The organism is Kribbella flavida DSM 17836, assembly GCF_000024345.1.
In the GTDB taxonomy this organism is placed as follows: domain Bacteria; phylum Actinomycetota; class Actinomycetes; order Propionibacteriales; family Kribbellaceae; genus Kribbella; species Kribbella flavida.
This window is the reverse complement of record NC_013729.1, coordinates 7,007,287-7,060,645: the sequence shown is the minus strand read 5'-3', so window position 1 is coordinate 7,060,645 and position 53,359 is coordinate 7,007,287. Positions and strand designations below refer to the sequence as shown.

The 53,359-nt window shown below is 70.8% G+C and carries 59 protein-coding genes, 2 pseudogenes and 1 riboswitch (1 of these 62 cut by a window edge); of the genes and pseudogenes, 32 read left to right on the top strand and 29 right to left on the bottom strand.

Annotation, left to right across the window (positions count from 1 at the left end; translation table 11 throughout):
• Positions 1-27: 27 nt before the first annotated feature.
• Positions 28-882 (bottom strand): alpha/beta hydrolase, encoded by an 855-nt coding sequence (locus KFLA_RS32765; protein WP_012924142.1) that lies wholly within the window; start codon positions 880-882, stop codon positions 28-30.
• Positions 879-1,463, bottom strand: coding sequence for a GNAT family N-acetyltransferase (locus tag KFLA_RS32760; RefSeq protein WP_012924141.1), 585 nt, complete (start codon positions 1,461-1,463; stop codon positions 879-881). Before KFLA_RS32760 ends, KFLA_RS32765 begins: the two co-directional genes overlap by 4 nt.
• Positions 1,464-1,564: 101 nt before the next feature.
• On the opposite strand from KFLA_RS32760, the gene KFLA_RS32755 reads away from it, so the two are divergent.
• Positions 1,565-2,482, top strand: coding sequence for a GntR family transcriptional regulator (locus tag KFLA_RS32755; protein ID WP_012924140.1), 918 nt, complete (start codon positions 1,565-1,567; stop codon positions 2,480-2,482).
• Positions 2,475-3,146: an aminoglycoside phosphotransferase family protein gene (locus KFLA_RS32750; protein WP_237706648.1), complete on the top strand. Its 672-nt coding sequence runs from the start codon at positions 2,475-2,477 to the stop codon at positions 3,144-3,146. The genes KFLA_RS32755 and KFLA_RS32750 overlap by 8 nt, the downstream gene beginning before the upstream one ends.
• A 185-nt stretch (positions 3,147-3,331) precedes the next feature.
• Here the strand turns inward: KFLA_RS32750 and KFLA_RS39795 are convergent.
• Positions 3,332-3,541, bottom strand: a pseudogene (locus KFLA_RS39795) (class I SAM-dependent methyltransferase); the annotation flags it as partial.
• Positions 3,542-3,698: 157 nt separating this feature from the next.
• On the opposite strand from KFLA_RS39795, the gene KFLA_RS32745 reads away from it, so the two are divergent.
• Positions 3,699-4,343 (top strand): class I SAM-dependent methyltransferase, encoded by a 645-nt coding sequence (locus KFLA_RS32745; RefSeq protein WP_012924138.1) that lies wholly within the window; start codon positions 3,699-3,701, stop codon positions 4,341-4,343.
• Here the strand turns inward: KFLA_RS32745 and KFLA_RS32740 are convergent.
• The 4 genes from KFLA_RS32740 to KFLA_RS32720 form a co-directional block, all read right to left on the bottom strand.
• On the bottom strand, positions 4,324-6,534 hold the full coding sequence (locus KFLA_RS32740; protein ID WP_041289591.1) for a hypothetical protein: 2,211 nt from the start codon (positions 6,532-6,534) through the stop codon (positions 4,324-4,326). The two genes, KFLA_RS32745 and KFLA_RS32740, sit on opposite strands and share 20 nt — an antisense overlap.
• Before the next feature lie 421 nt (positions 6,535-6,955).
• Positions 6,956-8,110, bottom strand: a complete 1,155-nt coding sequence (locus KFLA_RS32730) for an MFS transporter (RefSeq protein WP_012924136.1) — start codon at positions 8,108-8,110, stop codon at positions 6,956-6,958.
• Between the two features lie 90 nt (positions 8,111-8,200).
• Positions 8,201-9,319 carry a Gfo/Idh/MocA family protein gene (locus KFLA_RS32725; protein ID WP_012924135.1) on the bottom strand — a complete coding sequence of 373 codons (1,119 nt, stop codon included), beginning with the start codon at positions 9,317-9,319 and terminating at the stop codon, positions 8,201-8,203.
• On the bottom strand, positions 9,319-10,059 hold the full coding sequence (locus KFLA_RS32720; protein ID WP_012924134.1) for an SDR family NAD(P)-dependent oxidoreductase: 741 nt from the start codon (positions 10,057-10,059) through the stop codon (positions 9,319-9,321). The genes KFLA_RS32725 and KFLA_RS32720 overlap by 1 nt, the downstream gene beginning before the upstream one ends.
• 115 nt (positions 10,060-10,174) lie before the next feature.
• Here KFLA_RS32720 and KFLA_RS32715 point away from each other — a divergent pair, with 115 nt between their 5' ends.
• From KFLA_RS32715 to KFLA_RS39165, 3 genes and pseudogenes are all read left to right on the top strand, one after another.
• Positions 10,175-10,804, top strand: coding sequence for a TetR/AcrR family transcriptional regulator (locus tag KFLA_RS32715; RefSeq protein ID WP_012924133.1), 630 nt, complete (start codon positions 10,175-10,177; stop codon positions 10,802-10,804).
• Positions 10,805-10,983: 179 nt separating this feature from the next.
• Positions 10,984-11,181 carry a hypothetical protein gene (locus tag KFLA_RS39170; RefSeq protein ID WP_237706647.1) on the top strand — a complete coding sequence of 66 codons (198 nt, stop codon included), beginning with the start codon at positions 10,984-10,986 and terminating at the stop codon, positions 11,179-11,181.
• 135 nt (positions 11,182-11,316) lie between these two features.
• Positions 11,317-11,694, top strand: a pseudogene (locus tag KFLA_RS39165) (DinB family protein); the annotation flags it as partial.
• 72 nt (positions 11,695-11,766) lie between these two features.
• Here KFLA_RS39165 and KFLA_RS32705 read toward each other — a convergent pair.
• The 4 genes from KFLA_RS32705 to KFLA_RS32690 all read right to left on the bottom strand — a co-directional run bounded on the left by KFLA_RS32705 (position 11,767) and on the right by KFLA_RS32690 (position 13,797).
• Positions 11,767-12,096, bottom strand: coding sequence for a nucleoside triphosphate pyrophosphohydrolase family protein (locus KFLA_RS32705; protein WP_012924132.1), 330 nt, complete (start codon positions 12,094-12,096; stop codon positions 11,767-11,769).
• 36 nt (positions 12,097-12,132) lie between these two features.
• Positions 12,133-12,420: a DUF1905 domain-containing protein gene (locus KFLA_RS32700; protein WP_012924131.1), complete on the bottom strand. Its 288-nt coding sequence runs from the start codon at positions 12,418-12,420 to the stop codon at positions 12,133-12,135.
• Positions 12,421-12,470: 50 nt separating this feature from the next.
• A complete protein-coding gene (locus tag KFLA_RS32695; protein ID WP_012924130.1) occupies positions 12,471-13,319 on the bottom strand; it encodes an alpha/beta fold hydrolase in 849 nt (282 codons plus the stop codon).
• Between the two features lie 61 nt (positions 13,320-13,380).
• Positions 13,381-13,797, bottom strand: coding sequence for a DUF4232 domain-containing protein (locus KFLA_RS32690; RefSeq protein WP_012924129.1), 417 nt, complete (start codon positions 13,795-13,797; stop codon positions 13,381-13,383).
• A gap of 90 nt (positions 13,798-13,887) precedes the next feature.
• Here KFLA_RS32690 and KFLA_RS32685 point away from each other — a divergent pair, with 90 nt between their 5' ends.
• Together KFLA_RS32685 and KFLA_RS32680 are read left to right on the top strand one after the other, a co-directional pair.
• Positions 13,888-14,262, top strand: coding sequence for a nuclear transport factor 2 family protein (locus tag KFLA_RS32685; protein ID WP_012924128.1), 375 nt, complete (start codon positions 13,888-13,890; stop codon positions 14,260-14,262).
• A 75-nt stretch (positions 14,263-14,337) separates the two neighbouring features.
• Entirely contained in the window at positions 14,338-15,018 is a 681-nt protein-coding gene (locus KFLA_RS32680; protein ID WP_012924127.1) for an HAD family hydrolase, read from the top strand.
• A gap of 49 nt (positions 15,019-15,067) precedes the next feature.
• On the opposite strand, the gene KFLA_RS32675 is transcribed toward KFLA_RS32680, so the two are convergent.
• Positions 15,068-15,442 (bottom strand): VOC family protein, encoded by a 375-nt coding sequence (locus KFLA_RS32675; protein WP_012924126.1) that lies wholly within the window; start codon positions 15,440-15,442, stop codon positions 15,068-15,070.
• 216 nt (positions 15,443-15,658) lie between these two features.
• Between KFLA_RS32675 and KFLA_RS32670 the strand changes: the two genes are divergently transcribed.
• Together KFLA_RS32670 and KFLA_RS32665 are read left to right on the top strand one after the other, a co-directional pair.
• Positions 15,659-16,072 (top strand): VOC family protein, encoded by a 414-nt coding sequence (locus KFLA_RS32670; RefSeq protein ID WP_012924125.1) that lies wholly within the window; start codon positions 15,659-15,661, stop codon positions 16,070-16,072.
• A gap of 132 nt (positions 16,073-16,204) precedes the next feature.
• A complete protein-coding gene (locus tag KFLA_RS32665; RefSeq protein ID WP_012924124.1) occupies positions 16,205-16,708 on the top strand; it encodes a DinB family protein in 504 nt (167 codons plus the stop codon).
• A gap of 23 nt (positions 16,709-16,731) precedes the next feature.
• On the opposite strand, the gene KFLA_RS32660 is transcribed toward KFLA_RS32665, so the two are convergent.
• Complete coding sequence (locus KFLA_RS32660) at positions 16,732-17,700, bottom strand: 2-hydroxyacid dehydrogenase (protein ID WP_012924123.1); 969 nt, start codon at positions 17,698-17,700, stop codon at positions 16,732-16,734.
• A 181-nt stretch (positions 17,701-17,881) separates the two neighbouring features.
• On the opposite strand from KFLA_RS32660, the gene KFLA_RS32655 reads away from it, so the two are divergent.
• Complete coding sequence (locus KFLA_RS32655; protein WP_012924122.1) at positions 17,882-18,889, top strand: hypothetical protein; 1,008 nt, start codon at positions 17,882-17,884, stop codon at positions 18,887-18,889.
• 49 nt (positions 18,890-18,938) lie between these two features.
• Positions 18,939-19,370 (top strand): VOC family protein, encoded by a 432-nt coding sequence (locus KFLA_RS32650; RefSeq protein WP_012924121.1) that lies wholly within the window; start codon positions 18,939-18,941, stop codon positions 19,368-19,370.
• A 114-nt stretch (positions 19,371-19,484) separates the two neighbouring features.
• Here the strand turns inward: KFLA_RS32650 and KFLA_RS32645 are convergent, their stop codons facing one another.
• Positions 19,485-20,072, bottom strand: a complete 588-nt coding sequence (locus KFLA_RS32645) for a GNAT family N-acetyltransferase (protein WP_012924120.1) — start codon at positions 20,070-20,072, stop codon at positions 19,485-19,487.
• A gap of 51 nt (positions 20,073-20,123) precedes the next feature.
• Between KFLA_RS32645 and uppS the strand changes: the two genes are divergently transcribed.
• Positions 20,124-20,891 carry a polyprenyl diphosphate synthase gene (uppS, locus tag KFLA_RS32640; protein WP_041289589.1) on the top strand — a complete coding sequence of 256 codons (768 nt, stop codon included), beginning with the start codon at positions 20,124-20,126 and terminating at the stop codon, positions 20,889-20,891.
• A gap of 8 nt (positions 20,892-20,899) precedes the next feature.
• Here uppS and KFLA_RS32635 read toward each other — a convergent pair whose 3' ends face one another.
• The 3 genes from KFLA_RS32635 to KFLA_RS32625 form a co-directional block, all read right to left on the bottom strand.
• Positions 20,900-21,376 carry a hypothetical protein gene (locus KFLA_RS32635; RefSeq protein WP_012924118.1) on the bottom strand — a complete coding sequence of 159 codons (477 nt, stop codon included), beginning with the start codon at positions 21,374-21,376 and terminating at the stop codon, positions 20,900-20,902.
• A gap of 87 nt (positions 21,377-21,463) precedes the next feature.
• On the bottom strand, positions 21,464-21,820 hold the full coding sequence (locus KFLA_RS32630) for a hypothetical protein (protein WP_012924117.1): 357 nt from the start codon (positions 21,818-21,820) through the stop codon (positions 21,464-21,466).
• A gap of 9 nt (positions 21,821-21,829) precedes the next feature.
• Positions 21,830-22,318 carry an Lrp/AsnC family transcriptional regulator gene (locus KFLA_RS32625; RefSeq protein ID WP_012924116.1) on the bottom strand — a complete coding sequence of 163 codons (489 nt, stop codon included), beginning with the start codon at positions 22,316-22,318 and terminating at the stop codon, positions 21,830-21,832.
• Positions 22,319-22,438: 120 nt separating this feature from the next.
• Between KFLA_RS32625 and KFLA_RS32620 the strand changes: the two genes are divergently transcribed.
• The 3 genes from KFLA_RS32620 to KFLA_RS32610 are packed head-to-tail and all read left to right on the top strand — an operon-like array spanning position 22,439 to position 25,987.
• A complete protein-coding gene (locus KFLA_RS32620) occupies positions 22,439-23,557 on the top strand; it encodes a thiamine pyrophosphate-dependent enzyme (RefSeq protein ID WP_012924115.1) in 1,119 nt (372 codons plus the stop codon).
• 1 nt (position 23,558) lies between these two features.
• Positions 23,559-24,545 (top strand): alpha-ketoacid dehydrogenase subunit beta, encoded by a 987-nt coding sequence (locus tag KFLA_RS32615; RefSeq protein ID WP_012924114.1) that lies wholly within the window; start codon positions 23,559-23,561, stop codon positions 24,543-24,545.
• Positions 24,542-25,987, top strand: coding sequence for a dihydrolipoamide acetyltransferase family protein (locus KFLA_RS32610; protein ID WP_012924113.1), 1,446 nt, complete (start codon positions 24,542-24,544; stop codon positions 25,985-25,987). The genes KFLA_RS32615 and KFLA_RS32610 overlap by 4 nt, the downstream gene beginning before the upstream one ends.
• A gap of 188 nt (positions 25,988-26,175) precedes the next feature.
• Here the strand turns inward: KFLA_RS32610 and KFLA_RS32605 are convergent, their stop codons facing one another.
• Entirely contained in the window at positions 26,176-26,928 is a 753-nt protein-coding gene (locus tag KFLA_RS32605; protein ID WP_012924112.1) for a TetR/AcrR family transcriptional regulator C-terminal domain-containing protein, read from the bottom strand.
• A gap of 368 nt (positions 26,929-27,296) precedes the next feature.
• Here KFLA_RS32605 and KFLA_RS38540 point away from each other — a divergent pair, with 368 nt between their 5' ends.
• Positions 27,297-28,574, top strand: coding sequence for a hypothetical protein (locus KFLA_RS38540; protein ID WP_202797051.1), 1,278 nt, complete (start codon positions 27,297-27,299; stop codon positions 28,572-28,574).
• A 1-nt stretch (position 28,575) separates the two neighbouring features.
• The gene (locus KFLA_RS38535; protein WP_202797050.1) at positions 28,576-29,319 is read left to right on the top strand and encodes a class F sortase; all 744 of its coding nucleotides are present in this window, start codon (positions 28,576-28,578) and stop codon (positions 29,317-29,319) included.
• Positions 29,320-29,404: 85 nt separating this feature from the next.
• On the opposite strand, the gene KFLA_RS32590 is transcribed toward KFLA_RS38535, so the two are convergent.
• A complete protein-coding gene (locus KFLA_RS32590; protein ID WP_012924109.1) occupies positions 29,405-30,205 on the bottom strand; it encodes a S1 family peptidase in 801 nt (266 codons plus the stop codon).
• 373 nt (positions 30,206-30,578) lie between these two features.
• Between KFLA_RS32590 and KFLA_RS32585 the strand changes: the two genes are divergently transcribed.
• The gene (locus tag KFLA_RS32585; protein WP_012924108.1) at positions 30,579-31,034 is read left to right on the top strand and encodes a MarR family winged helix-turn-helix transcriptional regulator; all 456 of its coding nucleotides are present in this window, start codon (positions 30,579-30,581) and stop codon (positions 31,032-31,034) included.
• Between the two features lie 6 nt (positions 31,035-31,040).
• On the opposite strand, the gene KFLA_RS32580 is transcribed toward KFLA_RS32585, so the two are convergent.
• Complete coding sequence (locus KFLA_RS32580) at positions 31,041-31,943, bottom strand: LysR family transcriptional regulator (protein WP_012924107.1); 903 nt, start codon at positions 31,941-31,943, stop codon at positions 31,041-31,043.
• Between the two features lie 71 nt (positions 31,944-32,014).
• Here KFLA_RS32580 and KFLA_RS32575 point away from each other — a divergent pair, with 71 nt between their 5' ends.
• The 6 genes from KFLA_RS32575 to KFLA_RS32550 are packed head-to-tail and all read left to right on the top strand — an operon-like array spanning position 32,015 to position 38,560.
• Positions 32,015-33,052, top strand: coding sequence for an SDR family oxidoreductase (locus KFLA_RS32575; protein WP_012924106.1), 1,038 nt, complete (start codon positions 32,015-32,017; stop codon positions 33,050-33,052).
• A 13-nt stretch (positions 33,053-33,065) separates the two neighbouring features.
• Positions 33,066-33,668, top strand: a complete 603-nt coding sequence (locus tag KFLA_RS32570; RefSeq protein ID WP_012924105.1) for a helix-turn-helix domain-containing protein — start codon at positions 33,066-33,068, stop codon at positions 33,666-33,668.
• Between the two features lie 59 nt (positions 33,669-33,727).
• Entirely contained in the window at positions 33,728-34,903 is a 1,176-nt protein-coding gene (locus tag KFLA_RS32565) for an NAD(P)/FAD-dependent oxidoreductase (protein WP_237706645.1), read from the top strand.
• On the top strand, positions 34,900-36,663 hold the full coding sequence (locus tag KFLA_RS32560; RefSeq protein ID WP_012924103.1) for a 2Fe-2S iron-sulfur cluster-binding protein: 1,764 nt from the start codon (positions 34,900-34,902) through the stop codon (positions 36,661-36,663). The genes KFLA_RS32565 and KFLA_RS32560 overlap by 4 nt, the downstream gene beginning before the upstream one ends.
• Positions 36,660-37,562 carry a dihydrodipicolinate synthase family protein gene (locus tag KFLA_RS32555; protein WP_012924102.1) on the top strand — a complete coding sequence of 301 codons (903 nt, stop codon included), beginning with the start codon at positions 36,660-36,662 and terminating at the stop codon, positions 37,560-37,562. Before KFLA_RS32560 ends, KFLA_RS32555 begins: the two co-directional genes overlap by 4 nt.
• A complete protein-coding gene (locus KFLA_RS32550; RefSeq protein WP_012924101.1) occupies positions 37,559-38,560 on the top strand; it encodes a proline racemase family protein in 1,002 nt (333 codons plus the stop codon). Before KFLA_RS32555 ends, KFLA_RS32550 begins: the two co-directional genes overlap by 4 nt.
• On the opposite strand, the gene KFLA_RS32545 is transcribed toward KFLA_RS32550, so the two are convergent.
• Genes KFLA_RS32545 through KFLA_RS32525 form a run of 5 tightly spaced genes read right to left on the bottom strand, consistent with a single transcriptional unit; the run spans position 38,512 to position 42,671 of the window.
• Complete coding sequence (locus KFLA_RS32545; RefSeq protein WP_012924100.1) at positions 38,512-39,399, bottom strand: 5-oxoprolinase subunit C family protein; 888 nt, start codon at positions 39,397-39,399, stop codon at positions 38,512-38,514. The two genes, KFLA_RS32550 and KFLA_RS32545, sit on opposite strands and share 49 nt — an antisense overlap.
• Entirely contained in the window at positions 39,396-40,025 is a 630-nt protein-coding gene (locus tag KFLA_RS32540; RefSeq protein WP_012924099.1) for a 5-oxoprolinase subunit B family protein, read from the bottom strand. The genes KFLA_RS32545 and KFLA_RS32540 overlap by 4 nt, the downstream gene beginning before the upstream one ends.
• Positions 40,025-40,786, bottom strand: a complete 762-nt coding sequence (locus KFLA_RS32535; protein ID WP_012924098.1) for a LamB/YcsF family protein — start codon at positions 40,784-40,786, stop codon at positions 40,025-40,027. The genes KFLA_RS32540 and KFLA_RS32535 overlap by 1 nt, the downstream gene beginning before the upstream one ends.
• 27 nt (positions 40,787-40,813) lie before the next feature.
• Positions 40,814-42,109, bottom strand: coding sequence for an NRAMP family divalent metal transporter (locus KFLA_RS32530; protein WP_012924097.1), 1,296 nt, complete (start codon positions 42,107-42,109; stop codon positions 40,814-40,816).
• Between the two features lie 43 nt (positions 42,110-42,152).
• A complete protein-coding gene (locus KFLA_RS32525; RefSeq protein ID WP_041289585.1) occupies positions 42,153-42,671 on the bottom strand; it encodes a hypothetical protein in 519 nt (172 codons plus the stop codon).
• Between the two features lie 148 nt (positions 42,672-42,819).
• Here KFLA_RS32525 and KFLA_RS32520 point away from each other — a divergent pair, with 148 nt between their 5' ends.
• The 3 genes from KFLA_RS32520 to KFLA_RS32510 all read left to right on the top strand — a co-directional run bounded on the left by KFLA_RS32520 (position 42,820) and on the right by KFLA_RS32510 (position 45,615).
• Positions 42,820-43,551: a GntR family transcriptional regulator gene (locus KFLA_RS32520; protein WP_012924096.1), complete on the top strand. Its 732-nt coding sequence runs from the start codon at positions 42,820-42,822 to the stop codon at positions 43,549-43,551.
• 221 nt (positions 43,552-43,772) lie between these two features.
• Entirely contained in the window at positions 43,773-45,194 is a 1,422-nt protein-coding gene (locus KFLA_RS32515; RefSeq protein WP_012924095.1) for an aminopeptidase P family protein, read from the top strand.
• 196 nt (positions 45,195-45,390) lie between these two features.
• The gene (locus KFLA_RS32510) at positions 45,391-45,615 is read left to right on the top strand and encodes a hypothetical protein (RefSeq protein WP_012924094.1); all 225 of its coding nucleotides are present in this window, start codon (positions 45,391-45,393) and stop codon (positions 45,613-45,615) included.
• A 50-nt stretch (positions 45,616-45,665) separates the two neighbouring features.
• On the opposite strand, the gene KFLA_RS32505 is transcribed toward KFLA_RS32510, so the two are convergent.
• Entirely contained in the window at positions 45,666-46,925 is a 1,260-nt protein-coding gene (locus tag KFLA_RS32505; protein ID WP_012924093.1) for a S1 family peptidase, read from the bottom strand.
• A gap of 192 nt (positions 46,926-47,117) precedes the next feature.
• Entirely contained in the window at positions 47,118-48,611 is a 1,494-nt protein-coding gene (locus tag KFLA_RS32500; protein WP_012924092.1) for an alpha/beta hydrolase, read from the bottom strand.
• Positions 48,612-48,854: 243 nt separating this feature from the next.
• Between KFLA_RS32500 and KFLA_RS32495 the strand changes: the two genes are divergently transcribed.
• Both KFLA_RS32495 and KFLA_RS32490 read left to right on the top strand, forming a co-directional pair.
• Positions 48,855-49,502, top strand: a complete 648-nt coding sequence (locus KFLA_RS32495; protein ID WP_012924091.1) for an alpha/beta hydrolase — start codon at positions 48,855-48,857, stop codon at positions 49,500-49,502.
• Positions 49,503-49,533: 31 nt separating this feature from the next.
• Positions 49,534-49,866, top strand: coding sequence for a DUF3817 domain-containing protein (locus tag KFLA_RS32490; protein ID WP_012924090.1), 333 nt, complete (start codon positions 49,534-49,536; stop codon positions 49,864-49,866).
• Here KFLA_RS32490 and KFLA_RS32485 read toward each other — a convergent pair.
• The gene (locus KFLA_RS32485; RefSeq protein WP_012924089.1) at positions 49,863-50,786 is read right to left on the bottom strand and encodes a hypothetical protein; all 924 of its coding nucleotides are present in this window, start codon (positions 50,784-50,786) and stop codon (positions 49,863-49,865) included. The two genes, KFLA_RS32490 and KFLA_RS32485, sit on opposite strands and share 4 nt — an antisense overlap.
• 128 nt (positions 50,787-50,914) lie before the next feature.
• A riboswitch (glycine riboswitch) is annotated at positions 50,915-51,018 on the top strand.
• Positions 51,019-51,094: 76 nt separating this feature from the next.
• Here KFLA_RS32485 and KFLA_RS32480 point away from each other — a divergent pair.
• Positions 51,095-52,468, top strand: a complete 1,374-nt coding sequence (locus KFLA_RS32480; RefSeq protein ID WP_012924088.1) for an L-serine ammonia-lyase — start codon at positions 51,095-51,097, stop codon at positions 52,466-52,468.
• Here the strand turns inward: KFLA_RS32480 and KFLA_RS32475 are convergent.
• A complete protein-coding gene (locus tag KFLA_RS32475) occupies positions 52,430-53,131 on the bottom strand; it encodes an alpha/beta fold hydrolase (RefSeq protein WP_041289584.1) in 702 nt (233 codons plus the stop codon). The two genes, KFLA_RS32480 and KFLA_RS32475, sit on opposite strands and share 39 nt — an antisense overlap.
• 227 nt (positions 53,132-53,358) lie before the next feature.
• Here KFLA_RS32475 and KFLA_RS32470 point away from each other — a divergent pair, with 227 nt between their 5' ends.
• Position 53,359: a 1-nt sliver of a hypothetical protein gene (locus KFLA_RS32470; RefSeq protein ID WP_012924086.1), read on the top strand. It continues 539 nt past the right edge of the window; a 1-nt sliver of its 540-nt coding sequence is all that appears in the window; only part of the start codon is in view: it crosses the right edge, with 1 base visible at position 53,359; its stop codon lies off the right edge, out of view.

The window sequence follows — 53,359 nt, the reverse complement described above, 5'->3', positions numbered from 1 at the left end:
CACCGCTCGGGATCGGGATCCGGCCGCTTACATCTGGGCGAGGTCTTCGAGGATGTCGACCAGGTCGGGGCGGTCGAACGGGCCGACGTGGGGGGCGTCGATGCTGCGGACGTCGGTCGGGTTGTCCGGGGTGAGGCGGTCGGCCTCGGCGATGAAGCGGTCCTGCAGGGCGAGCGGGATCAACCGGTCCTGGGTGAACCGCACGTACGTGCGCGGGATCCGGCCCCAGGACTCCGCCCGGCCGCGGGCCTCGGCGTGCGGGATGGTCGCGCTCTCGTCCGGTTCGAGCCGGTTGAGCAGCCGACTCACCTCCGCGTCGGTGAAGCCGCCGGCCAGGCACTGCCGGACGCCCTCGAAAACCGCGGGGTCGGCCGAGCGCCAGTTCAGTCTGGTGACCCCCAGCACTGCCGGGTCGGCGACGATCGCGGCCTGCACCAGGGGCAACAGGCTCTCGGCGTTCTCGGGCGTCTCGAGGTACGCGGTCAAGCTCGGCAGGTCCACGCAGCAGTACGCCGCCAGGTAGACGACCCGATCCAGCAGTTCCGGTACGGCGTTGCCCACTCTGCTGAGCGTGACGCCGCCCTGGCTGGCGCCGGCGAGGATCACCGGCCCCTGGCGGCGCGCCCGGCGTACGACGTCCACGACGCGCTCGACGTAGTCGTCGATGGTGACGTCGGCCAGCGGTGACGGCTCGGTGGCGAGCGCGCCGAGATCCTGCGGCGCCTGGTACGAGCGCGGGTAGAACGCTTCCTCACCATGACCGGGCAGGTCGAGCGCCACGCTCCGAACTCCTCGCAGGGTCAGCTCCCTGACCAGTCCCGCACACCACAACGAGGACGAGTTGGTTCCGTGCACGATCAGGACGGTGGGTCGAGTTGTCATCGGTTGATCTCCTTCTTCTGGGGGAGGCGCGCCATCGGCCACAGCAGCGGACCGTCCGCCACTTGCACCGGTGCGCCGAAGTCGTGGAATCCGTGGCGCAGGTACAGAGCACGGCTTCCTGGTGAGCTGGCTTCCAGGTACGCCGTGACGTCGCCTGCCTCGTCCAGCCGGTGCTGCAGCAACGCCGAGCCGAGCCCGGTGCCGCGGCGACCGGCCGTGACGCCCATGCAGGACAGGTAGAGGTACGGCGCGACAGGGTGCCGCACTGCGAGAGCCGCGCCCAGGGCCCGCAACCGCGCCCCGGCCGGTCCGAAGGCCGCCTCCAGGTCGGGCTCCGAGCCGTCGCCGGAGGGCGTCGCCTCCGAACTCGTTGTCCTCCACAACGCAGCGCCGGCCTCGCCGTCGATCAGGTACGCCTCGACGCACGGGTCGGCGAGCTGGGAGCGGTAGAAGCGCGCTTGCAGGTGGGCCCGTTCGGCGGCGTCCGGGAAGAGCCACCCGACCAGTGGATCGTCCTGGAACGCCTCGGTGAGGACGTCCACCACGGTGGTGAAGTCTGCGTCAGTGGCCTGCGTGATCATGCGTACACCGTATCTACGAATTCGCCGCTGCCGAGCTCGATCGTTCAGCATCAAGAGAAAAGTGTTCTGCAGAGGGCAAAGTGAACTAGTACACTTGAGGGATGAGCTCTCCGTACCAGCGCATCCTCGGACAGTTGCGGGCGAGGATCGTCGCGGGTGACCTGCGGCCCGGCGACCGCGTGCCGTCGGTGCGGCAGATCGCTCAGAACGAGGGCGTGGCGATCTCGACCGCGACCAAGGTGATCGCGCGGCTGCGCGACGACGGGCTGGTTGAGACCACGGTCGGCTCCGGGACCGTCGTCAGCCACCGCTCGCTACCGAAGAGCCCTGGGCGTCGCCGGAGAACTCAGCAGGGCCTGACCCGCACGCGCGTCCTCCGGGCCGCGGTGGCGGTCGCGGATGCCGAGGGCCTCGACGCGGTGTCGATGCGACGGCTGGCGGTCGAGCTGGACGTCGGGCCGATGTCGCTGTACCGGCACGTCAAGGGCAAGGACGAACTGCTGGCCCAGATGGCCGACGAGGTTTTCGGTGAGTGCGAGCTTCCCGACCAAGGGCCGGCCGGCTGGCGCGCCAAGCTCGAACTGATCGCCCGCCGGCAGTGGGACCTGTGCCGGCGGCACCTCTGGCTGCCCAGGGCGATCTCGTTCACCCGGCCGGTCCTGATGCCGAACATGATGGCGCAGACCGAGTGGACCCTGCGGGCGCTGGACGGCCTCGGCCTGCCGATCGCGACGGTCACGCGCGAAGCGCTCACGCTGCACGCGCTGGTCGTCACGGCCGGACTCTCCCTGGCCGACGAGATCGAAGCGGAGCAGGAGACCGGTGTGAGCCTCGACATGTGGTGGCTCGGCCAGCGGGATCGGGCCGGTGAACTGCTCGCGCGCTTCCCCCTGCTGGCCCGCACCCCGGCGCACACCGCGGCGGACCTGGACGGGATGTTCGAGTACAGCCTCGCGCGGCACCTCGACGGCTTCGCCGCCCTGCTGGCCGGTTCCGGGGCGGCAGATGACGGTGAATGACGCAGAGGTGGCGATCGGGGTTCCGGAGCCGTTCGTGCGGGAGATCAGCGAGCGGGAGGGCGAGCCGGGCACAGCGTGGCTCGACGTGCTGCCCGGCCTGGTCGATCACGCTCTCGCGCAGTGGGAGCTCACGCTGTCGGGTGCGACGATGCACGGCGCGGTCGGCATCGTCGTACCGGTACGCCGGGCCGACGGAGCCGCTGCTGTCCTGAAGATCTCGTTTCCCCATCCTGGCAACGTCGCCGAACCGAAGGCGCTCGCGGCGTGGGCGGGGCGTGGTGCGGTGCGGTTGCTGGAGCACGATGCCGGGATCTTCGCGATGGTGCTGGAGAAGGCGGGCAGCGACTGCTTGGCACACCTGGCCGACGCCGTCGAGCGAGTGGTTGTCGCGGGACGCTTGAACCGCCGGCTGGCGGTGCCTGCGCCGGAGGGTCTTGTCAACCTGCTCCGCGATCGGTGGCATCTCATCGCGCGCGAGGCGGATCTGGTGCAGACGTTGACGTATCAGTTGGCAGCCTTCGCCGAGGCGGCTGAGCTGGAGCGGGAGCGGGTTGTGCGGTGGGTGCAAGCGTGCGCGGTCAAGGATGCGCTCTGGAGCGTGGAGTTCCGCGAGCCGTCCGAACGAGCCGCGATCAACAAGATCGTTGCCGGCATCGCCTGCTGACGGACGTGCCGACCGCAGGGACCGGTGGGGTCAGGAGCCGAAGTCGACCGGGTCGGTACGGCGGCCCGCGCGGAAGGCGTCGAGATGCTCTGATGCACAGGTCGAAGTACGCCGGCGGGAACGGATGGACCTGGGCGTCGGCGTGCTGGTAGGCGACGTTGGACAGTCCCTGGTCGTCCTGAGCTGACGGCCTGTTCGAGCATCGGGACGGAGAGGTCGACGCCGACCGCACTACCGGATGCGGTGACTCGTGCCGCCTCGCGCGTGGTCTGGCCAGTGCCACAGCCGATGTCGAGCACGCGGTCACCGGGACCGACGCGGGTTGCGGCGCGGAGGAGTTCGTTGTGCCGGCGCAGTTCCGCGTCGTAGTCGAACAGCTCGGACAGCTCCGTCACCGGATCCCCTCACGTCAGTGTCGATGCTTGCGGTGTCGGCGCGGTCGACCTAGCCATCACTCGCGCTCCTCCCGCTCTCCATCATGCCTAGCCGGCCCGGCCGTGCCCAGTGGCTGCTCCGCCTGCAGCGGACCTACTGCGTGTCATAGTTCTGAAGATGCCGACTGATCTCAAGCGACGGTGGAATCACAACACGCACTATCACCGACTGGTTCTTGCGGCGTTGCCGGCGAACGCCCGGTCCGCGTTGGATGTGGGGACGGGGGACGGGTTGCTGGCGACGGACTTGCGCGAGCGGGTGCCGGAAGTTGTTGCCATCGACCCCGATGCCGCCGTGTTGGAACGAGCCAGGGCGAGTGAGGCGGACGTGCAGTGGCTGCACGGGGACGTGATGACACAGTCGCTCCCGCTCGCGCACTTCGATCTGGTGGGCACCATCGCGACTGTGCACCACTTGCCGGACCTGGCCGACGGCCTCAGCCGCTTCGCTGAGCTCACCGCCCCGGGCGGAAGCGTCGTGGTGGTCGGATGCGCTCGAGCGTCGACAGTCAGCGACTACCTGGTCGAGGGGGTCGGGATCCTGCAGCACCAGGTGCTGTCCCGAACGCGCGGCTACTGGCAGCACTCTGCGCCGGTCGAGATGCGGTTCCCGCACACCTATTCCGAGGTACGCAGCATCGCGACCGCCACTCTTCCCGGCGTCCGGTGGCGACGACTGCCGTTGTTCCGCTACCTGCTCCACTGGACCCGACCCGCTGAGCTCGGGCGCGGTGCGTACGCCGTCAGCCGGAGGTTCGGGTGAAGACGACCATGCCGCGGTCCAGTTGTCCTCGGGTGAAGCCCGTGCAGCTGTCGAGGGCGTCCGCGATCAGGTCCTCGGCGATGACCGAGTTGAGGTCGGACTGCTGCAAGGATCGGCACTGCATGCGGCGGAACGCGGCGTTGCCCGTGTCGTTGGGGTCGCCGGACCACGGGCGCCGGGCCATCAGTTCCTGCGGGACGGCCAGGACCGAGGCGTTGGGCAGGCCGGTTCTCAGTGCCGCCACGTTGCCGGAGGTGAAGAACAAGCCGACCGGCTTGCGCGCGTCGGCGCTCACGTCGCGGATGAGCTGCGCCTGTTGCTCGTCGACGACCGGCCGCGGGCCGTGCGCCGTGCTCCGGAAATCGCTGTCGGGGGAGAAGCCACCGGTGAGGCGCTTCAGGTTCGTCTCCGGCCACGGCGCCTTCATCACGGTGGTGGCGCACAGGGCAGCGGGAAGGCAGCACAGCAGGACCGCGTAGGCCAGGCGAGGGGTGAGGCGCCGGACCTGCACGGCCCTGGCGGCCCCGATCAGCAGCCAGATGGCGGCGACGCTGGCCGGGATGAGGAAGAACTGGAGCTGGCCGAGGCTGCTGGACCGGCCCACGTAGTACGGGAACATCAGCAGACCCCACGCGCCGAAGTACAGGCCGCCGGTGGCCGCCACCGACATGGCGGCAGGGCCTCGCCAGACGACGGGGAAGGCGCTGGCGGTGCCCGCCACCAGGACGAAGAGCACGAAGACGTAGTTGCCGTACGGCGGCATGGGCAGCTGCGCGAAGCCGTTGGCGAACTCCAGCACGAAGCCCGCCCAGTACTCCGGCCGCAACGAACCACCGGCGAGCGCCAGGACGCCGGCGTACACCACGACAACGCCGATCCACGCGGCCGCGAAGTACCCGAGGGCGCGCCACCCTGCGCGCAGCGCGACCAGGAGCAGCGCGGCCGCGACGGTGGCCGGCACCCCGGACTCGATGTTGTGCAGCGCGGCGAGGCAGGAGATGACCCCGACCCAGATCCAGCGGCTCCGCGCCTGCATCCGCGAGGCGGCGAGCAACAGGACGACTCCCAGCAGCACCGGCAACAGGGACCGTTCCGGGATGGTCTGGAACAGGCGCTGGACTCCGGCGGGAGTCAGGCCGTCCGGGCTGCTCGGTTTCATCAGCAGGACGGGAATCACCAGCAGCGGCGCGAGCGCACGTCGCCCGCGGGGGAGCATCATGGCCGCGGCAACGCACAACGCGACGACGGTGATCACGCTGAGCACCGAGAGGTAGGACATGATCCACCACTCGACGTCGGCTGCCACCAGCGACCGGAACGGGATCAGTGGCAGGCCAAGCATCCCGCCGTACTGCGGGACGTAGTCGGACAGCGGAAAGCTGCCGGCCACTGGTCCGAGCAGCTCGTCGATGTTGCGTGCGGCGTGGTACGGGTCGTACATGCCGCGGGGGGTCTGCCACAGAGCCGGCAAGTACAGCACCAGGCCGAGCGCCACGACCGCCGGCCACAGGAAGGGCACTGCACCTCGGGACCACGGGCCGACGGCGAAGACCAGGAGCGGGACCAGGGCAACCGCCAGGAGCAGGTTCGCCGGACCGAATCCGATCCAGCCGTCAACCCACGCGGCCGAGTACGCCACACCGGCCGTGCCGGCCACCGTCAGGAAGAGGACCGGCCAGGACTCCAGCAGGCGCCGTACTGGTCGCTTGATCAGGGCGAGCACCAAGCCCAAGGAGCCGGCGATCACCAGGGCCGCGATCCAGACCAGCTTGTCGCGGACCTCGAACACCGGATCCACGTCACGTCGGTTCAGGTCCGTGCTTCCCGTGGCGGTCGCGTACGCCCAGCCGGTGAGCAGCAGTACCGCCGCGACCGTCAGGAAAGCAGCGCCCGCCGTGGCCAGCAGCACCGCCTGCGCCGACGTCGTCTCGCCCGCGGAGTCTCCGGTCGGCACGAAGCGCGGTGGTCCCGGCCGCCGCCGGCCGGAGGCCGCGTCGTCGCGCTCGACCGGGGCTTGCTTGACTCCGTGCTCAACGGGCTTCTCTTCGCGCTCGACCGGAGCGTCGTCCCCGTCGGCGGGGAAGGACGCAGGCGGCTTCTCGGCAGACTCGATGCCGCCTCCTACAGCAGTCAGCGCCGGCGCGGCGCCACGGTCCTTCGGACGGTACCGGCCGACGTCATCGCGAGGCAAGGAATCCCCCGGCGTGCCCCTCGGGCAGTCAGCGTCCAGGCCGGCACACCGGAACAGGAGGACCTCGCGAGTGGCTACGGGGGTTTCGTCCGACACCACTCATAGCCGAGTTCTGACACCAACTGGGCGGGATCAGCGCCAGCGATGTTGGTCTGCATCGACACCACCACCCGTGCCCGGCAGCGGTCAGTAGAAGGCTTCGATGCGGTAATGAGATCGGAACGCGGTCCACCCCTCGGCCCCGACTCGTTGACGGGAGAACCTGATTACTCTCGCGACCGCGGCCTCGAGGTTGTCGTAGCGGATCTTCCCGATCGGGACTCCACCGAGGACCTGGTACGCGGGGGCGTGGCCCTCGAAGAACGCTTCTCGCCCGGCGGACGCACTGGTCCTGTGCACGGCCTTGGGCGGCGGAGGCTGGTCAGGATGAGGCCACCGGCCATGGCTGCGATGGCGCCGACCAGCAGTGTGTGGTGGGCGAGGTGCTGTCAGCGAGAGTCCCGCCGATACCGGCCCCAACGGCGATGGCGACGTTGCAGACGGTGACGATGACACCGCTGACTTGTTCCACGCGAGTTGGTTCGGTTCGAGCGCTCCAGCTGAGCACGGTGGTTGGGACGCCACCAAAGCCGAGGCCCCACGCTGCTGCGGCGACGAAGGGCAGTGCAGTCGAGCCACTGGCGGCGTACGTGAGCAGCATTCCCGCACCGATGACGACCGGGAAGAGCAGGAGGCCGATTCTCGGCGCTCGGTCGGCAAGCAGGCCCGCCAGGAGGGTGCCGAGAAAGTTGGCGATGCCGAAGACGAGCAGCAACAGAGCGAAGGCGCCGGCGTCGAGGTTCGAGAGCGTCTCGGTGGCCGGTCGGATATAGGTGAACCCGCTGAAGTGACCGCTGAAGACGAGCAGGATTCCGAGGAGGCCGGCCAGCACGACCCCGGAGCGCAGCACAGCACCGAGTGCCTTGATGCTGCTGGCGCTGACGGGCTCGACATGTGGCAACGTGGTTGCCTGGACGATCAGCGCGATCGCTGCTGCGCCGGCACCTACGACGAAGACCGCGCGCCAACCCCAGGCGTCCCCCAGGTAGGCGCCGATCGGCACGGCTGCGACAGTCGCGAGGGCGACGCCGGTGTTGATGACGGTCAGAGCGCGGCCGAGTCGTTCGGGGTTCACCAGGTGCGAGGCCACGGCGGTGGCCATCGCCCAGAAACCACCGAGCGCGATCCCGAGCAGGATTCGTGCGAGGAGGAGTACGGCGAGGTTGGGAGCGATCGCGACGATGAGGTTCGAGGCGATGGCGAGCAGGGTGAGGCCGATCATCACGCGGCGCCGGTCGGCGCGGGGCAGCACGACGGCGATGAGGAAAGCCGATGCCGCGGCCGCGAAGGCGGTCACGCTCACGGTCTGTCCGGCGACGCCTGCTGAGACGTCGAGGCCACCGGCGATGCGGGGCAGCAGTCCCGCGGGAAGGAACGCGGCCGTGATGAGAGCGAAGATGCCCAGGCCAAGCGCGATGACGCCGGGCCAGTTCTCGGTCTTGGCGGCTGTCGGGGATGGATCGGCATGGGTAGTCACGGTCGGTCCTTTGCATGGGTCGACGTGATGCGGCCGTAGCCGCCCTGAGCGGCCGGGAGTTCGGCCACTCGGGCGAAGGTGTTGCTCGGTTCAGAGGAAGATACGGCGACCGGTCGCCGCGGACTCGGTGATCGCGTCCAGGAGGCGGTGGCGGGTGACGGCGTGCGCGAAGTCGGGTATCTCGGTGGCGCCGCCACGCAGTTGGTGTCCGATCCGTGCGTAGGCGTGTGCCAGGGTGTGGAGGTGGGACCCCGCCAAGCGCGGGAATTCGTCGTACGCCGCAGGCAGGGTCAGTTCGGTCAGGGGGTGTCCGCCCAGGGCGCCGCGTACCGTCACGGGCGCGATGTGGGGATGGTTGCGGGCAGTGGCCTCGAGCGTCCCCCGGCTACCGTCGATCCTCAGCCAGAACCCCGGGCCGGAGGCGGTGCCGCCGCGTTGGTGCGCGGAGAGCACTGCACCCCCCGGCAGGGTGCCGGAGACTGCGATCTGGTCCACGCTGGTCATCGGCACCAGTCGTCCGGTGCCACCCAGCGGCACCCGGGGATGGCGGGTTGCCGTCGTCGCCACCACATCGACAAGCTCTCCGACCACCATCAGGACCGGATCGATGGCATGCCCGAACCCGATTCCGAGCATCGACCCGCCCTGATCCCGATCGAGGGTGTAGAGCGATCCTTCGGAGACCGGTCCACCCCACTCGGTAACGGTGGAGGAGACCGTCACCGAGAGCAACTCGCCGACGTAGCCGGCGGCAACCAAGTCACGCAGCCACCGGAAGTGTGGCGAGGACCGGCCCTGGAGGCCGACGAAGGTAGCGACACCGGCCGCCGACGCGGCCAGCTCCACCGCGTCGGAGTGGTCGACGGCGAAGGGCCACTCGCAGAAGACCGGCTTCCGAGCAGCGGTCGTAGATCGGACCAGGTCCCGGTGGCTCGGGGTCTTCACCGTGATCACGACGAGATCGACATCGTCCGAGGCCGCCAGTTGCTCGACCGAGGCGTACGACGGCGCACCGTAGCGTCGGCTGGCGGCGCGCGCCGACTCGTCCGTGCTGCCCACGAGTCCACGGAGCTCGAAACCATCGGCCGCGACCATCGCCGGAAGGTGGGCCCCGGCTCCCCAGCCGCCCGCGGCGCTCAGCCCGACGACACCGACACCAATCGGACGGTTCGTGGCGCGACCCGTGGGTGCTGACCCAAGGCTGGTCACTAGATCTGGCCCAGCCCGCCGTCGACGTAGAGGTTCGCGCCGTAGACGAAGCTGCTCTGGGGCGAGGCCAGGAAGGCGACGGCGGCGGCGATCTCGTCCGGATCCCCGGGTCGCTGAGCAGGAATGCCGGCCGCGACGCCGGCGATCATCTCCTCCCGACGGTCCCCGAAGGCGGTGTCCCACAGCGGGGTGTCCACCGGGCCCGGGGAGACGACGTTGACTCGGATGCCCCGGGGGCCGAGCTCGCTTGCCCACGCGCGGGCGTAGGCGCGGATGGCTGCCTTGGAGGCGCCGTAGGCACTCATGCCCGCGGCGCCGCCCTCAGCGGCGGTGGAACCGGTGAGCACGATCGCCGCACCGTCGTTGAGGAGCGGCAACGACTTCTGCACGGTGAAGAAGGTGCCCTTGACGTTGATGTCGAAGATCGAGTCATGGATTTCCTCGGTGAGCTCCTCCAGCCCGACCAGGGCATTGATCCCGGCGTTCGCGAACACCACGTCGAGGCCCTGGCCCCGATCCTGCACGCGCTGGTAGAGCCGGTCCACGTCGGCCGCGACGCTCACGTCGCCGGGCACCGCGGTTGCGTTGCCGATGACGGCGGCGGCCTGGTGCAACTCGGCCTCCCGGCGTCCGGTGATGAAGACATGCGCACCTTCGGCTGCCAACCGCTTGGCCGTGGCCAGGCCGATGCCAGCGTTGCCGCCGGTCACTACCGCCGTCTTGTCTTCGAACTGCCCCATCATGTGTCTCCGCTCTCGCGGGCGGCTAGAACCACCCATTTATGCACCGATCGGTACTGAATAGTGACGGTAGCACAATGCGTATCGATCGGTACATAACGGGTACGATGGCGGCATGCAGGCTCAGCAGAAGGCATCGCCCGGGCGCCCCCGCGGCTTCGACGCCGACGCGGCCCTGGAACGCGCGATGCGCGTCTTCTGGGAGCACGGGTACGAAGGCGCGAGCCTCAGCGCTCTCACCGACGCGATGGGCATCACTCGGACGAGCATGTACGCGGCGTTCGGAAACAAGGAGGAGCTCTTCCAGAAGGCTCTCCAGCGCTACACCGAAGGCCCCGCCTCGTACGCCGTCCGAGCCCGGCAACAGCCGACCGCCCGCGCGGTCGCCACAGCCTTCCTCGCCGGCGCCGTAGAGGCCACGACACATCCGGGTGATCCTGCTGGATGCATGGGCGTCCAGGCCGGTCTCGCGGTCGGAGAGGCATCCCGCCGCACCCAGGAAACCCTGGCCAACTGGCGCAACGATGCCGCCACCATGCTGCGCGAACGATTCACCCGCGCCATCGACGAGGGCGACCTCCCCGCCGACACGGACCCCGAACTCCTCGCCCGCTATCTGATGACAGTCGGGAACGGCATCGCAGTCCAAGCCGCCAGCGGCGTAGCACCCGAGACCCTCCAAGCGGTCGCAGAGCTGGCAGTGCAGAACTGGCCTACCGCCGAGCAGAGTCACCGTGACCACTGAGCCGGCCGCCGATCGATCGACCAGGCCACAGGCCCATTGCATCAACACCGCTCACACCGCGCGAGCGACTCGAACTCGTCACCATGGTCGACGCCACCAGCAACTCACGGGTGGTGTCGAGTCAGACCAACACTCCCATGCCGCCCGACCGAGTTGGTGTCAGAGCTCGACTATGAGTGGTGTCGGGCGAGACCTCCGAAGCCATCGCGAGCAATCTGCGCACAGCGGCGGACGGCAGCGCCCCTTGGCCCGGTAGTCCAGCGCGGTGGAGTAGTGCGGGCTACCATCCGGCGATGGGCGTCGACTGGAACGCAGAGCTGATCGAGCAGCTCGAGTCGCACTGGCGGCATCGGCTGCGTCTCGGCTCGATGGCCTGACCGATGATGACTACTTCTGGCAGCCGGTTCCGGTTGCTGGACAGTCAGCCGCCGAGGGGCGAGCTCGGCGCCGGTGTCACTCGGGAACGAAGACTTCACCTGGGACTTCGGTGAGGCGCGAAGTCAGAGCCGGTCACCACCATCGCCTGGCGTCTCGCGCATCTGATCGTCGGATTCGCAGAGATGAACGGCACGGACTTCGGCGGCCCGCCGGCGCACATCGCGTCGTTCGACTGTGCGGGCGACGCCCAGCAGGCGCTCCGTCAGCTCGACGACGCCCATGACACGTGGGTCGAAGGGGTGCGGCGACTCGGCGACAGAGGGCTTGCCGAGCCGCAAGGTGCATCGGTTCCGCCGGAGTTCGCCGACGCTCCGATGGCGAGGAAGGTCCTGTACACGAGTGTGGAGGTCGTTCACCACGGCGCCGAGATCTGCCTGCTCCGCGACCTCTATCGGCGCAGCCGTTCAGGGCAAGGCGGTGGATCCATACTCGGCGGGAGTTCTGGCGGCTGACGGTCGACACCGCAGCCGGTCGACCGCGATCTGCACGCGCACCTGGTGGACCTTCGGCGCAGGGACCGGCAGTCAGCGGTTGTCGCCGCTGCCGCCGAGGGCTGCCCGGGATTGCCGGTCGGCGAGTTTGGCGATGTTGCGGTGGGCGACGTCGTCCAGCGAGACGCCGAAATGGTCCGCGAGCACGGCGACGTACCAGAGCGTGTCGCCGAGTTCCTTGGTGAGGTCATCGAGGTCCCACCGGGAGAAGTCGCTGTTGTGGTCGCGGACGATCTTCTTGGCCTTTTCGGCGATCTCGCCGGTTTCGCCGACCAGTCCGAGCAGGAGATGGAACAGCTCGTTCGGCTTGTCTTTCGGGGCAGCTGTCCGCAGCGCTGCTTGTTGGTAGTCGTTCAGATTCACCGCGCCAACTCTAAGGTGAACCGCGACAACCGTCGGTCAGACGTCGATGGTGAGGTGGACGGTGATGGTGTCGCCCTCGGCCAGCGACTCGGCCTTGCGGACGGCGTCCTTGAGCGGGACCACGTAGCGGCCGTCCTTGGGGTAGAGCGACGTGGTCCAGGTGGTGCCGCCGACCTGAGCGGCGACCGGGATCATGCCCCAGCCGTAGCTGACGGAGGTGGCGGTGGCCTGGATGTCGGTCGACTCGTCGTCGGGCACGGAGACGAAGTAGAAGGGCGAGGGTCCTCGCCAGTACCAGATGTCGCCGGTGAACTGGACGTCCATGGGGGTCAGGATACGAGCCACCCCGCCGTACGCCGGACGCTGCGGCCGGGTCAGGCGAAGAAGGCCGAGACCGTGGTGGTGAAGGACCGCGGGTCGTCCAGCCAGGGGAAGTGGCCCGAGGCGGGCTGGATCGTCAGCGTGGAGTGGGGGAAGAGAGCGGCGTACTCGGTGGCGACGGGAGCCGGAACGCCGACATCGGTGCGGCCGGCGAGCACCAGGACCGGGTGCGGGAACGCCGCGAGCGCCGTACGGGTGGCCTCGGGGGTGAAGGCGTCGTCGGAGCCGTAGATCCCGGCGGCCTCGTCGTTCTTCTGGGTGGCGCCGGCGGCTTCCATGGCTTGCGCGGCGTCGTCCCAGCGGCCGTGGGAGAGCGGTGCGATGGCCTGCCAGTGGTCGGGGGCGAAGTTGCCGGCGACGATCTCCTGCAGGGCGGCGTACGCGGTGGGAAACCACGGCTCGTCCGCGCGGAGCCGGGCGGCGGCGAGGCGCTGCTCGCCGGTGATGGTGAGGCCGACGCCGAAGGCGCTGGGCGAGATCAGGGCCAGCTTGGCGACGTGCTCGGGGTGGCGGGCGGCGTACTGGACGGCCAAGTTGGTGCCGCCGGAATGGGCCAGCAGGTTCAGGCTCTCGAGGCCGAGGTGCCGGCGAAGGGCCTCGACGTCGCCGACCTGGCGGTCGCAGCGGTACGACGTGGGGTCGGCGGGGATCGCGGAGTCGCCGGTGCCGCGCAGATCGAGCTGGATCAGCGGGCAATGCGTGGCCAGGCCGCCGAGGTCGCCGAGATAGGCCGACGCCTGCATCGGGCCACCGGGGACACAGACGATCGGGGCGTCGCCGGGCGAATCGCCGAGGAGGTGATAGGCGAGCTCGGTTCCGTCGTACGTGCTGAAGGTGGGCATTCCCCGACCCTGGCAGCGGGCGCGGAGCGCGGCAACCGAGTTCTGGTACGCCGTCCGCGCGTCAGTCGGCCTTGGCGAACCAGGAGGTCGAGAGGTTCGTCGCGCCCTCCCGGGACACGGGCTGGCGTGGGCCGGTGACGGCCGCCTCGGCCTCGCAGCCGTTCCACTCCACGATCACCGTGTCGCCCGCGTTCGGGCCCGACCACGCGCTCCAGTAGACCGGGGACGTCGCCCGCTCGCCCGGTTCGAGCACGACGTAGCCGGGGATCAGCGCCTCCAGCGAGACGATCGTGGTGGTGTCGAGCTTGATGCCGTCGGTGCCGACCGGGGTGACGCCGGGTTTGCCGGTGAGCCGGACCGGGTGGTCGCTGACGTTCACCGCCTCGAGCATGCCGCGCAGGCCGTCGTCGGTGTTCTCCCAGGCGAGGGTGAAGGTGACCTCGCCGGGCGCTGCCTCGGGTACCTCGGTGGAGGACATGAGGCCAGCATGCCCGATCGGGACAGGTCCCGCCGCTCGGGCCGGTGTCCCTGCCGACGCCGCGCCGACGAGCGCGGTTAAGTTGGCGGAATGGATGCGGATGAGCTGCGGCGGATCGAACGGGCGCGGTTGCGGGCGCTGGTGGAGAAGGACGTGGTGGCGGCGGAACTGGTGCACGCCGACGACTTCCGGCTCGTGACGCCGAGCGGGTTGGTGTGGTCCAAGGAGGAGTACCTCGGCGGGATCGCGAACGGGGAGATCGACTACCGGCGGTTCGAGGCGGTGTCGGAGATCGAGGTGCTGGCCGACGGGGCGCTCGCCGTCCTGCGGTACCGGTCGGCGATCGAGATCGCGGTCAAGGGCAACGACTCGGCGAAGCTCGACGCGTGGCACCTGGACGTGTACGCCGTCGGCGACGACGGGATGTGGCGGGTCCGGTGGTCGCAGGCGACGGCGATCTCCTAGGGCGTGGTCAGGTGTTGGCGGCGGTGCCAGGGGACCGGCGTCCGGGGGGATCGAGGCGGCTGGGACAGTTGTGTAATGACGGTGGCTGAAATGCTTCGGGGGACCGAGGTTGTTCTGCTGGACTTCGACGGGCCGGTGGCGGATCTGTTTCCGCGGGGAAGTGGGAGCCGGATCGGGGATCGCGCGCGGGAACCGTTGCTGCGGGCCGGGGTGGAACTGCCGGAGGTGGTGCGGGCGACGGTGCAGCACCTGGTCGTGCTGGAGTTCGCCGGCGTCCGCGCGCCGCAGGTGGTCGAGGACGTCGAACGGGCGTCGGTCGCTGGCGAGGTCGAGGCGGCCGGCACGGCTCCGGTGACGCCGGGAGTGGTCGAGTTCCTGGACGCGTGTGCGGAGACCGGGCGCCGGGTCGTAGTAGTGAGCAACAACTGTGGGGTGGCGGTGCAGTCTTTCCTGGAGCGGGAAGGGCTGGTCGGGCGGGTCGAGGGCGTGGTCGGCCGGCCGTTCGGGCGGCCGGAGCTGATGAAGCCCAATCCGGCGCTGATCGACGGCCTGCTGCCGGAGCTCGGCGTCGCGGCGGGCCGCTGCCTGATGGTCGGGGACTCGGCGAGCGACATCGAGTTCAGCCGGCGGGTCGGGATGCCGTCGGTCGGCTACGCCAAGTCGCCCGAACGCGGAGCCGAGCTGGCCGCGGCCGGGGCAGACGCGATCGCGCACGGAATGCAACGGCTGGGCGCGGCGATCCGCGCCGTCGGCTGAGCGAACCCGCAGCACTCAGCAAGCCGGTGTCGGTGGCCGCTCGGCAGCCCTACTCGGCGCGTTCGGCGGCGCTGCGTTCGATGCAGAACTCGTTGCCTTCGGGGTCGCGCAGGGTGACCCAGCCGGGGCCGTCGGGGGTGCGGTGGTCCTCGTGCACGGTGGCGCCGAGGGCGACCAGGCGGTCGACTTCCTCGTCGCGGGTGCGCTCGTCGGGGACCCAGTCGAGGTGCACGCGGTTCTTCACCGTCTTGCCCTCCGGTACGCCGATGAACAGCAGTCCGGGCACGGGTGCCGGCGCCTCGACCAGCACTTCGTTGTCGCCCGGCGCGTCGTCGGCGGAGACCGGCCAGCCGGTCGCCTGGCTCCAGAACGTCGCCAGCTGGTAGGGATTGGCGGCGTCGACAGTGATGTGGCGAGGGATCATCGGCTCACCCTAGCCCCGGGTTCCGTGAACCGCCGGGAATTTCCGGCGGCCACTCCGCTGCGGAACGGTTGTCCAGGACAACGACTACCCACCGAGCGGGCACGGTCACGTGATGAGGTTGTCGGTGAACTGTGCTTTCGAGGCATCGCGAACCGTCGCCGCCGGGGTCTAGTGTGCGAAAGATCAGCAGGTCAGGCTCGGCAAGGGGAGTGTGTGATGGCATCTCGGCTCAATCCGTACATCGCGTTCGACGGTGCCGCGCGGGAGGCGATGGAGTTCTACCAGGGAGTCTTCGGCGGTGACCTGGTGCTGAACACCTTCGGCGAGTTCGGGGCGCCGGACTCCCCGGACGCGGACAAGATCATGCACAGCCAGCTGGAGACTCCCAGCGGCTACACGCTGATGGCGTCCGACGTCCCGGAGGGCATGGAGTTCACCCCGGGCACCAACGTGTCGGTCAGCCTGAGCGGCGACGACAGCGACGAGCTGCACGCCTACTGGGACAAGCTCGCGGACGGCGGCACGATCGGGGTGCCGCTGGAGAAGCAGATGTGGGGCGACGAGTTCGGCATGTGCGTGGACCGGTTCGGGACCGCCTGGATGGTCAACATCACCGCACCGCCCAGCTGACGGGCACCCCGAGCCCCTGCGCCTGCCCGACGGCCGGCAGGCGCAGTACTGACGATGTGCCCAAGGTAAATGAGTACTCGCGGCCGGTGACCGGGGGCTAGCGTCGGGGGAGGCGAGGATTGGGGCGCGAAGGTGAACGACGTACTGGTGGATGCGGTCCGGCACAACAACTGGGCGACGAAGAGGCTGATCGGGTTCTGCCGGGAGCAGGGGTTGTCGGTGGAGCAGCTGGAGGTGACCGGGGTCGGGACGTACGGCGGGATCCTGGCGACGCTGGAGCACGTCGTGCGGTGTGACGGGAGTTATGTGCGGCGGCTGGCGCAGCGGGAGCTCGAGTTCGTCGACAGCGCGGAGACGCCGGACTTCGAACTGCTGGCGCGGTGGAACGACGTGGCCGGCGCGGTCTGGGAGCAGGTGCTGGGTGGACCGATCGAGGTCGAGCGGGTGGTCATCGTCGACAACGGCACCCGGGGTACGCGGGCCGGTATCTTCATCGCCCAGGCGTTGAACCACGCCAACCACCACCGCGAACAGGTCTGCGCGATCCTCACCGGCTTCGGCATCGGGCCGCCGGACATCCAGGCGTGGGAGTACGCCTGGCAAACCGGCCGGATCTGGGACCTCGATCCCGCCTGATCACCGACGCTGAAGATCGGGCGTCAGTTCGTCCGGCGGACGAGGTCGGCCGATTCCTGGACCGGGGTGACGGGGGTGCCGTGCTCGAACCAGCTGACCAGGTTGTCGACGACCAGGCGGCCCATCGCGTCGCGGGTCGGGACGGTGGCGGAGCCGACGTGGGGGAGCAGGACGGCGTTGTCGAGCTCCAGCAGGCCGGGATGGACCTCGGGTTCGTGCTCGAAGACGTCGAGACCGGCGCTTTGGATCGTGCCGGAGCGCAGCGCCTCGACGAGCGCGTGCTCGTCGACGACGGAGCCGCGGGCGACGTTGACCAGGATGCCGTCGGGGCCGAGAGCCTGCAGCACCTCGGCGTTCACCAGGTGCCGGGTCTCGTCGCCGCCGGGGATCACGATCATCAGGATGTCGCTCGCCGCGGCCAGCTCGACCGGCGTCGGGTAGTAGTCGTAGTCGACGTCCTTGCGATGACGGTTGTGGTAGGCAACGGAAATCCCGAACGCCGTGGCGCGGTGGGCGATCGCCTCGCCGATCCGGCCGAGCCCGAGAATGCCCATCCTCCGGCCGGTCAAGGTTGCCTTGGTCAACGGGTACGGCCGCTCGTGCCAATGTCCGTCGCGCAGGTGGCGCTCGGCCTGCGGCAGTTCCCGCGCGGTCATCAGCAGCAGGCCCAGCGCGGTGTCGGCGACCTCGTCGTCCAGCACGCCGGGGGTGTTCGTCACCACGACGCCGCGCTCGGCCGCCGCGGCCGCGTCGATCTGGTCGTAGCCGACGCCGAAGCTCGCGACGATCTGCACGGCCGGCACCCGGTCCAGGAAGGCGCCGTCGATCGGCGTCCCGCCGGTGGCGACGGCGACGACGTCCTTGCCCCGCTCGGCCAGGACGACGTCCGGGTCGTCGGCCTCCCAGAGCCGGAGCACCTCGAAGCCGCCGGCCAGACCGTCCGCGACCGAGCGGTTCATCGGGCCGGGCATCAACACGAGCGGGCGGGGCATCGGATCTCCCTGGGGTCGGCTGCGTCCGGGCCAGCCTATTTCGCGGCGCGGGCGCTGGTCGCCGGCGGTCCGGTCCGTGGGCGGCAACCTGCCTGACGCGGCGGGTTCATCTGCGGGTCCGCGGGTGTTCCGGCGCCGGGCGGAGGCTGCCGGGGCAGGTTCTTTCCCCTCGGAGGTCAGCATGCAGAAGGTTCCCGCCCTGCTCGCCGCGTCGACCGTGCTCGCCGCAGCCGCGGTCGGCCCGTTCGCCGCCGCGGCCGCGCGTCCCGCTTCCACCACCGCGGCGGCCGCGGCCGTCGTACCGGCCGGTGCGTACGGTGCCCCGGACACACGCGCTGTACAGACAGCCGGTACGGCCGACGTCGAGCCGCCGGCGTTCCCGGCGACGCCGGTGCGGACGTACCCGGCGTTCGACGCCAACCAGGCGGTCGCGGTCGACGCGAAGTACTTCTACGCGGTGAACAACCGGACCGTCACCAAGCACGACCGCTCCACCGGCGAGCCGCTGCTGCAGTTCGCCGGCGACACCGACGGCCCGGTCGAGCACCTCGACAGCGGGGTTGTGGTCAATGGCAAGTTGTACGCCGCCCACTCGAACTACCCGGAGTGGCCGATGGAGAGCTCGATCGAGGTCTTCGACACCCGGACGATGCGGCACGTCAGCACGCACAGCTTCGGCATCGAGCGCGGTTCGCTGACCTGGCTGGACCGGTACGACGGCGCCTGGTGGGCCGGGTTCGCCAACTACGACAAGCCGCGCGAAGGCAGCAGCGAACCGTACGGGCAGACCTACAACACCCAGGTGGTGAAGCTGAACGACCGGTTCGAGGTGGTCGCCGGGTGGACGATCCCGAAGCCGATCCTCGACCGGTTCAGCCCGATGAGCAACTCGGGTGGGTCGTGGGGGCCGGACGGACGGCTCTACCTGACCGGGCACGACCTCGGCGAGGCGTACGTGATGACGCTGCCGGTTGCCGGGTCGGAGCTGCGCTGGGTGGCGACCGTGCACCTGCCGGAGATCCAGGGGCAGGGCATCGCGTGGGACCGGTCGTCGGTCCGGAACCCGACGTTCTGGGCGATCAGCCGGCCGGCCCGGCAGGTCCGCAGCTTCACGCTGCCGGTGCGGTCGATCGCGGATCCGGCCGCCAAGGGGTGGCAGGTGCTCGGGCCGGGGCAGTTCCGGCGCTGAGTTCAGGTAGCGGTCACGAGCTGGCCGCTACCGCCGTCAGGGTGGGGGCATGACCGAAAACAGCGCCGGCCCTGCCGCCACTCTGCACATGTACTTCGCCTACCGGGACGCCGTGGCCGCGCTGCGGTGGTTGGAGCAGGCGTTCGGGTTCGAGACGACGATGGAGTTCCCCGACGACAAGGGCGGGATCCTGCACGCCGAGATGCGGTACGGCGGGGTCGCGTTCACCGTCTTCTCCGACGAGGTCGGCTACGACCGGCCGGCGCGCAAGGGGGACAGCGTCGGCTCGGGGGCGTACGTCGCGCTGGCGTCGGAGACGGCGGTCGACGAGATGTACGCGTCGGCGGTGAAGGCCGGGGCGGAGTCGGTGTGGACGCCCGACACCACCCCGTGGGGCAACTACCGCAGCCGCGTCGCCGACCCCGAGGGCTACGAGTGGACCTTCGGCACGCACGTCCCGGGCCAGCCGCAAACCTGGTGAGCCTCACTCGGGCCTGAACCCCACCGGGCCCGGGCCGTTGCCCCAACGTCCCCCGCGCTGGACCGAGCAGCTCGCCTTCGAGGAGGCCGTCCGGCGGTCATCGACCACACCAGTTCACTCGAGTCGACCGTGCATCGCATCCTCACCGACACCGGTCTCACTCACTGACCGGACGAACCGCCGGCACACGTGCACCCGGCGGAACTCGGCCCGTAACTCGTCCTCCTGCTCCAGCCAGGCGTGGAAGAACCCGCTCCGCGGCAGCAATCCCTCCCGCCCGGCGAACGCCGCCTCCTCGGGGGTCGAGGCGTAGACGTGCAGGTACCGCATCTCCTCGACGAACCCCTGCCCGGCGTACCAGTCCAACGTCCTCGCGTCGTCCCGCGTCCACGCGTCGATCTGCCGTACACCTCGTACTGCCAACCGCCGGCTGATCTCGTCGAGCAGAGCGTGAGCGATGCCGAGCCGGCGGTGGTCCGGGTGCACCACGACCGTCTCGATCGTGGCCTGATCGCCGTCGATGCTCGCGTCCAGCAGGCCGACGACCTGGTCGCCGGCGACCGCGACCACTTCCAGTCCCGGGTCGCGCTGCGGTTTGCGAACTGCGACGTCGTCGAAGTATGCGGTGTCGAGGAAGCCCAGGACCCGGCAGCGCAGCCAGCTGGTTTCGTCCTCGGGGCGGTAGTCGCGGAGTGTCCACACCGGTTCATCGTGGCGCTTCGAGGGGGCTTCGGGGTGGGTAAGTTGGGCGGCATGGCCGTCAAAGAGGTGTTGTACGGGATGTACACGTGGCAGCTCAGGCGGCAGTTGGTGGGCAAGCCGCGGCCGCAGCACGTCGGGCTGGTGATGGACGGCAACCGCCGCTGGGCCCGCGGTCAGGGCCACGCGAACCCGAGCGTCGGGCACCGGTACGGCGCGCTGCACGTGGAGAACGCGCTCGGCTGGTGCGAGGCGGCCGGGGTCCGGCACGTCACGGTGTTCGTCTGCTCGACCGAGAACCTGCGCAAGCGCGGCGACGTCGAGGTCGCGTACCTGATGAGCCTGATCGAGGAGGTCGTCGCGCAGCGGCTCTCCGAGCCCGACGGTCGCTGGCAGGTGCACGTCGCCGGGCTGCTGGACCTGCTGCCGGCGAGCACCGCGCAGGCGCTCAAGGAAGCGGTCGAGGCGACCGAGAAATGTGCCACCGGCAACCATGTCACGCTCGCCATCGGGTACGGCGGCCGGCAGGAGGTGGTCGAGGCGGTCCGCTCCCTGCTGGAGTCCGAGGCCGCGGCGGGCAACGACCTGGACGGCGTCGCGGAGACCCTCGAGATCGAGGACATCACCAAGCACCTCTACACCGCGGGCCGGCCCGACCCCGACCTGATCATCCGGACCAGCGGCGAGCAGCGGATGTCGAACTTCCTGCTCTGGCAGAGCGCCCACGCCGAGCTCTACTTCTGCGACCCGTACTGGCCGGCCTTCCGCGAGATCGACTTCCTCCGAGCCCTCCGCTCCTACGCCGACCGCCGCGCGAGGTAGTACACCGATCAGCAGGCGACCCCGTCGAACTCCTCGACGGTCTCGGACAGCGTCACGCCGTCCATCACCCCGCGGTGAAAGACCTGGCCGGGCTCGAGCTTCGCCACGTCCGCGATGGTGAACCCGAGCGGCCTACCGAACAGGGTGCCGTCGGTCGAGGTCAGGTTGAGCGAGAACTTGACGTTCGCCGTGAGCCGTGGCTCGACGCCCGGCGCGCTCCAGCCGTCGCCGCCGGTACTGACCGAGAACTGCGTGCGGCCCTTGACCGGCTTCTCCCGCGTGTAGGTGCTGGTTGCCACGTCGGAACCCGTCGCGTCGCCGTGCAGGGTGACCTTGTTGATCTCGCGGTCGCAGTCCTCCACGATGATCAGCACGTTGCCCTGGTCGTCGACCGTGAGTCCGGCCTTCGCGTCCACCGGTCGTGGACCGCAAGCAGTCAGGCAGCCGGTCAGGCAGACCAGCGCGAGGGCGGTTCGTAGACGCATCTCGTCAGAATAGGTGCGGCGGGGTGCCGAGACCGCCGTTCAAGACTGCACATTGCTGCAACCATCGGCTGCCGCGCGGCGGGTCGGTCAGCTGCAGTTGGGTGGAGCGAATTCCTGGATGGTGTACTCGCCGGCGTGCAGTGCCGGGAGTGGATCGGCCGGTTCCCAGCCGTTGCCGCCGGTCGGGAACGGGATCAGCGTGATGCCCTTCGCCGGGTCGTCGTTGCGCAGATCGCCCTCGTCCACGCTGTCAGCTCCGGGACTGCCGCTCTGCACCCCGAGCTCTTCGATCTCGCCCTTGCAGTCCTGCAGCACGAGCACCGGCTTACCCGCGTCGTCGACGGTCAGGCCGACCTGAGCCCTGGAACCTCGCGGTCCGCACGCCGTCAGGAGACCGGCCAGGCAGGCCAGTACGACGACGGCGGTGGCGGGGCGGTGGCGCATTCGCTCAGGCTAAAGCGTTCCGAGGTCCTCGAAGATGAGCGCGGTACGGGTGGCGAGCACCTCGGGAATGGCCTGCAGCTTCTCCAGGACGACGCGGCGCAGGCCCTCGTTGTCGGCGGCGCGGACCAGCAGGATGGCGTCGAAGTCGCCGCCGACCAGGGCCATGTGCTTGATCTCGGGGATCGCCTGGAGCTGCTCGCGCAGGGCGCGCCAGGAGCTCTGGCGGAGACTGAGGGTGACGTACGCCGAGGTCGCCAGGCCCAGCTTCAACGGGTCGACCGTGGTGGTGAACCCGGTGATCACGCCGGTCGAGGTGAGCCGTTCGACCCGGGCGTAGGCGTTCGCCCGGGAGATGTGCACCTGGTCGGCCAGGGCACGGATCGACAGTCGTCCGTCCCGGGTCAGGGCCTCGACGATCTGCCGGTCGAGCTCGTCCAGCGCGGGTGCCACGACCATCTGTCCAGGCCCGCCCGCGTCGACCATATCTCGCTCGGACATTCTGCTTCTCCGCTCGCCGGGTGCCTGGACCGATCGTCTCGCAATTCTGCAGCCTATGGATCCGAATGGCCACAAGTATGACCATGAGGCATCAGTCCGTCTCTCGTGCAGGAGGGCCCCGTGAGCGAGCGGAGCGAGTTCACCGTCGAGTCCGGCTCCGTCGAGCAGCGCCTGCTGCCCTCCGCCGAGCCCGTCCGCCTGATCGACCAGCACGGCGTCGCGCACGAGCACCCGCAGTACGAGATGCCGGCCGCGCAGACGCTGGCCGGCGGTTACGCACAGTTGGTCACCGGCCGCCGGATCAACGACCAGGCCGGTGCGCTGGTCCGCCAGGGCCGGCTCGCGGTCTACCCGTCGTCGCACGGCCAGGAGGCCTGCCAGATCGCCGCGACGATGGTGCTCGGCGCGCAGGACTGGCTGTTCCCGACGTACCGGGACACGGTGTCGATCGTGAGCCGCGGCGTCGACCCGATCGAGACGCTGACGCTGCTGCGCGGCGACTGGCACTCCGGCTACGACCCGTACGAGCACAAGGTCGCTCCGCAGGCGACACCGCTGGCCACCCAGCTGCTGCACGCGGTCGGAGTCGCGCACGCGGCCCGGCTCAAGGGCGAGGACACCGTCGTGATGGCGTTGTGCGGCGACGGCGCGACCAGCGAGGGCGACTTCCACGAGGCGCTGAACTTCGCCGCCGTCTTCCGCGCCCCGGTGGTCTTCTTCATCCAGAACAACGAGTACGCGATCTCGGTCCCGCTGTCGAAGCAGACCGTCGCGCCGTCGCTGGCGCACAAGGGCATCGGGTACGGCGTACCGGGTGAGCGGGCCGACGGCAACGACCTGGCCGGCCTGCTGGCGGTGCTCGGCAGCGCGGTCGCCAAGGCACGAGCCGGCGAAGGGCCGCAGCTGGTCGAGGCGCACACGTACCGGGTCCAGGCGCACACCAACGCCGACGACGCGAGCAAGTATCGCGACGACGCCGAGGTGACGCCGTGGCTCGAGCGCGACCCGATCAAGCGACTCGACGCCTACCTGACCGGTCTGGGTGTGCTGGACGACGAGGCGAAGCAAGAGGCGACGCGGGCCGCGGAGAAGGTCGCGGACGCGCTGCGCGAGGGGCTGATGCAGGAGGTCCAGCCGGATCCGGCCGAACTCTTCGAGCATCTCTACACCACGCCGACCCCGCAGCTGCGGGAGCAGGCCGCGTTCCTGGCCGACGAGCTGGCCCGCGAGGAGGTCTGAGATGACACACGTGAAGCTGTCCATGGCGCAGGCGCTGAACCAGGCGCTGCGGGACGCGATGCGGGCCGACGAGTCGGTGCTGATGTTCGGTGAGGACGTCGGCGCGCTCGGTGGGGTGTTCCGGATCACCGACGGGCTGACCGCGGAGTTCGGCGAGCAGCGCTGCTTCGACACGCCGCTGGCCGAGTCCGGCATCGTCGGCCTGGCCGTCGGCCTGGCGATGAACGGCATGCGGCCGGTGGTCGAGATGCAGTTCGACGCGTTCGGCTACCCGGCGTTCGAGCAGGTGGTCAGCCACGTCGCGAAGATGCGCAACCGGACCCGCGGCCGGATCACGCTGCCGATCGTCATCCGGATGCCGTACGCCGGAGGCATCGGCGGCGTCGAGCACCACTGCGACTCGTCGGAGGCGTACTACGCGCACACGCCGGGCCTGACCGTGGTGGCGCCGGGCACGGTCGCCGACGCGTACACGCTGCTGCGCCGGGCGATCGAGTTCCCGGACCCGGTGATCTTCCTGGAGCCGAAGAAGCTCTACTGGGCCAAGGACGAGGTCGACCTGACCGTCGCGGAGCCCGGGATCGGCAAGGCCGTCGTCCGGCGCGAGGGCGCGGACGCGACGCTGATCGCCTACGGGCCGACGGTGCCGGTCGCGCTGGAGGCGGCCGAAGCCGCCGCGGCCGAAGGACGGCAGCTGCAGGTCGTGGATCTGCGCTCGATCGTGCCGTTCGACGACGAGACGGTGTGCGCGGCGGTCCGGCGTACCGGGCGGGCGGTGGTGGTGGCGGAGGCGAGCGGGTTCGCGAGCGTGTCGTCGGAGATCGTTGCCCGGGTCACCGAACGCTGCTTCCACTCGCTGGCCGCGCCGATCCGGCGGGTGACCGGCTTCGACATCCCGTACCCGCCGCCGAAGCTCGAACGGCACCAGCTGCCGTCGGTGGACCGCATTCTCGACGCCGTCGACGACCTCCAGTGGGACGACCGATGAGCGCGCAGACGTTTCTGCTGCCCGATCTCGGTGAGGGACTGACCGAGGCCGAGGTGGTGCGCTGGCTGGTGGCCGTCGGCGACGAGGTGGTGGTGGACGCGCCGATCGCCGAGGTGGAGACGGCGAAGTCGATCGTCGTGCTGCCGTCGCCGTACGCCGGTGTGGTCGCCGAGCTGCACGGCGCCGAAGGCAGCACGATCGACGTGGGCAAACCGCTGATCACCATCGATCTGCAGCCTGTGTCGGTCGGTCCTGCGGGCATCAGCGCCACGCCGTCCCTCAGCGCTGACAGCGCCACGAGTGCGAGCGGCAGCACGGCGGGCGAGGCGTACCGCGAAGAGGAGAAGGCGGGTTCGGGCAACGTGCTGATCGGGTACGGCACGCCGGAAGGCGCCGCCTCGGGCCGTCGCCGCCGCCCTCGCGCTCGAGCCAACGGCCACGCGGTCGGCACGCTGGTCGAGCAACGCCCGCGCGAGGCCCGGAACGCCTCGCCGGTCACCGGTGCGGGGAGCGCTGCCTCGACCGAGGACCGTCCGCGGGTGCCGCTGGTCATCTCGCCGCTGGTCCGGCGGATCGCGCGGGATGCCGGCGTGGACCTCCGGGCGCTGACCGGGTCGGGTGCCGGCGGGCTGATCCTGCGCCGTGATGTGGAAGCCGCCATCGCGGCCCGCTCCACCGTGGCGGCGCCGGCGGCTCCAGCAGTGGAGGAGACAACGTCCGGGGCTGCCGGCGTGGTCGACGCGCGAACCGGGTTGCCGGAGCTTCGGCGTACGGGGATGAGTGGGTTCCGGAAGGCCGTGGCGGCGACGTTGAGCCGGAGCCGGGCGGAGATTCCCGAAGCGACGACGTGGGTGGACGTGGATGCGACCGCGCTCGTGGAGCTGCGCGAGTCGTTGCGGACGGCAACCGACGCCGGGCCGGGACTGCTCGCGCTGATGGGGCGGTTCGTGGTCGCGGGGCTGCGGAAGTACCCGGAGCTGAACGGTCTTGTCGATGGTGACGACCTGGTCCAGTACGACGGGGTGAACCTCGGGCTCGCGGCGCAGACCGAGCGCGGGTTGCTGGTGCCGGCGGTGCCGAACGCGCACACGCTGACGACCCGCGAGCTGGACGCCGAGATCCGCCGCCTGACCGAAGCGGCGCGCGCCGGCTGGCTGACCGCGCACGAACTGTCGTCGGGCACGTTCACGCTGAACAACTACGGCAGCTTCGGCGTCGACGGCAGCGCGGCGATCATCAACCACCCGCAGGTCGCGATCCTCGGCGTCGGCCGGATCATCGACCGGCCCTGGGTGGTCGACGGCGAACTGGCGATCCGCAAGCTCACCCAGCTGTCCCTGGTGTTCGACCACCGGGTCTGCGACGGCGGCACGGCGGCCGGCTTCCTGCGCTTCGTCGCCGACGCCTTCGAAAACCCCACCTCCGCCTTCGCCGACCTCTGACCCCACTGCCTGGACCTCTCGCCCCTGCGTTTGGTGGGTCAACCCCTCGAACGCAGGGTTGGCCCACGGAATTCTGGTGGGCCAACCCCCAACCTCAGGGGTTGACCCACCAGAGTGTGCGGGGCGGGGGAGGGGGAAAGTCGGCGGTGCGGGGTGCTGGCGGGGTGGTCCGCCGGCGAGGGGTGGGGTCAGAGGCGGCGGGGGCGGAGGCCTACCAGGATGACGCGGAGGCCGGTGGTGAAGCGGGCTTCGGGGCCGGACTGGTCGTCGCGGGACAGGTAGGACGTGAGCGACGCCGCCGGTACGCCGAGCCGGTCGCCGGCGGCGTGCGCCCACGCGGTGCCCGGGAGCCCGCTGCGCCGGACCGTCGCCGTCCAGGCCGCGTCCGTGACGGCGGCGCCGACGAGGTAGTGGAAAACCGCCGACACCGCCGCGTCCAGGTGCACGCCCTTGAATCCGGCGGACGCGAGGATGCTCACCACCTGCTCGGCATAGGCCTGGTAGTTGGGGCCGAGACCCGCGTGCGAGGCGAGCAGCTGCGGCGCCCACGGGTGCCGGGCGAAGGCGTCGTACGCCGCTTTCGCGAGCGTGCCGAGCCGGTCGCGCCAGTCGGCCTCGCCGGCGCCCGTACGCCGGGACGAGCGACCAGGTGGTTCCGCAGTCGCGTCCGCCGGGAGCAGGGCCTCGCCGAAGACCTCGTCGACGGCCAGTTCGAGCAGGTCGTTCTTGGTGGCCACCCGCCAGTAGAGCGCCGAGGTCGCGGCCGTTCCCAGCTCCGTCGCGAGCCGGCGCATCGACAACTGCTCCAGGCCGTCGCGGTCGAGCAGCTGGACGGCGGTCCGGACGATGTCCTGACGGTCGAGCGGTGCGCGGGTCGGCGCCGGCTCCGACCGCAGCCAGACCGAGCCCAGGGCCGTCCTCTCGTCCGCCTCGCGCGCCATGGGTGCAGCTTACTAAAACACTGTTCAATCTACTGACACGATGTTTTAGGAGCGCACTTTCTGCCACCGGACGAGCGCAGAACGTTGCCCACAGCTACGGATAGCGTTTGCATGACCTCGGCAACGGCCGCGTTTGTAAAGCCTTCGACGAGACACCAGAAGTTCACTTGTCCCGCGGGCACGGGATCTAGAAGGATGCAGCCGCAGTCCTGTCGGGGGCGGCGCGGACGACCGGGGATCGGTCGCGCGGGCCGGTACGGCCCTGCGCCACAGCGGGACGGCACGCGAGCACGGCCGCAGTCGGCGTACCGATCGGCCGACGACTTCGCCGGTCCGGAACCGGCATGACAACAGTGGGGAACTTTTCTGTGAACGCATCGAAGGCAGCGCGCGTTCGGGACGCCGTCAAGGCGGCCACCGCGCGGGGCACGACCATGCTGGCCGGCGCGGGTGCCGTCGTCGTCGCTCTGGGCGGCGTCACGGTGATGTTGGCGCCGTCCGCCTCGGCCGACGGCACACCGCACGACGGCAACCCGAACTGCGCGACGTTGGTGCCGGGGGCCAAGGAGCTGAAGTTCGACGGCAAGGTGAAGGACGGTTCGCAGAAAGCCGGCGACCTGGAGATCACCATCGACGTTCGTCGGCTCGCCGCCGACGACCCGGCGCACGACGGTGACCAGACCGGGAGCGAGGTGGTCGACTTCACCGCCACCGGCGGCACGATTCTCGGCGTCATCGTCAAGGGCGGCCCGAACGCCAACTTCTACGACTACCGCCCGGCCGGTACGACGGTCGGTACGTCGCTGCACGCTCCGGTGAACGTCAACACCAAGCAGAAGACGTTCTACGAGCTGAGCCACGTGTCGTTCTGCTACGGCACGCCGACCACGCCGACCCCGACGCCGACCGACACGCCTTCGGACACCCCGACGCCGACGGACACGCCTTCGGACACCCCGACGCCGACGGACACGCCTTCGGACACCCCGACGCCGACCCCGACGCCCACGGACACGCCGTCCGACACCCCGACGCCGACGCCGACCGACACCCCGTCCGACACCCCGACGCCGACGGACACGCCGTCCGACACGCCGACGCCGACGCCGACGCCGACCGACACGCCTTCGGACACCCCGACGCCGACCCCGACGCCCACGGACACGCCGTCCGACACCCCGACGCCGACGCCGACCGACACCCCGTCCGACACCCCGACGCCGACGGACACCCCGAGCGACACCCCGACGCCGACGCCGACCGACACGCCTTCGGACACGCCGACGCCGACCCCCACGCCGACGCCCACGGACACCCCGTCCGACACCCCGACGCCGACCGACACCCCGAGCGAGTCGCCGACCCCGACCCCGACGGACAGCCCGAGCGGCACGCCGTCCGAGTCCCCGTCGCAGTCGCCCTCGCAGACCCCGACGCCGAGCCAGCCGACCTCCAGCACGTCGACCCCGGTGGTCGTGCCGACCGAGATCGACGCCGGTGTGGCCGGTTCGGCGCAGCTGGCCAACACCTCGGCGGGCACCAGCCAGCAGAACGTCTGGGGCATCGCCCTGCTGGTCCTCGGTGGACTCCTGATGGCCGCCGCCGTGCTGAAGGGACGCCTGCGTCCGGGCAAGCACGCGCTCTGACATGACCGCTCGACCTGATCGTCAGCACCGCCCCGGCCGGCGCCGGACCGCGGTGGTGCTGGCGACGGGTGTGGTCCTCGTCGTTGCCGGTGGCTACCTGCAGTTCCGCCCCGACGACGACACCCAGCAAGGCCGGCCGGCATCGCCCGCCGGCCTTGTGCCGTCTGCCGCCCCGTCGTCCCCGGCCAAGTCACCGGCCAAACCCTCGACTCCAGCCCCGGGCCGGCCGACGACGCCGGGCAAACCGGCGAACCAGCCGAGCACGCCGTCCACGGCCCTGCCCGAGGCCACCGGCACGCACCGGCCGGCAGCGGGCGGTCCGCAGCGGATCGTCGTACCGCGACTCAAGGTCTCGGCGCGGGTTCTCGGGATCCGGGCCAACGGCAGCACGTTGATCCCGCCGGCGAATCCCCGGCTGGTCGGCTGGTGGTCCGACGGGGCGCGGCCGGGAGCCGCCCGGGGATCGGCCATCATCACCGGGCACACCGTGCACACCGGCGGCGGCGCGTTCGACGACCTCGGCACGTTGCGACCGGGGGACGCGGTCAGCGTCGCCACCGGCCGGCGAACGCTGCGGTACTCCGTCGTCTCGGTCACCACCTACCGCAAACGGGCCCTGGCCAAGCAGGCCGGCCGGCTCTTCGACCAGACCGTGCCCGGCCGGCTGGTGCTTGTCACCTGCGAGGACTGGAACGGCACGGACTACGAGAGCAATGCCGTCGTCATCGCCCGGCCGATCGGCTGACCCGACGACGGCCGCTCCCGGGAAAGGGAACGGCCGTCGGTGCAGCCTGCCGGCTGAGTAGTCGGTCAGCCTGCGAGCAGGGCGATCAGCTGTTGATCTGGGCGGTCAGCGCCGCGGCGTACGTCGCGACCTCGGCGTACACGCCCGGGTTGCCGGCATCGGCGCAGCCGATGCCCCAGGAGACGACGCCGAAGAGCCGGCCGTTGAGCACGAGCGGGCCGCCGGAGTCGCCCTGGCAGGAATCCTTGCCGCCTTCCTTGTAGCCGGCGCAGATCTCACCGTTGGCGACGTAGTCGTAGTTCGCGTAGACCTGACCGCAGTACGCGTCACCCAGGACCGGCACGAGCACCTTCTGGAAGCGGTCTGCCGGACCGGTGCCCTCGGTGTTGCCCCAGCCGTACACCGTCGGCTGCGCACCGACGGCGTCCGCCGCGAGGCTGGTCTCCAGCGGCAGCGTCGGTACGCCGGTGAACGGCGTGGCCAGGGTCAGGACGGCGACGTCGTGGCCCGGCGCCCGGCCGTACTGCGGGTCCTTCCAGATCGACGCGATCTTCGAGGTCCGGCCGGTCGTGCTGCTCAGGCTGTCGCGGCCCTGGATCGCGGTGTAGGTGCTGCGCGCCTTGGTCACGCAGTGCGCGGCGGTCACGATCTTGTTCGCCTTCACCAGGGTGGCACCGCACCACTGGCCGCTCGGGGACGGGGACTGGCTGTTGTTCAGCGCGATCGCCCAGGGCGCCTGCGCGGTGCTCGCCAGGGAGCCGCCGACGATGTTGGTCACCGGCGGGGCCGGCGGCTTGGCCTGCGCCGCACCGACCGCTCCGGTCGAAGCGAGAGCGACCACAGCGGCGGCCAGGGCCGCACGGGCGAAGGTGAGCTTTCCGGTCATGTCCACACTCCAGGTGTCATCGGCCGCGTGGGCGGTGCGGCCTCTGACTGAGAAGAGTCATCGCTTCACCGTCCGTGAAGCAAGCGATTCACCGGGCACATCGGTGTCGGGTCAGCGCTGTGTCACAAAAAGGTGCGCAGGGCAAGGGAAAACCTCCGACCGGCGCGGTCGGGGAGGTCGCAACCACAAGTTCTCCCAGCGGGCGCGGCGGGGCTGCTGTGGGCGCTCGGTCGAACCGCTTGATCGTGGGGACTATTGCTTCGGACGGTAATCTGTGAGTAATACCAGCGTGCGCGATAGTTGCACGCGCCGGTTATTGCACAGGTAACCGCAGTGCTGGGCCGGCTGTGGACGCGGGGTGTGAGGAGGAGCTGTGGGACTACCGGACGACGCCGCGGAGGCGCGGGCCCAGGGGTGGCGCACCCTCGCGGCCTTGCACGCGCGGATCGAGGACGAGCTCGAGCGCGCTTTGCAGAAGCACTACGCGCTGTCGGTCAGCGAGTACAGCGTGCTCGACGTGCTGGCGCGGCAGGACGACTACCACCTGCGGATGAACCAGCTGTCGAACGCCGTGGTGCTCAGCCAGTCGGCGACCACCCGCCTGGTGAACCGGCTGGAGGATCGCAAGCTGCTCGAGCGCTACCTGTGCCCGACCGACCGTCGCGGCATCTACACGGAGGTCACCAAGGCCGGCCGTGACCTGCTCGACGAGGCCCAGCCCACGCACGACGCAGTCCTGACGGCCGCGCTCGAGGCCGCCGCCGAACTCCCCGAGCTGGCGCCCCTGGTGAAGGCGCTGGCTCAGCTCTCCCTGCCCGCCAAGGTCTGAAGCCGGTCACCCCGGCTTGGTACCGGGAATGGTCGGCCAGGCCGCCTGGATCACCTCGATGAAGGCGGCGGAGAGCGAGTCCGGCGTGCCGCGCGTGTACGCCGTGAGGGTGCGGCAGATCGGCGGATCGGGGCGCAGGACCAGCCCGTCGAAGCCGGCCGGCAGGATGTTGGCCGGGACCAGGGCGGGGCCGAGCCCTGCCGCGGCGAGGGCTGGAGCAGCGGCGGTCTGTTCGGTACGGACCGCGATCCGGGGCTGGAATCCCGCCTGCGCGCAAGCCTGGTCGAGCAGATCGGCCAGGCCGTGGCCGGGGGTGTAGTGAACCCATGCGCGCTCGGCCAACTCGGTCAGCGAGATGGCCTGCTCCCCGTCCGAGGACGCGAGCGCGTCGTCCGAGGCCAGGACGACGACGAACTCCTCGATGCCCAGGCGGTGGGTGGAGCCGGTCCACGCGGCCGGTGACGGGCCGATGGCCAGGTCGGCCTGGCCGGTGGTCATCGCCTCGGCGAGCTCGTCGGTGTGCCGGTGCTCGAAGAGGCGGATGCCTACGTCCGCGTACTGGCGCCGCCAGGCCTTCAACGCGGCCGGAAGGATGCCGAGGCTGACCGAGTAGAGCGTCGCGATCTGCAGCTCACCGGTCTCCAGGCCGGCCGCCTGCCGGGCGGCGCACCGGGCGCGTTCGGCATCGGCCAGCGCGGCCCGGGCGTGGGGCAGCATCGCGCGGCCGGTCGGGGTGAGGCGCAGGTTCTTCGGCAGGCGCTCCAGCAGCGGTCCGCCCGCGGAGCGTTCGAGCGCCCGGATCTGGTGGGACAGCGCGGGCTGGGTGACGTGCAGCAACTCGGCGGCGCGAGTGAAGGAGCCCTGGTCGACCACGGTCACCAGGTACTCCAGCTGACGCAGCGTAGCCATGAGCTGAGTTTATGCACATTGTAAAAAGGATGCCTTGGACTTATCCACAGGTTCTCCCACAGGCTGGGGACATGACGAAACAGCAGGCCCTGGTGGTCGGAGCGAACGGCGTGATCGGCAGCAACCTGATCGCGCAGCTGAACGGCCTACCCGACTGGGACGTGGTCGGACTCTCCCGGCGCGGTGGGCCGGGGCAGCTCGCCGTCGACCTGCTGGACATCGACGACACCCGAGCGAAGCTGGCCGGGCTGACCGACGTGACCCACGTGTTCTACGCGGCGTACCAGGACCGGCCGACCTGGGCCGAGCTGGTCGCGCCGAACCTCGCGATGCTGGTGCACGTGGTCGAAGCCGTCGAGCCGGTCGCGCGCGGGCTGCGGCACGTCAGCCTGATGCAGGGCTACAAGGTGTACGGCGCACATCTCGGCCCGTTCAAGACGCCGGCGCGGGAGGACGATCCGCCGCACCTGCCGCCGGAGTTCAACGTCGACCAGCAGCGGTTCCTGGAGGACCGGCAGCAGGGCAAGAGCTGGGCCTGGTCGGCGCTGCGGCCCTCCGTGGTCGGCGGCACCGCGCTCGGCAACCCGATGAACCTGGCCGTCGCGATCGCCGGCTACGCGTCGATCTCGAAGGAGCTGGGCGTTCCGCTGCGGTTCCCCGGCAAGCCCGGCGCGTACGACGCGCTGCTGGAGCTGACCGACGCCGACTTGTTGGCCAAAGCAACCGTCTGGGCGGCAACCAGCCCGGCCGCGGCGAACCAGGCGTTCAACATCACGAACGGCGACCTGTTCCGCTGGAACGAGCTGTGGCCGAGGCTGGCCGCGTGGTTCGGGATGGACGTGGCGCCGCCGCTGCAGCTGTCGCTGCAGGACGTGATGGCCGACAAGGAGCCGGTCTGGAAGGAGCTGCAGGTCCGTCACGGCCTCGCCGGTACGCCGTACGCCGAGGTGTCGTCGTGGGGGTTCGCCGACTTCGTCTTCGGCTGGGACTACGACTTCTTCGCCGACGGGTCGAAGGCCCGCCGGGCCGGTTTCCACGAGTACGTGGAGACCGAGCAGATGTTCTACCGCCTGTTCGAGGACCTGCGGCACCGCCGGATCATCCCCTGAGCCAGGGTGTGGCATGCTCCCGGCTGTGGGCGGTCAGGGAGCGGGGCGCGTGCTCGGGGTCAACCTGCGGGCGCGCCGGGACGAGCAGGGCATCTCCCTGTCCGAGCTCGCCCGCCGGTCCGGCATCGCGAAGGGCACGCTGTCGCAGCTGGAGTCCGGCGCGGGCAATCCCACCATCGAAACGGTGTTCAGTCTGTCGAACGCTCTCGGCGTCCCGGTGTCGGCCCTGCTGAGCGAGCCGCCGGCGTCCGACCTGGTCCTGGTCCGCTCCGCCGACACCGACGTGCTCAGCGGCGCGGCGGTCGACCTGCGGATGCTGCGGCGGCTCGAGAATCCCGGCAGCCTGTTCGAGATCTACGACCAGCGCATCCGCCCCGGCAAGGTGCAGCACTCGACCGGCCATCCCGGCACCGAGCACCACGTCGTTCTCACGGGACGGGTTCGCATCACCGCACGGGACCGCAGCCAGGAGCTGGGACCCGGCGACTACCTGGCCTTCCGGGCCGATGCGCCGCACGAGTACGAGGCGCTGGACGGCGAAGTGCGCTCGGTCCTGCTCCTGGAGTACCCGCCGGACACCAGCCCGGGTGTGCTGGAAACCCTGCACCTGGACTGAGGCCGCTCGGCCGTTGACCTGACCCGGGCGCGCGCCGTACGCTCGCAGCGTTCATTAAAGTGAACGATGAGCGGAGTGGGCGGATGCCGGACGTGGTGGTGGTCGGGGCGGGAATGATCGGTGCCGCCTGCGCCGAAGCCCTCTCGGCGGCCGGCGTCGACGTGCTCGTGCTCGACCGTGGCACCCCGGCCGGTGGTACGACGGCGGCCGGCGAAGGCAACGTGCTGGTCTCCGACAAGGAGCCCGGGCCCGAGCTGCAGTTGGCGATCGCGTCGCGCCAGGAGTGGCCGAAGGTGCTCGCCCGGCTGCCGGAGCAGGTCGCCGACGTCGAGTGGGAGCCGAAGGGCGGCCTGGTGGTCGCGACCACGGATCCCGCACCGCTGGAGAAGTTCGCGGCCCAGCAGCGCGAGGCGGGCGTCGACGCGCAGCTGATCACGCCGGCCGAGGCGTTCGAGCTCGAGCCGCTGTTGACCCGCGCGGTGACGACGGCCGCCTACTACCCCGAGGACGCGCAGCTGCAGCCGGTCCTCGCCACCACGGCCCTGCTGGCCGCCGTTCGCTCCCGAGGCGGCGAGGTCCGGTCCGGCGTCACCGCTGTGTCCGTACGACGCGCAGCCACCGGCCGGGTGATCGGTGTGGAGACGGACGCGGGCCTGATCGACTGCGTGGCCGTCGTCAACGCCTGCGGCCCCTGGGCGGGAGCCTTCGGCGCGGCGGTCGGCGGACCGATCGAGGTGCTGCCACGCCGCGGCATGATCCTGGTCACCGCGCCGCTGCCGGAGTGCGTACGGCACAAGGTGTACGACGCGGACTACGTCGGCGCGGTCGGCAGCGGCGACGCGGACCTGCAGACCTCGACGGTGGTCGAGTCGACCCGGAGTGGCACGGTCCTGATCGGTTCCAGCCGGGAGCGGATCGGCTTCGACGACACGGTCAAGGTGCACGTCCTGCGGGAACTGGCGCGCAAGGCGGTCGGCCTGTTCCCGTTTCTCGCCGACGTCGCGGTGATACGGACGTACGGCGGTTTCCGGCCCTACGCCCCGGACCACCTCCCGGTCCTCGGGCCGGATCCGCGGGTGCCGGGCCTTTGGCACGCGACCGGCCACGAAGGTGCCGGCATCGGCCTCGCGGCGTCGACCGGCCGCCTGGTGACGGAGCTCTTCATCGGTGTGCCGCCGCACGTCGACCCGGAGCCCTTCCGGGTCGACCGACCGGCCGTAGTGGGGTTGCCATGAGCCCCTTTTCGCGGTCCGCACCGGGCGATCCGTCCGAGCCGCGCTTCGGAGAGCCGGTCGAGATCTCGGTGGACGGGGTCCCGGTCGCCGCGGTTCCCGGGCAGACGGTGGCCGCCGCGCTGATGGCCACCGGGCGGGACTCGTGGCGAACCACCCGCGGGGCCGAGCGTCCGCGCGGAGTGTTCTGCGGCATCGGCGCCTGCTTCGACTGCCTGGTGGTCGTCAACGGAACCCCCGACGTCCGCGCCTGCCAACGAACGATCCAGCCGGGCGACGCCATCACGACGCAGGCCGGCGCGCAGCTGCCGACCCGGACCGGCGCTGCGCAGCCCACGCAGCACTCGGAGGCACTGTCGTTCGAGGTGGTGGTCGTGGGCGCGGGGCCTGCTGGTTTGACCGCGGCACTGGCAGCTGCGGAGACGGGAGTCTCGGTTGGGCTGGTGGACGCGGGACGGGCCGTGGGCGGACAGTTCCACCGGCAGTTGCCGACCGAGTTCGCGGCGCGGCGGCCGGAGCGGTTGCAGCACGGATGGGCCCGGTTCGTGCAGTTGCGGGACCGGGTGGCTCGGCACCACCGGATCACCCAGTTGGCGGAGACGTCGGTGTGGGCGATCGAGGAGATCGAGCACGGACATCGACTGTGGGCACAGACCGGACCGGCCGACGCGGGGCGGCGCGGCGTACGGGCTGTGGACGGGCGGGCTCTGGTGCTGGCGCCGGGTGCGTACGACCGGGTGCTGCCGTTCAAGGGGTGGGACCTGCCCGGGGTCTACAGCGCGGGGGCCGCGCAAGCGCTGGCGAAGGGGCAGCGGATCGCGGTCGGGCAGCGGGTGGTCTTGGCGGGCACAGGGCCGTTCCTGCTACCGGTGGCGGAGTCGCTGGTCGGCGTCGGGGCCGAGGTGGCCGGCATGTTCGAGGCCAACTCGGCCCGGACGATCGCGCGCGGCTGGTCGAGCGACCCCCTGGTTGCCCGGGGCAAGATCGGCGAAGCAGCCGGGTACGCCGGACTGCTGGCGCGGCACCGGATCCGCCCTCGGACGGGATGGACGGTCGTCGCCGCGCACGGTGACCGACGGGTCGAGGCCGTCACGGTGGCGAAGCTGGACCACGACTGGCGCCCGATCCGCGGGACCGAGCAGCAGCTCGAAGCCGACGCGGTCTGCGTGGGCTTCGGCTTCACCGCACAGCTGGAACTGGCCGTCTCCACCCGCTGCGAACTCACCGCCGGGCCCGACGGCGGTCCCGCCGTCCGGGTCGACGAGCACCAGCAGACCAGTACGCCCGGAGTCTTCGCCGCCGGCGAACTCACCGGCATCGGCGGCGCCGACCTGGCCGCCGCCGAGGGACGGGTCGCCGGTGCGGCGGCAGCCCGCTTCGTCACCGGCTCGGAAGCCGTGCTGTCCCAGGCCCACGAAGAGGTTGCTAAGGGCAAGCGATTTGCCGCGGCCCTGGCGGCTGCTCATCCGGTCCGGCCGGGGTGGGTGGAGTGGAGCGACGACGAGACGCTGATCTGCCGGTGTGAGGAGGTCTCCCGCGGTGAGTTGCGGCGGGCGGCGGCCGATCGGGAGCTGCTCCCGGGGCGCAGCCTCAAGTTGTCGAGCCGGGTGGGCCTGGGCATGTGCCAGGGGCGGATCTGCTCCCGGAACGCGACCTGCCTCACCTCACCCGACCAGAACGCCGTCGTACGGAACGAGTTCAACCGCCCGATCGCCGTCCCCGTACGCCTGAAGGACCTAGCCAACCCCCAGGAGGACCAGTGACCGAGAAGCTCGACGGCGTGATCGTCGCCACCGCGCTGCCGTACGCCGAGGACACGGCCGCGCCGGCCGGGTTGCGGCCCGACTACGACCGGTACGCCGAGCACTGCCGGTGGTTGATCGACAACGGCTGCCGCGGTGTCGGCCCCAACGGGTCGCTCGGGGAGTACTCCTCGCTCAGCGACGAGGAGCGGCGCCGGGTCGCGCGGACCGCGATCGAGGCGGTCGGCGACGACGGGATCGTGGTGGTCGGCGTGCACGGGGTCGGGGCGCACCAGGCGCGCAGCTGGGCGGAGAAGGCGGCCGAGGACGGCGCGCACGGCGTCCTGTGCCTGCCGCCGACGATGTACCGGGCGAACCGGTCCGAGGTGGTGCACCACTTCACCGAGGTCGCGAAGGCCGGGCTGCCGGTGATGGCCTACAACAACCCGCACGACACCAAGGTCGACCTGACGCCCGGCCTGCTGGGCGAGCTCGCGCAGATCGAGAACGTGGTCGCGGTGAAGGAGTTCACCGGTGACGTGCGGCGGATCCTGGAGATCCGCGAGCAGGCGCCGGAGCTGACCGTGGTCGCGGGCGCCGACGACCTGACCCTGGAAGCGCTGCTGATGGGCGCCACCGGCTGGTTCGCCGGCTTCCCGAACGTCTTCCCGAAGGAGTCGGTCCGGCTGTTCGACCTCGCGCTGGAAGGCCGGCTGGCCGAGGCCCGGGCGCTGTACGAGCCGCTGGTCGCCGCCTTCCGCTGGGACTCGCGGGTCGAGTTCGTGCAGGCGATCAAGTGGTCGATGGACTACGTCGGCCGGTACGGCGGTCCCTGCCGGCCGCCGCGCGGACCGCTGGTGCCCGAGCACGTCGCACAGCTCGAGCAGGACATGAAGCGCGCCGTAGAGTCGTTGGCATGAGATCCGTCCGCACGCTGAGCGCGATCGACTCGCACACCGAGGGCATGCCGACCCGGGTGATCACCGGCGGCGTCGGGGTGATCCCGGGCGCGACCATGGAGGAGCGGCGGCAGTACTTCCTGGCCGACCTCGACGACCTGCGGCTGTTCCTGATGAACGAGCCGCGCGGCCACTCGGCGATGAGCGGCGCGATCCTGCAGCCGCCGACCCGGCCCGACGCGGACTGGGGTGTGCTCTACGTCGAGGTGTCCGGCTGTCTGCCGATGTGCGGGCACGGCACGATCGGGGTCGCCACCGTGCTGGTCGAGTCCGGCATGGTGCCGGTCAGCGAACCGGTCACGCAGGTGCGGCTGGACACGCCGGCCGGGCTGGTCGTGGTCGACGTCGCGGTACGCGACGGGCGGGCCGAGCACGTGACGCTGCGCAACGTCCCGGCGTACTCGCACGCGCTGGACGCGACGGTCGAGGTGAAGGGGCTGGGCACGGTCACCTACGACCTGGCCTACGGCGGCAACTTCTACGCGATCCTGCCGCTGGAGCAGCTGGGAATTCCGTTCGACCGGGCCGAGAAGGACCGCATCCTGCAGGCCGGGCTGGACATCATGGACGCGATCAACGCGACCGACCGGCCGGTGCACCCGGTGGATCCGGGCATCCACAGCTGCAAGCACGTGCAGTTCACCGCACCTGGGCAGAACGGGAGCCACTCGCGCAACGCGATGGCGATTCACCCGGGGTGGTTCGACCGGTCGCCGTGCGGGACCGGGACGTGTGCACGGATGGCGCAGCTGCACGCGCGCGGTGAGCTGGGGCTGGGGGAGGACTTCGTCAACGAGTCGTTCATCGGCACGAGCTTCACCGGGCGGCTGCTGGAAGAGACGACGGTCGGCGACCGGCCGGGGGTGGTGCCGACGGTGACCGGCCGCGCGTGGATCACCGGCATGGGCAACTACCTGCTGGATCCGACCGACCCGTTCCCCACCGGATTCGTCCTCTGAGCACTGCGGAAGCGCAGGGACTGGCCGGGGCGGAGTTGGGCGCAGAGGTCCAGATCGGCGCCGTCCACGTAGCCGATGACGGGATAGCCGCCGGTGACGGGGTGGTCGGCGAGGAAGAGCACGGGCAGACCGGAGGGTGGGATCTGCAGGGCGCCCAGGTCCATGCCCTCGCTGGGCAGCTCGCCTTCGCGGGCGCGTTCCAGCGGGGTGCCTTCCAGGCGTACGCCGATCCGGTTGCTGTTGCTGCTGACGGTGTAGGACTGGCCGGTCAACGAGTCCCAGTCGGCGTCGGTGAACCAGTCGCGGCGCGGACCGGGCAGCACGCGCACGGACACCTCACCCCCCGGCGGATCCGCGACCGGAGCCAGGTCGACCCCCGGCATCGGGCCACACTCCTTGCCGACAGCAAGCACATCTCCGGCCGACAACGGAGCCGGGCCCAGGCCGGACAGCAGATCGGTCGACCGGGAGCCGAGCACCGGCGCGACGTTCACGCCGCCGCGAATCGCGACGTACGTGCGCAGCCCGGTCCGGGGCACGCCGAGCCGTAGCACCTCGCCCGTGCGCAGCACCGTCGGCGCGTTCAGGGCGATGCCGGCGCACGGCGCACCGGTCACCGCGTAGACCAGGTCGGACGACGCGACCAGCTCGAGCCCGCCGAAGGTCACCTCCAGCGCCGCCGCGTCCTCGGCGTTGCCGACCAGCCGGTTCGCCAGCCGGTACGACGTACGGTCGCAGGCGCCGGACCGGCCGATGCCGAGCGCGCCCTGACCTAACCGCCCGGCGTCCTGCACGGTCGTCAGCGGACCGGTCTCCAGAACCTCGAAGCCCCCGCTCACCGGGCTCCCCGCGACGTGTCCCGAACGTCGACGAAGCGCACCCGTCGACCAGGGCTCAGCAGCGCCGCCGGATCGCGGTCGAGGTCGAAGACGGCGACCTCCGTCCGGCCGAGCAGCTGCCAGCCGCCGGGCGACTCGCGCGGGTAGACCCCGCTGAACTCACCGGCCAGCGCGACCGAACCGGCCGGCACCTTCGTCCGCGGCGACGACCGCCGCGGCACGTTCCACTCCGACTGGCCGGTCAGGTAGCCGAAGCCCGGAGCGAACCCGCAGAAGGCGACCGTCCACTCGTCGGACGTGTGCCGCCGGACCACCTCGGCCACGTCGCAGCCGAGCAGCTCGGCGACGTCGGCCAGATCCTGTCCGTCGTACACGACCGGGATCTCGACCAGGTCGCCGCCGGCCCGGCGGTCCTCGCGCGCCACCGTGTCGCGCAAGGACCGCTCGAGCGCGGCCAGGCCGGTGACGGCCGGGTCGATCGCCACCATCACGGTCCGGGCCGCCGGCACGATGTCCACGACACCGGCCGGCGGCGCGGCCCGCAGCGCCGCGTAGTACCCGAGCACCTCGTCGAGGTCCGCGAGCTCCACCAGCAGCGCGGAACTGCCGCAGGGAAGCAGGCGCATCAGGCGGCGAACGGGGTCAGTTCGACCCCGGCGTCGGTGAGGCTCTTGCGGACCCGCTGCGCGATCTGAACCGCGCCCGGGGTGTCCCCGTGCACGCAGATCGAACCGGGCTGCAGCTTCAGCTCGCCGCCCTCGACGTCCTTGATCGGCGCGCCGGTGGCCATCGCCACGCACCGCTTGGCAATCTCGCGGCCGTCGTGCAGCACCGCACCGGGCAGCCGGCGAGACACCAGCGTGCCTTCGGGCGTGTAGGCCCGGTCGGCGAACGCCTCGTGCACGACGGTCAGACCGGCCTCCTCGGCCAGCTTCAGCCAGACCGCGCCGGGCAGACCGAGCACCGGCAGCGCGCGGTCGTAGTCGGCGACGGCCGCGACCACGGCCGCGGCCTGCTCCTCGTGGTGCCCGATCGTGTTGTAGAGCGCGCCGTGCGGCTTGACATAGCTGACCTCCGACCCGGCAACCCGGGCGAAGGCGTCCAGGGCGGCGATCTGGTACAGCACCTCGTCGCGCAGTGCGGCCGGCTCGATGTCGATGAACCGGCGGCCGAAGCCGGGCTTGTCGGCGTACCCGACGTGCGCGCCGATCGCCACGTCGCGATCGGCGGCCCGCCGGCAGACCGCCCGCATGATGGAGGGATCGCCGGCGTGGAAGCCGCAGGCGACGTTCGCGCTGGTGACGACGTCGAGCAGGGCGTTGTCGTCGCCCATCGCCCAGCTGCCGTAGCCCTCGCCGAGATCGGCGTTCAGATCGACGGTGTTCATGGGTCCTCCTTCAGGCGTCCGGCTGGATCAGTTGAACAGGTCGATGACGGGACGCACCGAGCGCACCGCCAGGTAGATGGTGAGCAGCCAGGCCGCGCCACCGATGCCGAGCAGCCAGGCCGGGTACCGGTACCCGTTCAGCAGGTCCTTGCGCCGCCAGGCCACCCAGAGCAGCACACCGATCCCGACCGGCAGCAGCAAGCCGTTGAACGCGCCGGCGAACACCAGCAGCGTGGTCGGTGCGGTACCGACCGACAGGTAGATGATGGTGGTGACGGCGATGAAGCCGACCACCAGCGCGGTCCGCAGCCGCTCGCTGGTCCTCGTCCGCGAGGTGATGAACGAGACCGTCGTGTACGACGCGCCGATCACACTGGTGATCGCGGCGGCCCACAGCACGATGCCGAAGACCCGCAGGCCCACCTCACCGGCGGCCTGCTGGAACGCCGAAGCGGCCGGGCTGGCCGGGTCGAGCTTCGCGCCGCCGGCCACCACGCCGAGGATCGCCAGGAACAGCACGATCCGCATCACGCCGGTGATCAGGATGCCGGTCACCGAGCCGCGGGTGATGTCGCGGAGGTGCTCGGGGCCCGAGATGCCGGAGTCCAGCAGGCGGTGCGCACCGGCGTACACGATGTAGCCGCCGATGGTGCCGCCGATCAGGGTGGTGATGGCCAGGAAGTCGACCTGCTCGGGCAGTACGACGTTCTTCAGCGCGCGGCCGACCGGCGGGCCGGAGGTGATCGCGATGTAGGTGGTCAGCACGATCATCAGCGCGCCGAGCACGACCACGATCCGGTCCATCGCCAGCCCCGCGCGCTTCGAGATGAAGATGCCGATGGCAACGAGTGCGGACAGCGCGCCGCCGAGCTTCGGGTCCAGCCCGAACATCGCGTCGGTGCCCAGGCCGGAGCCGGACACGTTGCCGATGTTGAACACCAGGCCACCGACGAACAGCAGGCCGGCCATCACCCAGCCGAGACCGGGAGCGACCAGGTTGCCGAGCTCCTGGGCGCGGCGGCCGGACACGCCGATCACCCGCCAGACGTTCAGCTGCAGGGCGATGTCGACCAGGATCGACGCCGCGATGGCGAAGGCGAACGCGGCGCCGAGCTGCACCGTGAACGTCGTGGTCTGGGTGATGAAGCCGGGGCCGATGGCCGAGGTGGCCATCAGGAACATCGCGCCGATCAGCGTGGACCGGGTGCTGGTCTTCATTGCGCCCACCGGCTCCGAGGTGGGCCGGCCGGCCCGGCGGACCGGGCGCTGCCCGCCGGGCTTGGTGGGCGGATGTGCGGGTTTGCGGGGCGGCGGATTGGCCATGGTGGTCTCCTGGTCTCGGGGGAATGCGGGGGGGACCGCGGCGTCAGCGCCGAACGGCCTTGCCGGCGGCCTCGACGAGGGCGACGGTCTGGTCGACGACAGCCTTGCGATCGGCCTCGAACGCAGGGCTGGTCAGTGCACTCGCATCGGTGGGGTACTCCAGGGCCGAGATGTGCAGGTGGCCACCCGGCAACGTCGGGTGCCCGGTGCCCAGCCGCAGCCGGATCGCGCCGCAGTACCGCGGGTCCTTGCGGCTGACCAGCAGCTTGGTGCTGTTCTTCGCGAAGGTCACCTGATCGATGCCGCGCGAGGCGTAGCTGAACTGCCGGAGGATCGCCTGCCGCTGCAGGCTGGTCAGCGGGAACGGCGCCTGCCACTCGCGCACCGCCCGGCTCATCGTCGTCCTGGCCCAGTAGAGCGGGCGGTCGTCGTACCGGTCGATGGAGCCGGAGGTCAGCCGGCCCTGGGCTCGGTCGACCGCGGTCTTCCAGAGCCTGGCGCCGGCGGCCTCGATGAAGTCACGGGCGACCAGGGCGGCGGGGAAGAGCTTCATGCGGATCATCGCAGGCTCCCGGGGGATGAGGGGACGCAGTCCGTGGGCGGTCGATTGCGTCTCGTGACTCCCGAGGGTAGATATTGTTCAACAATCCTGCAAGACTTTCGTTCAACGCGGTTTCCCTTCCGGTCCCGGAGTGGGTGATGATGCGAGGGTGTCCAGCTCCAACGAGATCCGACCGCCGGCCGATCCCGGGACCGACACGTCATGGCTGCGGGCCGTCGCCGGCGACGCGGCCCTGTTCGACCGGAGCAGCTCGGCCGAGCGGGTGGCCGACGTGCTGCGCCGCCGGATCACCGAAGGCGACCTGCGGCCCGGCACCCAGCTGTCCGAGGAGCTGCTCAAGGACGCTCTCCAAGTCAGCCGGAACACGCTGCGCGAGGCCTTCCGGCTGCTCACCCACGAAGGGCTGCTGGTGCACCGGATGCACCGCGGGGTCTTCGTTCCGGATCTCACCGAGGCCGATCTCGTCGACCTCTACCGGCTGCGCCGGGTGCTGGAGTGCGACGTCGTCCGGTCGGTGGCCGACCTCACCCCGGAGCAGCTCGCACCGCTGCGCGACGACGTCGAGGACAGCGAGGCCGCGGCGCGCGCCGGTGACTGGACCGCCGTCGGTACGGCGAACATGCGCTTCCACCGGCACCTCGTCGGCCTGGCCGGCAGCAGCCGGATCGACGAGATCACCGGCCGCCTGCTGGCCGAGCTGCGACTGCTCTTCCACGTCATCGCGACGCCGCAGGCGCTGCACGAGCCCTACATCGCGCGCAACCGCTCTCTGCTCGACCTGCTCGAAGCCGGTCGCTACGAGCAAGCCGCGAACGAGCTGCACCAGTACATGCTCGACTCCGAAGCAGCTCTGCTCGCCGCCTTCCGCGCCCGCCCGTGAGGTAGCCGCCGGAGTTGCCCGCGACCTGGCCGTACCGGACTTCGGTGAAGTGGTCGACGGCGAGCCGGGCGACGTTCCGGTTTCGGGCTTGCGGAGTGACGCCCCAAGCTGCGTTGATGGCATCACGGCCCCCGTTCGCGATCACCCACGCCCCCGGGCTCAGGTTCGTGACCGAGGTGCCGGCAGCGTCTACCGAACCTGAGGTCCCTGGAGGAGCCGGCATGTCCGAAGACCGGACCGAAGAACAGCGCAAGTCGTACCGGCCGATCGACGCGGCGGGCTTCCGCGCCTCGATCCCGTTGCACTGGGGGCCGGTGGACCGGTCGGTGGTGCTGCCCGAAGGGCTCGCCGAAGCCGCCGCCGAGCACCGGCGGCGGCTGGTGACCGCGTTGCCGGGACGGCGGATCGCCCTCGGCGCGGGTCACGCGCCCGTCCGGTCGAACGACACCGACTACGGGTTCCGCGCCGACAGCGACTTCGTCTGGCTGACCGGCTGCCAGGCCGAGGGCGCCGTCCTGGTGCTGTCCGCCGACGGCGACGCGACCCTGTACCTGCGCGAGGCCGCCGGGCCGGACGAGGCCGACTACTTCGCGAGCGCCCGCGACGGCGAGTTGTGGATCGGCCCGGTGCCGGGGCTGAAGGACTGGTCCGAGGCGCTGCAGATCGCCTGCCGGCCGATCGAGGAGCTGCCGGCGGCGGTGCGCGGCGCCGTGCCGTACATGCTCACCGCGCCCGGCGTCGACCCGATGCTGGACGCTCTGGTTCGGACCTCACGGTCCGACGGTGACATCCTGCGCCAGACGCTCGCCGAGCTGCGCCGGATCAAGGACGACTGGGAGCTCGACCAGCTGCGCGAGGCCGTCGCCGCGAGCGTGCAGGGCTTCGCCGACGTCGCCCGGGAGCTGCCGGAGGCGATCCGCGGCGGTGGCGAACGCTGGCTGGAGGGCACCTTCGACCGGCGCGCGCGGACCGCCGGCAACGGCGTCGGCTACGCGTCGATCGTCGCCGCCGGCCAGCATGCGCCGGTGCTGCACTGGGTCCGCAACGACGGCGCCGTTCGCGAGGGCGACGTGATCCTGCTGGACGCCGGGGTCGAGACCCGGACACTCTACACCGCCGACGTGACCCGGACGTTCCCGGCGACCGGCGAGTTCACCGCTGCCCAGCGCCAGGTGTACGACCTGGTCCACCAGGCGCAGCTCGCGGCGCTCGCGGCGGTCAGCCCCGGGGCGCCGTACCGGGCCTTCCAGTACGAGGCGATGCGGGTGCTGGTCGAGGGTTTGCGCGACTGGGGGCTCATCGACGTCTCGCTGGACGAAGCGCTCGGGCCGGACGGTCAGCAGCACCGCCGGTACGTCGTGTGCGGGCTGGGCCACTTCATCGGCCTCGACGTGCACGACTGCGACGCGGCCCGGCCGGAGACGTACTTCGCCGCCGACCTCGAGGCCGGGATGGCGCTGGCGGTCGAGCCCGGTCTCTACTTCCACCCGCACGACGAGACCGTGCCGCCCGAGCTGCGCGGCATCGGCATCCGGATCGAGGACAACGTCGTCGTGCACGCTGACCGTCTGGAGATCCTCACCGACCCGCTGCCGATCACCGCCGACGGGCTGGAGCAGTGGGTCAAGGACCAGCTGCGCTGAGTACCCGGGCCGAGCCGGCCCAAAAATTGTCGTCACGGGCTGTAACACCGGCCCGGTCGGCGCCGATGTAGTCAGCGGGGGAGGGTCGATCTCGGCTCGGCGCGTGGCAGTGGGGGGCCGCGGTCACGCGCCGGCCGGACGACTCCGACTGGGATCCGGGGGGACCCAGGGACGTCATCGCTACGGGGGAACGGCCATGAACCTGCGGGTGCGGGTGCTGTACTGCGGCTGTGCCGGTGACCGGCACTGGTACGCCGACATCGACGACGCGGACGACCCGCAGCCCGACGACCCGTTCTGGTACGTCGACGGCTGCCGCACCCAGTCGCAGGCGCTGGAGACCGCCTGCGGCGAGCTGCTGGAACTGTCCAGCCGGGTGGTCCGGGGCGACCAGCTGTGCCGCGTGCTCGAGTCCGTCTGAGCGTGAGCGAAGCCCCCACCGGGTGGTGAGGGCTTCGGCTCGGCCGGGGATCAGCCTCGGGTGAGGGTGACGCCGTAGTAGCTCGCGGCGTCCACGACCGGCTGGTAGAACGAGTACGAGCCGGTGGCGTTGCCACCCTGGTTGAAGCCGCAGTCGTGGCCGTCCGACGGGCCGCCCGACGTCATGCCCTGGGCGATCGTGCCGGAGATGTAGGCGCCGCCGGAGTCGCCGCCCTCGGTGCAGACGGTCGAGCGGGCCAGGCCGCTGGTGCGGGTGACGCTGCCACCGGCGCCGCCGTAATTCACGGTCACGTTGTACTGCTGGATCGTTCCGCAGGTCCAGCCCGTGGTGTTGCCGGCCTTGCAGATCGTGCTGCCGACCGGTGCCTTGGACGAGCCGGTGACCCGGGTGGTGGTGCCGTTGCGGTTGTCGATGTAGCCGCGGCCGACGTCCTCGGCGTCGATGTCCATCAGGCCCATGTCGACGCTGGAGTACCCGGTACGGAACCGGCTGGCGATGCCCTTGCCGATGTGCACGCCGGACCGGTTCAGCACGTCGGGGTTGCCCTCGACGCAGTGGCCGGCGGTGAGCAGCACGTTGTTGCCGTTGCTCAGCGTGCCCGGGTAGCCGAGCGAGCAGTTGCTGCCCGGCACCAGGTCCATGATCTGGCCGCCGATCACGTCGGCGGTCATCGCCAGCGTGGTGGTGCTGGTGCTGACGTCGACCCCCGGCAGCGCCGTCAACTGCTTGACCAGGGCAACGGTCTTGGCGGTCCGCGCGCCGGGCTGCAGGACAACCTTCAGGCGGTCGGTGGGCAGGTCCGCGCCGATCGACTGGACCTGGGTCGAGCCGGACCGGTCGGCCAGCGCCTGGACCCGCGTCTGCAGCGCGGCCAGCGCCTTCTCGCCGCGGGCCACGGTGCGCGGGGTCAGCCCGTGCGCCTTGGCGGTCGCGGCGGCCTCGGCCGAGTGCACGTTGACCACGAGCCGGCGGTCGGCGTCGAAGAACGCGCCGTCCAGGCCGGGAGCGGCCTCGGCGGTGCGGGATGCCTTCGCCAGCTGGGCCTGCGCGGTCTCCAGGGCGTTCGCCAGCCGGTGCTCGGCGTCCAGCCGGGCCTTGGCCTCGGACGCGGGGACGCCCCAGCTCTTGCCGAGGACGTCGTACACCCCGTCGACCGGCTGGGGAGCGGGCGCGCTGCTGGCGGACTGGATCGGCGCCAGGGCGGCGGCGCCGAGCCCGAGCACCAGCGCGGCGCCGGCCAGGGACCTGCGCAGCTGACGGGGGCGGTGGGGCGGGGAAACAAAGGACATGGTCACATCCGGTTCCTCTGGTGGCCTTGCCTCACAGGGCCACGGTGAGGGAATCGTTGAGGTTCACCGACGATGACCACAAGCAAACCGACGGTGATCAACGGGTCGGTGCGACCGGTTCAAGGGAAAGCCTTCGATCCGCCGGGCATCACCCTCGGTTCATCTTCGGTGAACCGAGGGTGATCCTTCGGTTCAGGCGGTGGGGAGGATCGCGGCGCACCGGGTGCCCCGCGGCGGCACGGTCAGGTCGACGAGATAGTTGTCGACCAGTGCCTCGACGCACGGGCTCGTGGTGTAGCTGCCGTGTCCCCAGCCCTCGTAGGTCAGCAGCACACCCTGGCGGCCGAGCTGCCGCGCGACGTTGCGGGCCCACTCGTACCCCGTCGCCGGATCGTGCAGCGAATTCGTCAGCAGGGCAGGCGTCCGCAGGTCCCGCACCTTCAGCACGTGCTGCGGGTTGTCCGCCCTCGGCAGGCCGAGACACGTGGTGATCGCCATCAGTTGCCCCGGGTACCGCATCTCCGGGTTCGCCCTGCCGACACGCTTCAGCAGGCCGGCGTACTCGCGGTAGTCGCGCAGCGGCAGGTCCCAGTCCTGGCAGAACGGGGCGAAGGAGAACGGCGCCAGCCCGGTCGGAACCGGCGGTTGCTGGGTCGGCGGCGGGCTGGTCTCCAGCGCCCGCAGGGTCTGCGCCAGCCGCGCCCAGTCCGGACCGTAGAGCAGCCGGAAGACCGCGAATCCCAGCATGAACCGGGTCGTTGCGTACTGCGGCCGCTGCGGGTCCGGGACCTGACCGAGCTCGGCGCGCCGCTGCAGCTCCGCCCAGAGCGCGCGCACGTCCCGTCCGTGCAGTGCGCAGCTGGTCGAGTCGGCGCACCACTGCACGAACTCGTCGAACGAGTCCTGGGCGGTGGCTGCCTGCTCGGTGAGAAACCTCCGGGTGGTCGGCGTGCTGTGGTCGTTCACGCTCTCCAGCACCAGGGCCCGAACGCGCTGTGGAAAGGCTTCGGCGTACTGCGTGCCGAGCATCGTGCCGTACGAGCTGCCGTGGAAGGAGATCTGCTGCTCGCCCAGGGCGCGGCGGATCGCCTCGACGTCCCGCACGGTCTGCAGCATGTCGAGGTGGTCGTACAGCGCGCCGGTGTGGGTGCGGCAGTCGGCAGCCAGCTCACGGTTGTACTGGACCGTGCGGTCGAAGTCGGCCTGGCTCTTCATGATCGGTGACGGCTGGCGGGCGATCAGCGCGGCCGAGCACATCACCGGGTTGCTGCGGGCAATGCCCCGAGGGTCGAAGCTGACGATGTCGAAGCGGTCCTCGAGCCGCTGGCTGAACCGGCTCATCCCGGTCCGGATCCGCTCGACCCCGGAGTCACCGGGACCGCCCGGCCCGAAGACCAGGACGCCGGTCCGCTGCTGCTGGGCCTTGCGCCGGGCGATGGACAGTTCGAAGGTGCCGCGGGACGGGCGGTTCCAGTCGATCGGCACGGTCACGGTGGCGCACTCGGAGCCGGGCAGCAGCTTCAGCTCCTGCTCGGTGTCGCCCGGCTCGGGCCGGCACGGCTCCCAGGCGACGGCGCCGGGGGTGCTCGCAGTCGTCGGGGCAGCGGCGGCGGTGGGCAGGCCGAGGGTCGCCAGGGAGGTGGCCAGAACCACGCCCCAGGCAGTGGTACGGCGTCGGATGTTCACACGAGCTCTCCTGTCGGTGGGGGACACCGTCGATCCTTGGCTCTGCCCGCGGCCACGGCATCCGGTGCTGTCCCGGAGCGCTCCCCGGACGGCGCGTGGGGGAAGGCTGCGGGTCAGGTCGTTCAATACGACTGTGCTAATTTGATCGCATGATTCGCCGGACGACCGTGCTCGTGCTCACCGCCCGTCCGGCACTGCCTGGCGTCGGCGCCGTGCGCGCTGGGCGCGAACCTGCAGGACGCGTTGGCGACGTTCGACGCGTTCCTCACCCGGTTGGACGTGAAGCCGCTGCCGACCGAGCGCAGTACGCCGCTCAGGCGCTCAGGCGTGCTCGCGTCGCTCACGATCGGCTTCTCCGACCCGCCGCTGTGGTCCCGGCTCAGCGACGCGCTCGCCGCGGCGTACGCCGGGCAGGGCGAGGCGTTGCAGGGGTTCGCCGACGCCTTCACCGGTCGCCGCGCGGACGGGTCGTTCTCGAACTTCGCGGTGGTCAACGCGGCCGTCAACTGTCTCGACCACCCGGACCGGCTGACCGTCGACACCGTTCGCGCGGCGATGCCGGCCTTCGCCAGGGCCTCTCCGCGGTTCGGGCAGCTCACCGGGATGCTGCTGCTCACCTGCGCGCAGTGGCCGTTCCCGGGCGTCGGCCGGGAGCGCCCGATCGACGGCGAGGGCGCCGCGCCGATTGTTGTCCTCGGCAACACCGGCGATCCCCTGGGCCGCTACGCGTGGGCCGAGGAACTCGCCGGCCGGCTCGACTCCGGCGTCCTGCTCCGGTGGGACGGCACCGGCCACGGCGCGTACGGCGGGATCGACCGCTGCGTGGACGACCGGGTCGGGGCCTACCTGCTGGACGGGACGGTGCCGGCCCGGACCCACTGTCCTGGTTGACTTGAAGGCGCTTGTTAAGGTCGCTGATCTGATGACCGAGACTGTTGCAGCCGTGGACGCGCCGGCTGGTTCCAAGCACGCGACCTGGTTCCGCGTCGTGGCGATCGCCGAGGCGATCTCCTGGACCGGGCTGCTGATCGGCATGCTGTTCAAGTACGTGCTGTCCGACAACGAGATCGGCGTGCAGATCTTCGGCCCGATCCACGGCGGCATCTTCATGCTCTACGTGCTGACCGTCGCGGTGGTCCGCAAGCCGCTGCGCTGGAGCTGGCCCACCACCCTGCTGGCGCTGGCCGCGAGCATCCCGCCGCTGTTCACCTGGTTCTTCGAGCTCTGGGCGGCGCGGACCGGTCGCCTGCGCTAGCGCCCACACGTCCCGCACGGCTTGCGGGTGCGCAGCCAGTAGCCGGCGGTCGCCACCGCCAGACCGGCGCCCCACACCAGGTACGCCGGCACGGCCACCCAGAAGAAGCTCGCCGGCAAGCCGACATCGGTGTAGACCGGCTCGCCCGACAGCGTCGCGACGACCATCTGCAGCAGCCCGACCCCGAAGTACGCCGTGATGCCGGCACCGAGCAGGCCGCCGGGCAGCAGCAGCATCCAGCGCGGGAACACCCGGCCGATCCGCGTCACCAGCAGCAGTGGAAGCGCGATGCCGGCGAGCAGGAACCCGCCCTCGAACACGATCATCGCCAGTCCGGCGTCGTACGGCACGAAGTCGAAGCCCACGGCGGCCTGGGCGGCCACCCGGATCAGGCAGCCTGCGACGGCGACGAGGGCTCCGGCCACGGCCCACCGCGGCGTGGAGCTCACTCGAGCCGGACCGCCGCTGCAGCTCAGACAGGTCGGGTCGAGCTGGCGCTGGCGAGCCAGAGCCGTCGCGGCGAGCAGTGCAGCGCCGGTGAGGCCACCGAAGCGGCTCAGCATCCCGGCGAGGTCGAAGGGGATGCCCAGACCGGGCAGGACGCCGCCGATCACGTCGAGCAGCGCCATCGCGCAGACGGCGACCCAGCCGGCGGCCGCCGCCCAGGCGAGCACGACACCGGTCCGCGATGCCGGCCAGGCGACGACCAGTGCGCTGATCACGCAGGCGGCGACGGACGCCCAGTCCGGAAGCAGCAGATCGCCGCCGGGGAACTTCCAGTCCGGCGCGTGCCCGGTCGCGAACCACACCCGCACCAGCCCGTACGCCGCCGCCCAGCCGGCCGTGAGCCGCGGCGCCCAGTGCATCCAGGCCGGCCGGGTGGTTGCGGTGACACCTGCCGGCCGCGTGATCGTTGTCATGCGTTCAGCCTCCACGGGTCGAGCCCGAGGCGGTTCCCCCGTGTGGGGGAAAAGCCTCCCTCGCCGGATTGACGCGTGCCACGAGCGCGCCGTACCGTCGCGGCGACAGAGCAAACTGCACAGCCGCATGAACCCGTGCGGGAGAGACCCGGGCCGGCAGGTGGTACGGACCCGGGCGCCGTAGGAGCAACTCTCCCCAGAATCTCTCAGGCCCCCTCACCGCACGGGCGAGGCACCTCTGGAGGACGGCCGTCCGACAGAGCGGGGAGGCACACCGATCGGTCAACGGCGACCGGAAGGAATCCTCCATGGCGATCAGCGTCTTCGATCTGTTCAGCATCGGCATCGGCCCGTCGAGCTCCCACACCGTGGGCCCGATGCGCGCCGCCCGGACCTTCGCGCTCGGCCTGGCCGCCGACGGCCTGCTCACCCGGACGACGGCGGTCGAGTCGCAGCTGTTCGGCTCGCTCGGCGCGACCGGGCACGGGCACGGCAGCAACAAAGCGGTCCTGCTCGGTCTGGAGGGCGAGGACCCAGAGACGGTCGACACCCGGTCGGTCGAGCGCCGGGTCGAGGCGATCCGTGCGGCCGGCCGGTTGCGGCTGGCCGGCGAGCACGAGATCGCCTTCGACGAGAGCACCCAGCTGGTGATGCACCGCCGCAAGGCGCTGCCCTACCACCCGAACGGGATGACGTTCCTGGCCCGCGACGCGGCCGGCGCCGTCGTCCGGGAGCGGACGTACTACTCGGTCGGCGGTGGGTTCGTGGTCGACGAGCACGCCGCGGCGGGGGACCGGATCGTGCCGGACCGGACGCCGCTGAAGTACCCGTTCCTGTCCGGTGCCGAGCTGCTCGACCGGTGCCGCGAGTCCGGTCTGCCGATCAGCGAGGTGATGCTCGCCAACGAGCTCGCCTGGCGCAGCGAGGCGGAGATCCGCGACGGTCTGCTACAGATCTGGCAGGTGATGCAGGACTGCGTGCAGGAGGGCTGCGAGACCGAGGGCGTGCTGCCCGGCGGCCTGAAGGTGCCCCGGCGCGCGCACGCGCTGCACCGCAAGCTCACCCGGGACCCGTGGTCGGTGGACCCGCTCAAGGTGATGGACTGGGTGAACCTGTTCGCGCTCGCGGTGAACGAGCAGAACGCGGCCGGCGGCCGGATCGTCACCGCGCCGACGAACGGTGCCGCCGGCATCATTCCCGCGGTGCTGCACTACTACCGGCGGTTCGTGCCCGGCGCGACCGAGGACGGGGTGGTCCGGTTCCTGCTGGCGGCCGCCGCGATCGGCGTGCTGTACAAGGAGAACGCGTCGATCTCCGGCGCCGAGGTCGGCTGTCAGGGCGAGGTCGGCTCGGCCTGCTCGATGGCCGCGGCCGGTTTGTGCGAGGTGCTCGGCGGTACGCCGGAGCAGGTCGAGAACGCCGCCGAGATCGCGATGGAGCACAACCTCGGGCTGACCTGCGACCCGGTCGGCGGGCTGGTCCAGATCCCGTGCATCGAGCGCAACGCGATGGCCGCGGTGAAGGCGATCAACGCGGCCCGGATGGCGATGCACGGCGACGGCGTGCACGTGGTCACCCTGGACAAGGTGATCAAGACGATGCGCGAGACCGGCGCGGACATGAAGATCAAGTACAAGGAGACGTCACGGGGCGGCCTGGCCGTCAACGTGATCGAGTGCTGACGGGTCCTGCACGTGGGCGTTGTGGCCGAGCCCCGGCAGGGTGACGGTCCGGTCGTGCAGCGCGGCGAGTTCCGCGTCGGTGTTCATCGGGTCCAGCTCGCCGCGGACCATGGTCACTGTCGCGTACGCCTCGCGGAGCAGCCGCGGCAGGTTCGGCGCGCCGACCCCGAAGGCCCGCGGGTCCAGCGCGAGCCGCCAGCGCCCGTCGTGCTGGACGAGGCCGTGGTCGACCGCGTCGCTCGCGGGATCGACCAGCCCCTGCAGGCCGGAGACCTTGAGGTAGCGCTGGGCCGCGTCCTCGCGCTGGTCGAACCAGGCCACCGGCTTCGCCGCGAGTGCCGCGGTCCGGGCCAGGTCGTCGTCGGACCAGGAGACCTTGACCCCGAGCGCGACCACCTTGGCGACCTGAACGCCGTACCGGCCGCTGGCCAGCTCCAGGGCGATCACGCCGCCGAGCGAGTGGCCGACGACGTCCAGCTCGCCGGCGTCGTCCGGCAGGCCGGCGGCGACCGCGGCGGCGATCGACTCGAAGCTGTAGTGGTCGAGGGGCTCGGCCGTGCCGTGGCCGGGCAGGTCAGGAGCGAGTACGCCGGGGTCGCCGACGGGCCAGTGGTCCCAGACCCGGCGGGTCGCGCCGAGGCCGTGCAGCAGCAGGAGCGTCATCCCAGCAGGCTGGCACGTGGCCGCCGCCGTCGCGCCCCGGAGCTGGCGCGTTGCGCAAAGATTCGGGCCGGGGGGTGTTTCAAACGGGTGTTCACCCGCTAGGGTCCCAAAGGTTGTGAGGCTGTTCTCCGAGGAAAGAACAGGCACCACCTCGCCGGAATCTGCCTGAGGAGCCAGAGATCCGACGCTTCACCTATATCGCCCTGCCACTCGCCGCCCTGTACGCCG

What these genes read in the sequence shown, in the direction of transcription:
- KFLA_RS32765 (WP_012924142.1), bottom strand. Translation starts at nt 882, where the DNA reads ATGACAACTCGACCCACCGTCCTGATCGTGCACGGAACCAACTCGTCC.
- KFLA_RS32760 (WP_012924141.1), bottom strand. Translation starts at nt 1,463, where the DNA reads ATGATCACGCAGGCCACTGACGCAGACTTCACCACCGTGGTGGACGTC.
- KFLA_RS32755 (WP_012924140.1), top strand. Translation starts at nt 1,565, where the DNA reads ATGAGCTCTCCGTACCAGCGCATCCTCGGACAGTTGCGGGCGAGGATC.
- KFLA_RS32745 (WP_012924138.1), top strand. Translation starts at nt 3,699, where the DNA reads ATGCCGACTGATCTCAAGCGACGGTGGAATCACAACACGCACTATCAC.
- KFLA_RS32720 (WP_012924134.1), bottom strand. Translation starts at nt 10,059, where the DNA reads ATGGGGCAGTTCGAAGACAAGACGGCGGTAGTGACCGGCGGCAACGCT.
- KFLA_RS32715 (WP_012924133.1), top strand. Translation starts at nt 10,175, where the DNA reads ATGCAGGCTCAGCAGAAGGCATCGCCCGGGCGCCCCCGCGGCTTCGAC.
- KFLA_RS32700 (WP_012924131.1), bottom strand. Translation starts at nt 12,420, where the DNA reads ATGGACGTCCAGTTCACCGGCGACATCTGGTACTGGCGAGGACCCTCG.
- KFLA_RS32695 (WP_012924130.1), bottom strand. Translation starts at nt 13,319, where the DNA reads ATGCCCACCTTCAGCACGTACGACGGAACCGAGCTCGCCTATCACCTC.
- KFLA_RS32690 (WP_012924129.1), bottom strand. Translation starts at nt 13,797, where the DNA reads ATGTCCTCCACCGAGGTACCCGAGGCAGCGCCCGGCGAGGTCACCTTC.
- KFLA_RS32685 (WP_012924128.1), top strand. Translation starts at nt 13,888, where the DNA reads ATGGATGCGGATGAGCTGCGGCGGATCGAACGGGCGCGGTTGCGGGCG.
- KFLA_RS32680 (WP_012924127.1), top strand. Translation starts at nt 14,338, where the DNA reads ATGACGGTGGCTGAAATGCTTCGGGGGACCGAGGTTGTTCTGCTGGAC.
- KFLA_RS32675 (WP_012924126.1), bottom strand. Translation starts at nt 15,442, where the DNA reads ATGATCCCTCGCCACATCACTGTCGACGCCGCCAATCCCTACCAGCTG.
- KFLA_RS32670 (WP_012924125.1), top strand. Translation starts at nt 15,659, where the DNA reads ATGGCATCTCGGCTCAATCCGTACATCGCGTTCGACGGTGCCGCGCGG.
- KFLA_RS32660 (WP_012924123.1), bottom strand. Translation starts at nt 17,700, where the DNA reads ATGCCCCGCCCGCTCGTGTTGATGCCCGGCCCGATGAACCGCTCGGTC.
- KFLA_RS32655 (WP_012924122.1), top strand. Translation starts at nt 17,882, where the DNA reads ATGCAGAAGGTTCCCGCCCTGCTCGCCGCGTCGACCGTGCTCGCCGCA.
- KFLA_RS32650 (WP_012924121.1), top strand. Translation starts at nt 18,939, where the DNA reads ATGACCGAAAACAGCGCCGGCCCTGCCGCCACTCTGCACATGTACTTC.
- uppS (WP_041289589.1), top strand. Translation starts at nt 20,124, where the DNA reads ATGGCCGTCAAAGAGGTGTTGTACGGGATGTACACGTGGCAGCTCAGG.
- KFLA_RS32635 (WP_012924118.1), bottom strand. Translation starts at nt 21,376, where the DNA reads ATGCGTCTACGAACCGCCCTCGCGCTGGTCTGCCTGACCGGCTGCCTG.
- KFLA_RS32630 (WP_012924117.1), bottom strand. Translation starts at nt 21,820, where the DNA reads ATGCGCCACCGCCCCGCCACCGCCGTCGTCGTACTGGCCTGCCTGGCC.
- KFLA_RS32625 (WP_012924116.1), bottom strand. Translation starts at nt 22,318, where the DNA reads ATGTCCGAGCGAGATATGGTCGACGCGGGCGGGCCTGGACAGATGGTC.
- KFLA_RS32615 (WP_012924114.1), top strand. Translation starts at nt 23,559, where the DNA reads ATGACACACGTGAAGCTGTCCATGGCGCAGGCGCTGAACCAGGCGCTG.
- KFLA_RS32610 (WP_012924113.1), top strand. Translation starts at nt 24,542, where the DNA reads ATGAGCGCGCAGACGTTTCTGCTGCCCGATCTCGGTGAGGGACTGACC.
- KFLA_RS32605 (WP_012924112.1), bottom strand. Translation starts at nt 26,928, where the DNA reads ATGGCGCGCGAGGCGGACGAGAGGACGGCCCTGGGCTCGGTCTGGCTG.
- KFLA_RS38535 (WP_202797050.1), top strand. Translation starts at nt 28,576, where the DNA reads ATGACCGCTCGACCTGATCGTCAGCACCGCCCCGGCCGGCGCCGGACC.
- KFLA_RS32590 (WP_012924109.1), bottom strand. Translation starts at nt 30,205, where the DNA reads ATGACCGGAAAGCTCACCTTCGCCCGTGCGGCCCTGGCCGCCGCTGTG.
- KFLA_RS32580 (WP_012924107.1), bottom strand. Translation starts at nt 31,943, where the DNA reads ATGGCTACGCTGCGTCAGCTGGAGTACCTGGTGACCGTGGTCGACCAG.
- KFLA_RS32575 (WP_012924106.1), top strand. Translation starts at nt 32,015, where the DNA reads ATGACGAAACAGCAGGCCCTGGTGGTCGGAGCGAACGGCGTGATCGGC.
- KFLA_RS32570 (WP_012924105.1), top strand. Translation starts at nt 33,066, where the DNA reads ATGCTCCCGGCTGTGGGCGGTCAGGGAGCGGGGCGCGTGCTCGGGGTC.
- KFLA_RS32560 (WP_012924103.1), top strand. Translation starts at nt 34,900, where the DNA reads ATGAGCCCCTTTTCGCGGTCCGCACCGGGCGATCCGTCCGAGCCGCGC.
- KFLA_RS32550 (WP_012924101.1), top strand. Translation starts at nt 37,559, where the DNA reads ATGAGATCCGTCCGCACGCTGAGCGCGATCGACTCGCACACCGAGGGC.
- KFLA_RS32540 (WP_012924099.1), bottom strand. Translation starts at nt 40,025, where the DNA reads ATGCGCCTGCTTCCCTGCGGCAGTTCCGCGCTGCTGGTGGAGCTCGCG.
- KFLA_RS32535 (WP_012924098.1), bottom strand. Translation starts at nt 40,786, where the DNA reads ATGAACACCGTCGATCTGAACGCCGATCTCGGCGAGGGCTACGGCAGC.
- KFLA_RS32530 (WP_012924097.1), bottom strand. Translation starts at nt 42,109, where the DNA reads ATGGCCAATCCGCCGCCCCGCAAACCCGCACATCCGCCCACCAAGCCC.
- KFLA_RS32525 (WP_041289585.1), bottom strand. Translation starts at nt 42,671, where the DNA reads ATGATCCGCATGAAGCTCTTCCCCGCCGCCCTGGTCGCCCGTGACTTC.
- KFLA_RS32515 (WP_012924095.1), top strand. Translation starts at nt 43,773, where the DNA reads ATGTCCGAAGACCGGACCGAAGAACAGCGCAAGTCGTACCGGCCGATC.
- KFLA_RS32510 (WP_012924094.1), top strand. Translation starts at nt 45,391, where the DNA reads ATGAACCTGCGGGTGCGGGTGCTGTACTGCGGCTGTGCCGGTGACCGG.
- KFLA_RS32505 (WP_012924093.1), bottom strand. Translation starts at nt 46,925, where the DNA reads ATGTCCTTTGTTTCCCCGCCCCACCGCCCCCGTCAGCTGCGCAGGTCC.
- KFLA_RS32490 (WP_012924090.1), top strand. Translation starts at nt 49,534, where the DNA reads ATGACCGAGACTGTTGCAGCCGTGGACGCGCCGGCTGGTTCCAAGCAC.
- KFLA_RS32485 (WP_012924089.1), bottom strand. Translation starts at nt 50,786, where the DNA reads ATGACAACGATCACGCGGCCGGCAGGTGTCACCGCAACCACCCGGCCG.
- KFLA_RS32480 (WP_012924088.1), top strand. Translation starts at nt 51,095, where the DNA reads ATGGCGATCAGCGTCTTCGATCTGTTCAGCATCGGCATCGGCCCGTCG.
- KFLA_RS32475 (WP_041289584.1), bottom strand. Translation starts at nt 53,131, where the DNA reads ATGACGCTCCTGCTGCTGCACGGCCTCGGCGCGACCCGCCGGGTCTGG.